Consider the following 57,671-nt stretch of genomic DNA (forward strand, 5'->3'; position numbering starts at 1 on the left):
TAAAAAGAAGACCAAAGAAAACTAATCAGTATAGTACATAAGAACATCGCTATATTAGCGATAAGTAGTAGCCCCCAAAAATAGAAGGGATTATACAGTTTATAAAGATGATCTAACGTTTGCAATAGTATCGATTGTAGCTAATGTACAAATCTAATGGATTTTTTTATATTAATATCCAGACTTCGGCTTCGCTCAGTCCTCGGAAGAGGATAATGCTTCCCTGAATTAAACAAAAACGAAAATAGCGATCACTGAGCGTAGTCGAAGTGTCGAAAGGTGAGAGCTCAGTATAAACAACCAGACAATTTTATTATCAAAAAATGACAGGAATCATTATTTCGTAAGTGGGTGTATTGTATTTTTATCAAAAATCAGGAATATAAACAAAAACAATATCGATTATGGAATTTATGGAAATCAAAGATAACCAGGGAACTATTCATTATATCAACCCCAGTCATATTTCGGCTATTTGTGAAATAGGAGGTGAGTGCAAAATTAATTTGATGGGACAGGATTATATGATCACTCAAGATACTTTGAAAGAGTTCAAGCTTCATCTTACTTCTTTTAAGCATTAGTAATCAACCGAACTCTGATTACTACAGAATACCGGGCTTCGACTTCGCTCAGTCCTCGAAACGAATAAAGCAACGAACTCCGCGGACCCCGAGCGTAGTCGAAGGGTGAGCTACCACACTGAGCCCTTCGATATACTCAGGGCAGGCTTGCTGAAGTGGCGAAGGGTACAATTTTGAAATACATCCTCTACACATCCTATAAAGAGGAAGACACTCCCGATAGTTGGACGCAACTATCGGGAGTGTTTTTTGTTATGCTTTTGATGATTGTAACAAACTATTGATTTACATAATTACCAAAAGGAATTCCTATGCTGAAACCTAATGCATGAGTGCTTTCGCCTCCCAATGTTTTTTCGTGTATTTCTCTCCACTGTAATTCTACACTTACTGCTGCTTCATTATTTTTTCCTTTAAAATAGAACGGAATTCCTAATTTCCAGGTTGATGCCTCATACTCGCCAAGAGAATAATCAAAAGAGGCACTTAATCCAAAAAACTGATTAGGAAAAAAATAAACCAAATCACCTTTAAAGTTATGCGTGATAAAAGAATCGTAATCACCAATAAATTTGTTTTGAGTACTTAGTTCTACTGGTGTAGTAGGAGTATTGTCGGGTATGGTGGTAAATGTTCTTTCTTTAAGAATATTAGCTGCTATAGAGTTATTCATAAAACCTTTATATTCTCCTGTTAACTGTAGAGTACCTTTGGTTAAGGATTTAAAATAACCACTTAAAGAGCCTTCCCATGCTACAGGGTAGTATTTTTTGGTTTCCGCTTTTGTAGAAGATTCCTCTTTATAAACTTCATATTCTGTAAGACTAACCGGCATATACACACGAAATGATGTCCAGGATTTTCTATATCCAGTAATATAATTTCCGGTTTTAATAGTTTCAGCTTCATCTTTCAAGGTTTCTTCATATGCCTTTTTTACGGTATTGATATACACTTTATTTTTTTCATCTTCTATATCAATAGTATTATCAAGAGATTGCTTTTTTTGCAAGGCTAAAGCTCTTTCTTCACTAGACTCATAATACTTTTTGTATTTATACTGTAATGCTTCATCTAATAAGTATTGATCTCTAAAATTTTGGATTTTAGAGGCATCCTTATACCATATGTTTCCTTTAAAAAGCTTAGTGAATTTAACAAATACCCCAATGTTATTTTGTATGTCATTATCTACTGCGAGGCTAGAAAAATTATCTTCGATATCTGCCTGTATACCCATACTCCAGATGGTGTTTACATAATCTGTACCACTGGTAGTAGTATTATCTGGACTTATAGAATAACCTAAGGTTAATCTATTATCTTCTTCCTCTAAAGTAGCAAAAGCCGATCTGGTTGATAAATCAGAGGCCTCTGTTAATAGTTTATTGATCTCTTGATTAAAAATAATATTTAATGCTTTATAATGCATGAATTTTTCTGGATCATAAGTATCATCTTCATAAAATTGTTTAACATCTGTTTTAAATTTATCTATTTCTGCTGTAGTTTGAGCATTAATAGTAGTAATGATGATTAATAAAAGAAATACTAGTGTAATGGTACGATTCATTCTGTTCGTTTTTTAGTGTATTCAAAAATAGCTATTAGATGATATTAAATGAAATACCCAATGCAGGGTATATTGTTATAAGATTTTGGGGGATATTTTAGGAGGCATGTGATTGACACCCTACCAAGTGTAAATTAAATACATTTACCAGTTACGAAATTGGGGATTTCCGTAACGAGTATAGTATGTAACTTAATGAAGAGTCAAGAATTAAAACTCCTTCAACCTTATATTTGATTCAATTACTAAAGTACCATTAATTCAATTATCCCTGCCAGAAGAACTCTCTCTGTGTGTTTCAAAACCACATACAGTTCTTTCGAAGTTTTTGGCTTTTCTAATAGAAACTTTTACAATAGAATCTTTGCAATTTTTTAACCCTGCGCAATCTTTTTTATAATGATAGCGTTTACTACTCATGCTATTACAGATATATACCATTTGTGGGGTTTCTCTAGTATTTTCTTGATTTTTCTCTTCATTTTCTTTTTCTTCCTGACTGTATATAGAGCAGGAGAGAAGCATTGCTGTGATGAATAGTATTGTTTTCATGGTGGTGTAGTTGAATATTCATATATAAATTATTGGTGTGCTTTTTTTGAGACTTTTCTCTTACGGAAAAGCCAGGGTTCTATGAGTTCTTTTTGAGACCACATTCCTTTTTTATAGAAACGAGCCTCTTTTTCTAGTATATTGTAGGTAGTGTCTTTGGAGTATTTTTTAAAATGTAGGGCATATCCATTTGCAACCAGCTGTTTATTGAGTATTTTGTTTTTATACTGTATTACAGCAATAAGCCTTCTATACCGATCAAATTTCCCTTTCGTAATGACCTTTACTTCTTTATCAAAGCAGAAATCCGAAACAAATTGCTTTGCTTTTTGACCAAAAGGTTGTTTTTTCTCAGGACAATCAATATGTGCTAACCTAATGATGATGGGTTCTTTTTTATATAATACTTCTATGGTATCCCCATCTTTTACCCCAATGACTTTGGCAAAGAATTCATGAGGTAGTTTTTCTACAGAAGCAAATGATAAGTATAGTGCTAAAGTACATAGATATTTAAAGTAATTTAGTTTCATTAACTTTATTTTTATTGAATTAAATATTTGGTGTTTAGTTAATTACACATACTTCTGGCTACATATGTTTTATTACCATTAGAATTGATATAGTAACATCCCCCTCTTGGTCCACGGTAATAGGTTCTTGTTGTTTTTGGGCGATATTGTTTCTTCCTGGTGGTAGTATTCTTTATAGCGTTTGAGTAATTCGTCTGTGTATTATAGTTAACCGATTTTGTAATGTATTTCTTTTCTGTATTTGATGTTTTAGAATTACCCAATTTTAGATCTATTGCATCTATTCGTGCTTGTATTTCGCGTACTTGTTGTAATAAATCATCTCGTTGTTTAATCAGCTCTTCTCTTAAGTATAGTGAGGCTTCTACACTTTGAGAGTGACATTGATAGGAGATGAACAGTAGTAAAACTATAATTGTTAGCCTTTTCATGGTATAGGTGTTTTAATGATTTCCTGTTCATAATGATCTATAGCTTGTAGTAATTGTTCTTCAAAATTATAGATGTCATCTACGGCATGTATCTGCTCTCTTTGAATATCCTTGTTTTGACCAAAAAGACTGATATACTTTTTGTTACCATCCAAATGGAGTCTACAAATAGGTTTTCTGTTATTATCATCCAATAGAATTCCGAAATAGGATTGTGTATCTCTATGTACGATTCGATCTATTGATATTTTTCGACGAAGAATAGCTTTTACAATTCGATACCCTTCTAGTTCTTCTTCTGTGGTTATTATTTTGCTAACTTCTTCCTCATGTTCTAATCCTTCTTCTTGTTGCTTTTCTACTTCTTGGCTAAGCGCAGAGTTGAGACGGTCACTTACTCGTTCACTGATTGTTTGGTTAAAAGCTTTTTGTACTAATTCTGTAAATTCTTCCATTACGCGTTCTGTGAGTCTACCAGAATACACACGATTAGCGAATAGTTTTACAAAATCAGAAGTTGACTCTTGTAATTCTATATTTATAAGTTTTTTGATCTCTTTAGTATATTTTAAAGAACTGGCATTGTCAACAATTTTATCAATATCAAAATTGGATTTATGAAACTTAGCAATCTCACTAATGGTATTTTCTTTAAGGTGTGTGATATCAAATTCGAGGAATGGTTTTTCATCCATGATATTGGTTTCATCGAGATCCGTATAAAACCGATATTCAATACCATTAGTTAATAATGCAAATCGCGTTTGAGTAACATGAAAATATCGTGCTAATTGAGAGTTATGTACATTAAGGTCTTCTCTCCAATTTTTGCATTCGATAATCATAACCGGATGATCATTTTGAAAGATTGCATAATCTACTTTCTCTCCTTTTTTTAAACCCAGATCTGCTGTAAACTCGGGTACCACTTCTGTAGGATTAAAGCTATCATATCCTAACAGATTGATAAAGGGTAATACAAAAGCATGTTTGGTAGATTCTTCGTTTTCTATTTTATCTTTTAATTGCTCGATCTTATCAGCAAGGACTTTAAGTTGGTTGTTTAGTTCCATGGTTAGTTAAGTTCTTTTTTTGCTTGTTTAATTAATGTCAATAAATTCAAGAATTCTGGTTTGTTTAGTCTTAACAAAGACTTGCGATCATTCTTTTTGAATTGGATATATGGCTTCCATATATTTTTATTCCAATAACATCCCGCTTCAAACCCACTTCTGCTTCTAAATGATATTTCTGTATAATTTTCTGGCGGAAAATTAAAAACTTGGTCTCTTATTATTTCTATTGATTTAATTAAGGCACTAATTTCATCAGTATCTAAAGAAGCTATTTTGGTGTCAGAAGTATATTTATCAATAAATCTACGTTCTAACCTTAAAGAACTGATAGACTCTCCAGAAATCATATCCGTCAATTTGACTATCTTAATTTCTGTTTTACCAACTTTCCCTACTTCTTTAGACTGTTTTTCAATTAGAGATCCTGATTTGTTGGAAAAGATTTCAGCATTACTTTGTTTAGATTTTACCTCTTGATTTTGAGATATTATGAGATTTGATACTAATAATAATATAATCAGAATATGATTTTTCATTATTTTGGTTTTTAGATATTAATAACAATTGCATTTATATTCCATGATGTATTTATGAAATCGTTTTCCATAAGAATCATTGTACCCACCATGTTTAAAATTATTCCAATTTGAAGATGGTACCCCACAAAAAATATAAGTATCTATTGAAGAGGTATATTCATTTCTCTTAATCATGGCAATTATAAACGTTTTGTAATTGTAAGTATACGTTGTTACCTTATATAGCCAGGAAGAATCTAAAATGTAACTATCTATCTTTCCAGTGTAATACCCTTTGGTTTTAATGAAATCTATTAGTTCGGAGCAACTTATTTCTTGAGCTTGAATATTTGGAGTAGAACTAAGAAATGAAAGTAAAATAGCTTTAAGAAAGATTTTTTTCATGGTAGTATGTTTTAACTATTTATTAATTTTACCATATTTATGATGATTATATTTTAGTGAGGATTTCGGATTTCTTTAGGTCAAATTCTTCCTGATTTATTAAATTATTTTCCAATAAATCTTTTAGTTTTTTTAAACTTTCTAAGGGGTTTTCTTGACTGTCTTTATTTGAAGTCTTGGTATTTTGATCTGTTGTATTATTCACAACAATTCCACCTCCTGCGGCCGCACGAGTATTTTCTAATTCTCGTTGCCTTCTATACTCAGACATTTCTTCTTCTCTTTCTTGTCCATATCTATAAAGTTTTCTTGCTTGAGCTTTTGGGATATAATCAATTCTATTTAATCCTCTATTTGTAAGACGAATGGTGAATGTCGCGCCCATAATGCCTTCTTTTATGTGACAATCGGCAACTTCCTTCCATAAATAATCTTGAAAGTTCATTGAAAAACCGAAGTTTTTAGGGCGACAAAAAATGATTCTTCTGTTTGTTAAAGCAATACTACCAGGAGATAAAGTAATAATCGGCTTCTTTTGAACAGCAATATATTCTATAGTTTCTTCTGAAGTTAGAAGTTCTTTGACTCTGCTAAATACTTTTTCAACGGCTTTTGAATTTTGATTTTCGTTAAGATATTTTTTGATGGTTTCCATTTTTTAAGAATTATTGTTAGACTTAGTTTATCTATCTAGGAAATTGACTTGTCAATTTTAGATTGTAATTATTAATTTTTGTTGGGATATGAAATAAATCTATAAGCATCCATATTCCTAGACCACCTAGAGTAATCCAATAAAGAATTTGATATCCCCATTTACCAAGATATGCATAATGACAGCCTAGGAAGAACCAACATAAGTATGCGGTACCATATGATTTTATTTTAGATTGAAGATAAGATTGATTCATAATTTCTAAATTTTAAGATTAATAATTTATCAAACTTAGTCACCCTGAAAACCAATCCCTTGTGGTTTTCCACAGAGCCTAACTTATTAGAAAAGAAAAGCCCTCACAGGTTTTTAAAACCTATGAGGGCTACATATAATAAAGTTTGTCACCCCAACATTTACGTTATGTTAAATCTTCAATATCTGCAATAGGAGCATTGGTCTTTACAGATTCTATCCCATCTTTACAACTTTGCTTAGATGTATAGGTTTCGCCAGTAGCTATTACCTGACCATTACCTGCGTATAAATTAAAATAGTACTCCCTATTACTACTTTTACGAATTTTAAATTTTGGATCTGCCATTTTTAGAAGTTTATAAATTAATACTACAGCAAACTTACTTTGACCCAAAAATAATCCCTAGTGGAAAACCACAAGGGATAAAAATATATGCTTTTATAGGATTAGTTTATGAAATCAACCCTAATTGATTTACCATATAGATTAATTGTACATTAGTTTTAGCATTAAAATCTTCTCTCAATTTACGTATGCGATCTTCTACAGAACGCCTGCTATTTGGTGAAATATTGTTTTGTGTCAGATATTGACTAATTTCTTCTTGTTTATATCCTTGTACTAGTAAGGTTAGCAGTTGTATTTCGTAAGCATCCAGTTGTAAAATATTCTTTTGATGTAAGGCACTTTTAGAAACCGGACAAGTGAATGTCTTATGATTATATACTGCTTGTATAGCCTTATTTAACTCAGATAACCCATATAATCCTTTACAGACATACCCATTAATTTTGTAGTTTTCGAAAAGGGATTTCATAATAGCTGGTTTATCTTCACCCGAAAAAACAATGATTTTAATATCAGGTTGTATTTTTTTGACTTCTTCAATAAGTTGTTTCCCCGATGTGATGTTATGTTCTTTATAATCCAAAGTAAAAGAAAGGTCACTAATCAGGAGTTGGTAGGGAGAATCTTCTTGTAGTGCCCTTTCGATCTTGAGTTTTGTTTTATCACAAAACTGAGCCGTATCTACTTGTGCATTGGTAAATGCGTTGACTGAAGAAACAATTCCCAGGTTTTCATTATCGATATCCTCGGCAATAATAATTTTTGTAAACATACCTTGATTGATTAAGAGGTAAAAACAATTTTTGCTTTAAAACCTTGCTTAGGTTCAGATTCAAAAGTAATAGTTCCTTTGATGTCTTTCATGCGGTTTTCCACATTACGAAGTCCGTTTTTAGAAATAAAGTGTTTATCGTTAATACCTATACCATTATCCACATAGGTAACGACGAGATGTTGTTTTTCTTTCAGAAATTGTACAGACACAAAACTAGCTTTACTATGCTTCTTCATATTGGTGAGTAATTCTTTAAGTACCCAATATAGCTCTCCCTTTTTATATGCAGATACAGAAGACCAGAAATCAGCATCTAAGGTATTGGTAATCACCTTTGTGGTTTGACTGCCATAAGAGTTTAATAAGGATAATACCTCATCACCATATTCTTCTCCGGTTTCAACGGTATGGTCTCTCGAAATATCTCTCACTTTATGGTATACACTATCAAATCCTTTCAATATTTTTAGCTTATCGGGATCGGTCGTAAAATCGGGATCTTGTTGTAATTGCGTAGCGAGGTAAAAGATATCATTTCCTACTTCGTCATGTAATTTTTTAGAGATTCTTTTTTCGGTGGTGTGGCGTTCTTTAATAAGAGCTATTTTGGCCTGGTGCTTACGATATCGATTAATAAAAATTCCTATACTGGATACTACTAGTACTAGTATTACAAGGGCTAATTTTTGATTAGCATCTTGAGAAGACTTTAATTTATTTTGGGCAATTAGTATATCTTGTTTTTGTATTCTTTTTTCTTTTTCGCTAAAATCATATTGCATAGCTGCATACTTATTTCTGGCAAGATCTCTAGCTCTGGTTATACTATCCTTAATAGTAATGTATAAATCCATATATTGATTTTTAGATCTTTCACTCGAAACTAATCTTCTTAAATAATTTAATGCATCTAACCGGTCTTCTATGTTGTTTTGTTCAACTGTTAATTTGTATAATTGATTAGCATATTCAATCGCTTTTTCTTTATTTTTTTTAGCATAATATTTCATTAAATGAGAAGTGCTCGCAATTAATCCTGAGACATCATCATCAAGTGATTTACGAATATTCAAAGCTTCTATCAATTTATATTCTACATCTAAAGAAGTATTAGAAAGCCATTGAGTATAGGCTAAGTTGTCTATTACTCGAGCATATTTTTTTTTATTTTTAGATACGGATTCTTTTTTTAATAAACTATCATATGATTTGATTACTTTTTCATATTCATTATTTCCTCTCAAAATCAATAATTTACTATTTAGCAGAATTACTTTTTTCTCTTGAGATTTATTTAAATTTATGGCTATGTTAATTTGTCGAAGAGCATCATTGTAATTGAGCTGTTTTTTAGAACCAATAGAAAGGTTGAAATATACATTAGTCATTGATGCATTATCTTTTAATGGTTTTAAGTATTTCAAGGCCTCAATTAAAGTTGTTTCTCCCAAATAATAATTATCATCATCTATAAGGATTCTACCCATCGTATTTAATTTCTTACCAACTGCAATACTATCGTTTATAGCAAGAAAAGTGTTCTTTGATTGGTTTAAGTAGTAATACGCACTATCGTTAACGCTTTTGTTCCGGTAAGATTCAGCTATTTTAAAATAAGCCCTTCCTATTTGATTAGAATCTTTGACTTGTTGCGCAAGCAAAAGCATTTCTTTTGAATATATTATCGCACTGTCGGGTTCTTTGTTTAGTTTATGCAAAAACGCTTTGTATGATAGGATACGTAGCATTGAAGAATCTATATCATTTTTTGAACATTCTAAATAGGCTTTATTAATATAAAATAGTCGTTTGGGTCGTTCAAGACATGTATCCTTACTAAGTTTTAGAAACTTTGTAATAGAATCGTTAGTGGGGGTATTTAATTGATGAGTATTTTTAGATTTATTGCACCCAATGATAGATATGATAAATATAGATAAGTATAAAATTGGTCTCAATGGCTAGATGAATTTGTATTCAACCAAATTAATAAAAAAATAGGGCTTCGCATAGCTGCAAAGCCCTTTTATTGAGATTAATTACCTTCACTTTCTTCAGTACTCTCTTCTTCAAGATTTCCATCTTCCCCTTCGGTAGCTAATTCTTCAATACCGATTTCGTCGGCGATATCTGAAGTGGTACATGAAAATAAAGACATATTAAACAACACGATTCCTAATATTAAAATTGCTTTACGCATAATTTCTGAATTTTAAAATTTGACATAGCGGTTGCTGTCCGGGGTTTGAACCCGGAGGATTATTTGCCAACCAGCAACTCATTTAAATTCAGAAGAGGCCTCTTCTTAGTTTTAGGAAGTAGGATGGAAATAGGCCGACAGAAAAAGTGAATTGTACTTCCTGGATCAATGCACAGATCCTATCTTATATTTCCGGTTTCGAATTAGTTTTGTACATTGATCCTGATTTGTACATAAAAGGATCATTACCAATTCGATACCGCAATTTTCAATAAAAACCCCAGTATTGGGTGGAAATAGAAGGGAAGTCTGATAGAATTTTAGTGGAAATGAGTGATAATCAACCTTTAGATGTGTTTTTCCACAATAAGATTTCCATGAAATTTCCTACTTTTACTTATACAGACTAACAATTCATGGAGGAATTCAAGAAAATAGTGGCACTATCGTTTATTGAAGCGTATCGAAACAATTCTTTAGCAACAACTAAAAATGCTCTAGCCAAAATCATTTCAGAAGAAATTAATAAAAAAGAAAATGGTAGTCTAATTGATGAACATAGATATGCTAGAACACTTTTAAACTACTACAATTATTATTTTAATAGTGGGAAACAACAAACGCCTTCAGATACATTAATCAATAAACTTTTGAAGTATTTGGGGTATGATTCTCAAAAACAGTTTACTAATAATCAACCTAGTGATCTTAGTTATTTAGAAGAAGTGCCTTTTGTTGATGATAAAACTGAAGTCAGAAGGGATGAACCGTCACCAAATGAAACCGGTCAGAATATTAGCAAAGAGCAAAAAGAAAAGCTAAGGGAAATCCAAAGAAAAAAAGAGATAAAAAAAAGAAAACTATATATTAAAATTGGAATTTCTATTATGATTACTGGTATGATAGTAGTTGTCTTTTATAACTCAATTAGTGATTATTTTCTGGATAAAAATAAAGAAGAGATGATGTGCATGACCTGGTCAGAAAATCATTATGAAGTAATCGATTGTGGAAAAACCAATTCTCCCGATATTGCATTAAATCGTAACCTGTTAGAAAATTTTAGAAAAATTAAACTGGATACCACAATGACGTTTTTTAAAGATGGAAAAGCTCTATTTTGGTATGACAAGACAGTAGGAATTGAGTTTTTCACAATGCCAGGCACGCATCCAACTAATGGCAAAATATTAAAACCTGTTAGTCAAACTATTATTCGTAAATATGTATATAAGGAAGAATAATCATATACCGTACTTTTATAGTCATAAAAATATCCAAGGTTGTGCAGAAATTAGATGTGCTGCAGCCAAAGAAGATAAAGAAGTAAATATTTGTTAATGCAAGAAACACACAAAGAGAAATTTCGGGAAATGATCATAGATACTCTTGGATCAAAGTATACATTACATGCTATAGAAGAAACCAGTAAATATGTTTTTGGTTTTTGGAAACATGTGGATTATGAGCATGATGATGAAAGAGGAATGCTAGTAGGTCCGGGTCCAGTGGTATTTATTAAAGAAAGTAAAGAGTACAAAAATTTGGGAAGTGGAGATCTTGTGTATGGTGATTATTATGATGAATTTAGAGAAGAAGAGAATGATGATGATGGCTGGTTGTCTATAACAGAAATAAAAGAAGGTATTCTAAGGAGAAAGTTTGTAAATGAACATGATATAGTTAATATGATATTCAAGATGAATCAGGAATTTGGAGAATACAAATATGAATTGGATCATGTCAACTGGAGAAAACCCAGAGAAACTTTTGTTTTTATATCTGATCATGAGCAGGTACAGGAAAAAATAAAACTTTTTCTAGAAGATCTAAAGATAGCTTACACTATAGAAGGATCTAAAATTATTTTTAATCGAGAGCTTGAATGATTAAATTAATAGTACTTAATCAGTAACACTTCATTGCATTGTTTGTAAATAATGTTCACCATATAATATGGAAGAAAATTGGGGTAACTTTTTGATATGCATAATTATGTTATCTATCATAATTTATGCTTTGGTGCAAGAATATAGATCAAGTAGATGCCCAAAATGTAAAGCAGACTATTTTAATATAGCGAGAACAAAAGAAGACTATTTGGGCGAAGATTTTGCTAACCCTGAAAAACGTCTTTTTCGTAATTATTATAGCTGTGGGAAATGTAATCACGAATGGACAAAAGATATATACCGTTCTAAAAGTGGTGAAAACTATTATTAACAAAAACTGTTAAAAAATAACCCTATACTATACAAAATAGGCCAAACCCCACTTATCTAAGTGGGGGTGGGTACTTATAGTAGTGGGTAAGTTAAGGGTACATATACACTTAAGAGACTTATGGTAGTGGGTACCACTGCCAGTAACCTTGGCCAGGGGTACTTCGATTGCCGGGTGGGGGTACTTCAAACAAAGGCAGCACTTGTGTTCAACAGAGGTGTGGCCTCTGTTTTATACAGGACACACCTGTGTTTGCACAGGGGGGTGAGTACTTCTGCAGTGGGGAGAGGGTACTTCGTAAGTACCTCTTGATATACTTTTTCAGTTTCAAAAAATGAAACTTGTATGCGCTACTATTGTAAAAACAAAGATTAAGATGAATGGGTATATGTATATTTTAATGTGAGTTCGATGTAAGGATTTGGCTTGAAAATTTATTTGTCTTCGATAGCTCTGCTGAGTCTGGTCGAAGTACAATTTTCTATCGAAAATTACTACCATTGACGTATTTTATAATGATTTGTTTTTCATAAACTTATACACTCTTAAATTTCATCTAATTCCCTTTGATTTGGCTTTCTGTTCATTTTCTTTGCTTGCCCAAAGAAAACGAACCAAAAGAAAAGGCACTTTTTTCAAGGTATTTTTCAATTTCACTGAAAATCAGATTTATTGTGCTAAAATCTTTCCAAGGCTTCATAGATGTTGCAAACGCAAAACAAATCTTATACTGGTGAAAAAAGATTTCAAAGCTCTGCTTTGGAACGTCAGCTTAAACACTGAATAAAATTTTATTGGATGTCTCTGACTGAGGTAGATTTTCTTACATCGAATTCACGTTATTTTAGAATGTAGTGATGTATGAGAACTATAATCGAATAGACACTGCTTTTTATAGAGAAAAACAAGTACAAGACTGGTCGAGAGCAAAGAAAGAAGCATTAATGAGAGGGGAGTTGGAAATATTGCCCGGATTGTCCATGACGTATCGTGATAAAAATGGGGCTTCGAGAACTTCAGTCTCCGATATGAATAAAACGATGACTACCGAACCCTGAAGCTCTCGAAGGGTGAGTGTAACCCAAGGATAAAACATCCACAACCACTAGCTATCTAAAATCATATTCTCTAACCTTTATAACACGTTTATTTTCGATGAGAATCCCGTAATATAAGTATGTGTATTATGTAATAGTCAATAATATCGTTAAATATTTGATTTTTTTTCAAAAAAAAGTGTCTATGTATGAATGATTGTTATCTCTATAAAAATAGACAAGTAACCAAGCAGAGTTTTTTCCATCAAACCAAATGGAATCAAATTAAGTTTTGTCTTAAAATAATATAATCTTAAAACCTAACGTAAATTATGAGAAATCAAGCAAAATTATGCATACTACTCAATGCTATGCATCTAATGTGCGACACCTGAAACGCACATTAAATATCAATTACCAATTTCCCTTTCTATGGGAAGTATAAATTCAAAATCATAAAGTAATAAAAAACTAAGTCAGTCATATAGTTTTTTAAATAGTCAGTCGTGAAAATAGGTTAAAAAACCGAGCAATTCTGTGAGGTTTTTTGACGCATCCAAATGATGAAAAAACATCAAAAACTTGAATGTTGAAATCAAGTTTTTGAGGTAATCAAATCATAACAAACAATTATTTAAAACTTACAATTATGAAAAATTTAGTTAAAGTAGCTTTTTGGCTATTATTCTGTGTTTTTAGTGTGCCGAGTAGCGCGCAAAGCTTTAATTACGGAGAAGCATTACAAAAATCTATTTTCTTTTACGAAGTACAACAATCCGGAAAGTTACCCGATTGGAATAGAGTGAGTTGGAGAGATGATTCGGCAATAAATGACGGTTCTGGTGTAAATAAAGATTTAACCGGAGGATGGTATGATGCAGGAGATCATGTAAAATTTGGATTTCCTATGGCCTATTCTGCTACTATGTTGGCCTGGGGAGCTATAGAATATGAAGATGCGTATCGTAATAGTGGGCAATTACAGCATATTAAAAATAATTTACGATTTGTATGTGACTACTTTATAAAATGTCATACTGCACCCAATGAATTCTATGGGCAGGTCGGTAATGGAGGAGCGGATCATGCATGGTGGGGTGCTGCAGAAGTAATGCCTATGGCCAGACCTGCTTATAAAATCACAAAAGCAAAACCAGGAACAGAACTAGCCGGAGAAACTGCAGCAGCATTGGCAGCAGCTAGTATTGTATTTAAAGATTCTGACCCAACTTATAGCGCAACATTACTTTCTCATGCAGAACAATTATATGATTTTGCAGATAAGTATAGAGGAGATTATTCTATATCTATACCAGATGTACAACAATACTATAAATCATGGAGCGGATTTAAGGATGAAATTGTATGGGGAGCTACCTGGTTGTATGAAGCGACAAAAAAACAATCGTATCTGGATAAAGCAGAGTCAGAATATGATAAGATGAATAATGAACCACAGTCTACCACAAAATCGTATAAGTGGGGATTGGCCTGGGATGATAAATCATACGGATGCTATATTTTACTATCAAAGATTACAGGTAAAAATAAATATAAGGTTGATGCAGAAAGACATTTGGATTACTGGACAACAGGATATAACGGAGAACGTGTTCCTTATAGTGCCGGAGGTCAGGCACATCTAACGCAATGGGGATCGTTACGTCATACTGCTAATACTTCGTTTTTAGCATTTGTATATAGTGACCATGTTGACACTCCAAAAAAAGCTACGTATCTCAATTTTGCAAAGCGTCAGATCAATTATATCCTGGGAGATAATCCCAGAAATAGTAGTTATGTAGTCGGTTTTGGTAACAACTCTCCTAAAAACCCACATCATAGAACAGCACACGGAACCTGGACTAATAACCTAACAGGTTTACCAAAAAATAATAGACATATCACCTATGGAGCACTGGTAGGAGGACCACCATCTGCTAATGACCAGTATGTTGATGATAGAGGAGATTATGTCGCAAATGAAGTAGCATGTGATTATAATGCGGCATTTACAGGAACTTTGGCTAGAATGTATAAGGAGTTTGGAGGGACTCCACTAGCCAATTTTCCTATAAAGGAAACTCCTAAAGACGAGTTTTTGGCAGATGCCAAATTTAACAGCAATAACCAGAATGGAATAACGGTATCGGTAATGGCCAAAAACCATACTGCATGGCCGGCTAGAACAACAAAAAACCTTTCTTTTAGATATTTCTTTGATATTTCTGAAGCAGTGAATAGTGGATATACGATAAGCGACTATACTATAAAGCTTAGTTATGTTGAAGGAAATGGAAAATTAAAAGTTAGACCTTGGGACGCTGCCAAAAATATATATTATGCAGAAGTTTCGTTCCCTAATGATCCCATAGCTCCGGTAGGAGAGTCTCCCAGTAGAAGAGAAGCACAGTTACGAATAGAAGTAAAAGCAGGAATGCCATGGAATCTTGCAAATGATTATTCTGCAGATGGCCTTAATGGATCAACTCGCATCAATTCTCAAAAAATCCCAATGTATGATAAAGGGATTTTGATTCATGGTAAAGAACCTAAAGGGAAACCAATTGCTGTATTAGCGGCAAATGTAACAACAGGAAACGCTCCTTTAGAAGTAAGTTTTGATGCTTCTGGTTCTAGTGATCCCGAAGGAGATGCATTATCCTATTCATGGGACTTTGGAAACGGACAGACATCAACAGAAGAGAAACCAGTAGTGACATATGCCCAAATTGGATCGTATGTAGTAACACTAACCGTAAGTGATGGTACCGATGTTTCTACACCGGTAACAGAAACGATAACTGTAATCGATGGCAATATTCTTATTGCTGATTTTGTAGCAAATCCAACTACCGGAATAGCACCGGTAACTGTAAATTTTGATGCCTCGGCTTCATCAGATTCTGATGGAAATCCGCTCACATATGCATGGGATTTTGGTGATGGTACTACAGGAAGTGGAGTAACAGCTACTCACGAATACACAGCAGTAGGTACATATTTGGTAAAACTTACGGTAAGTAATGGAAATAAGGAAGCTATAAAAACGCAAACGATAACTATAAGTGATGGAAAACCTGTTGCTTCTTTTACAGCTGATCCAGAAGAAGGATTTATCCCTTTACTTGTTAATTTTGATGCATCAGCCTCAGTAGATCCTTCAGGAGGAACATTAACATATCAATGGGATTTGGGTAACGGTGAGACCGCTACATCTTCGACTGCATCTACAACGTATACAACGGTTGGAGATTTTACAGTAACGCTTACAGTTACGAATCAATTAGGAAAAACAGATACTGCAACCAAAGTGATCAAAGCATCTGATGGATCTGTAGATTGTGCTTTCGGAACTCCGCTGGATTCTGGTATACCTTCTATTCACCAACGCTATGATTATATTCATGTTTTAGGACAGGGAGGACCCGATTTTGGTAATGTTACTCATTTTGTTTTAAACTGGGATAATCGTAATAACGGGCTGTATCAATTCTCAATGAATACTAATAATGGGGTGCCAAACTGGTATGTTGATATGCTGGGTAAAATAACTCATACCCTAAAAGCGGCTAGCCCAAGTGTAACACTAACAGGAACCGGATTTCCAAAATTTGATGGATCGTACTATGCTGCCAAACATGAAGGAAATTTTGTCTTAGTGTCTAAAACTAAAGGATTCACAATATATTTTAGTACATCGGCGACTCCTCCGGATTGTTCTAGTTCTTTAGAAAGAACTGTTATGACAATTAAGAACGCTACAGACCATCAATTTGACATCACAATAAGTCCAAATCCTGTTAAAAATAAATTAACCATCGTTGGCACCGAAGACCTAAAAGGAAGCCAGATTATCATCACAAACTTAGCAGGCGAGGTGATCAGAAGCTATACTATAGGTAAGAGTAAGAAATCTACTATGATTCGTGTAGATCACTTAAGTTCTGGCCTGTATTTGGCAAAAGTAACTACAGTACATGGTAAACATATCGTTACCAAATTCATTATAGAATGATAGTTCACAATTAACCAAAAAGAGTGGGACATTCTTTCTCTCCCGCTCTTTTAACACTAACTCTTAAAACTTAATAAAATGAGAAAAATTAAATTATTTATTTGCACATTGATTCTTTTACTCCCTGCTTCCAGAAGTATGGCGCGAGAATTAGAAAAATCAACTATAGATTACGAATATCAGAATGTAGGAGATTGTACCTTTGGAACGCCAGTAGCCAATGCATTACCTTCTACACCACATATTTCCTATACAAATATATTTGTATTAGGAAATGGAGGACCTAACCTAAGTAATATAGCTAACTTTACTATTAATTGGGATTTAAGGAATAAAGGGCTGTATCAATTCTCTATGTTAACTACAGATGGAGTCCCGGGATGGTATGTAGACTTATTAGGAAACATAAGCCACACTTTTGCAAATGCAAATCCATCGGTAAAACTTAGCAATACCAGAATTCCTGGTTTAGACGGTGATTACTATGTAAATAAAGAGGGAGATAACTTTATTATGGTTTCCAAAAATAAAGGTTTCACCATCTATTTTAGTACATCATCTACCAGACCAGATTGTAGTGGAAGCGCTAATAATAATGACCCGATAGCAAGAATATCAGCTACACCCACTGCGGGAGTACCACCATTAACTGTGAGTTTTGATGCTTCTGCTTCTAGTGATCCGGATTCTGCAGATGAAATACTTACATTTTTCTGGAATTTTGGAGATGGATCTACTGCTACAGGAGAATTGGTTTCACACGAATTTGTAGCAGAAGGAGAGTATGATGTTGTTCTTACCGTAACCGATGAAGGAGGAAGAACCGGGCAGGCAACAAAACGTATCAAAGTGAAAGAAGATATTGTTACACCTCCTGGATCTAACGAATACTATAACAGATTCAATGAATTAAAAGATGAATTCTATAGTGTAAGTAATGGATATTTCAGTGCAGATGGTTCTCCACATCATTCTATTGAAACATTAATTGTTGAAGCACCAGATTATGGTCATGAATCTACAAGTGAATTGTATTCATACTGGTTACAGCTGGAAGTGATGGATGGAAAAATAAATGAGGACTGGTCCGGAGTTGGTGAAGTATGGGATGCAATGGAAAAATTTATTATCCCAACCGTAGACGATCAACCTACCAATTCTGTTTATAACCCTTCAAAACCTGCGACCTATGCAGCAGAATTTCCAGATCCTAATATGTACCCATCACCATTACAATTTGGTTTACCGGTAGGAGAGGATCCTGTTTCAGCAGATTTATCAGCGACCTATGGTGACCAGGTATATCAAATGCATTGGTTACTGGATAACGATAATTTCTATGGATATGGTAATCGCGGAGATGGAACAAGTACGCCATCATATATCAATACGTTCCAGAGAGGTGAGCAGGAATCTGTTTTTGAAACTATTCCACATCCATCATGGGAAGATTTTACATGGGGAGGCGAAGAAGGATTTTTACCCCTCTTTACAGGTGACCCTAATTATGCAAAGCAATGGAGATATACCAGTGCACCAGATGCAGATGCCAGAGTAGTACAAGCGATGTATTGGGCACAAGAATATGCCAAAGAGCAAGGCATTACGCTTACAGACCATTTGGGTAAAGCGTCAAAAATGGGAGACTTTTTGAGATTAGCGATGTTTGACAAGTACTTTATGAAAATGGGTGCCGAGGGTCTTACTCCTGGAAAAGGATATGAAAGTGCGCATTATCTAATGTCCTGGTATGTTGCATGGGGTGGTGCAACACCTCCTGGAGAATGGGCGTGGAGAATTAGTTCTAGTCACTGTCATTTTGGATATCAAAACCCGGTTGCAGCATATGCATTGACCAATGTAAATGAGCTAAAACCTAAATCTCAAACAGGAGAAAATGACTGGAATACCAGTTTACAGAGAATGATGGAGTTTTACACCTGGTTACAATCTAAAGAAGGTGCAATTGCGGGTGGAGCTACAAATAGCTGGAATGGAGATTATAGCCCATACCCGGCAGGTAAATCTAAATTCTATGGAATGGCTTACGATGATAATCCAGTATATCATGATCCAGGAAGTGGAACATGGTTTGGATGGCAAGCCTGGTCTATGGAGCGTGTAGCAGAATACTACTACATCACCAATGACAAAATGGCTAAAGATTTAATAGATAAATGGGCCACCTGGGTTAAAAGTGTAGTGAAACTAGTAGGAGATGATGATTTCGAAATTCCTTCAACACTCGAGTGGACAGGAGAACCAGATGATTGGAATGCTGCCAATCCAGGAAATAACAACAACCTTAGTGTTAAGGTGGTTAGCTATGGTAAAGATTTAGGTATTGCAGCATCTACAGCAAAAGCATTGATCTATTATGCAGCTGCTACTCAGAAACACGCAGTATTAGATACAGAATCTCGCGATCTGGCAAAAGAAATACTGGATAGAATGTGGAACAAGTATAGAGATGATAAAGGAGTATCTGCACCAGAAACCAGAGGAGATTTTAATAGAATGTTTGAGCAGGAAGTATATGTTCCTTCTAATTATAGTGGTACAATGGCTAATGGTGATGAGATTAAGTCTGGAGTATCTTTCTTAGATATCAGATCAGGATATAAAAATGATCCTGAGTTTGGAAGACTTGAAGAAATGTATAATTCTGGGCAAGAATATACACAACGTTACCATAGAAGCTGGGCTCAAATTGAAATAGCTCTTGCAAATGCAGAATATGGACATTTCTTTTATGAGTCAGCAAATAAAAGTACTCCTGAAAAGAATCTAGGAATCAAAGTGAATCCTAATCCTGTATCAAGCTATGTAAATATTTCTGGAAATGCGAAGCTTACAAATGCTAAAGTAAAAGTTCTTGATATCGCAGGTAATGTAGTGATAACCAAATCTTTCAAGGATTTACAAAACAGCGCTCAACTTTCGCTAGAGGGGCTTTCTACCGGGTTGTATATTATTGAAATTATCAATACAACTACTGGAGAAAAGTTCAGAGAAAAAATAATTAAACGATAATTATTTGAGTATCATAGAGAGGCACAATACGATGTGTCTCTCTATTCTACTTAAGTAAAATACTATAGAATATACGTAATGATAGTTACTGTATACCAATCACTATTCTAATATAAATCAGATCAAAAAATGAAATATATGAATATGGTGCGATACCAATAGTTTAGAATTCAATTTCTCAAAAGAGATAAAATATGTATAGAAGTATGTATTTCTGTTGAAAAATTTAATGATAAAGTAATAAAGCACTATTGTATTCTGATTATTCGATGATTGAAAGAGATGTTATATAGCGTATGTAATGATAATTCGTATGGTAAAGTAAATGCTATCAGACCTCAAACACAATACACGTAAACAAATGAAAACTAAACAAAGATTATATCGTAAATGGTTAGCCATTATGACATCAAAAGGACTATGGTTATTATATGCTTCAGCTATTTTGATATCGTTTGGCCTGGCTAAAAAGATGACCGAGTCCTATGATGGGACTTCAGGTCCGTCGATGACTACGCAAACATGGCCTGCAGGTACTTTTTTATCAAATTTTCCCCAAGGCGACAGGATTAATACATACCATCGTAATTATTTGATGATAGCCGGCCAGGAAGGAACAGGGATATGGGATGTTTCTAACCCTACAGATCCTAAGAGGCTTCAGTTTGATGGAGCTGGAAATAATGGACATCGATGGTGGAAAATGGGTGATTTGTATTATAGAGAATACTCTGTGCCAGAAGTAGCAGGATCAGGATATAAATACCTTGATCTTTCGAATATGTTAGAAAGAAAACCAATCACTTCCTCAGACGCTTTATATACGGTTAAAGATAATCAACCTCATTATGATAATTTAGAAACATTTCCGCACACTATAGATGGCGATAGGGTGTATGATATGAGAAGCGGAGAAGAGGTGGGTAAAATACCAATTGCCGCAACTCTGCCAGATATAGTACTTCGTTTAGGGAATTATGTTTTTTATGCTCCCCAGAGTGGAGAAATAAAAGTATTTGACTTTGGAGATCCGAAAAATATAAAATTTCTGGGTGCTTTTGGAGGCGGAGTGCCCCATGAGCAATATAGTACTGGTTTTCAGGTGTGGAGAAATTATTTGATTTATATGAGTGGAAATGAGGGGAGTAATACATTGGTAGCTTTTGATATAAGCGACCCTACTAATGTAAAACATGGTTTTAATATCTCCTCAGATGATATTACCCTTGGGCGTTATATGATTTTTAAAGATGAATTTGGTTTTACAGGAAGGTTTGACAGAGGAGTAAAATACAATTTTGAAAAAATGCGTGTTGAGCAAGAGTTTTTTCCTCCTTCTGATGATGAGACCTTACAGTTGTTAGATAATCAATGGATGCCTATTGGACATATCTTAGTTGCAAGCGGGGATGGTAAGACTTCTATTTTTTCCCACCAGGATGATCTGGATACCCGTCCACCAACCGTAGGACATCATTTTCCAGTATCAGGAGCAACAAATCAACCGGTAGATACAACCATTGGTTTTGTAATCAATGAAATCCTTGATGATAATTCACTTAATGATAAAACGATACAAGTAAGCCCATTAGGAGGAGATCCTATTATAGGTGATGTTACTTCGACTTCTTATCATGTAATTAACTATGCTCCACGTGAAAAATTATTACCGAATACAACGTATGAAGTGAAATTTGTAGCTGGAGGGGTTAAAGATGCCGTAGGTAATGGGATTAAAGAATATGTGTTTTATTTTACAACAGGAGGAGACGCTTCAAATAAGTCACCAGAAATTACCAGTATAGATAGTAATATGCCATCACCTGTAGGATTGGGAGATACAGTTGAGTTTGTAGCAAATGCATCTGATCCTGATGGAAACTCGATGAGTTACCGTTGGGATTTTGGTGATGGTACTCCCAAAACCGATTGGATAGGAGAAAAAACGTCACATACTTTTACCGAGGCAGGAAATTATTTGCTACAAGTACAGGTATCTGATAACAATGGCGGGTTTTCTGTGTTTTCAAAATCATTAACGATTGTAGAAACATTAACAGCTAGTCTACCTACACAATCTGCTCCAATTGCAGTAGATGAAAATAGAAGAGTTATTTGGTCGGTTAATCCGGATAATAATACCATAACCTTAATTAATGCAGATGATTTATCTGTAATCAAAGAAGTAAGTACAGGGATTGATCCGGTGAATGTTGCAGTAGACTCAGATGGAAATTCGTGGATAACTTGTAGAGATTCTGATGAGATATACGTACTTAAAGCGAATGGTACGATACATGCAAAAATCCCTTTACCTAAAGGTTCTCGTCCATTTGGAATTGTTTTTACGCCAGATCAAAGCCGATGTTTTGTATCTACTTACGGATCAGGGAAAATTTTGGAAATATCCCCGGTAACTCAGCAAATAACTGCGACACTTACTATAGGGCAAACACCAAGAGCATTAGCAGTAACAGGCGATGGAAAAGAATTGCTGGTAACCCGGTTTATATCCCCAGATGAAGAAGGACAGGTTTGGAAAATAGATTTAGAAACATTTAGGCTTACCCATACAATTACATTACCCATAGATGATTTTACCGTAGATAATGGAAACGAAGGTAGAGGAGTTCCCAATTATGTGTCTGGGATTAGTATACACCCGAATAATAAATCGGCTTGGTCTGTAGCAAAAAAGGATAATATTTTAAGAGGCCTTTCTCGTGATGGAAAACCACTTCCTTTTGATAATGCAGTACGAACCGCAATAGCATCTATTGATTTATCTACAAATACAGAAAAACTAGCTTCACGATTAGATATTGATAATCATGGGCAACCTTCTTCTGCACTTTTTACCCCAACAGGAAACCTTCTTTTTCTTACAATGCAGGGGAATAATAGAATTGTGGTAATTGATCCACAAAAGGGACTAGAACTCATCAAAAAAGATGTAGGTAGTGCTCCCCAGGGAATGGTAATTGATAAAAAAACAAATCGTCTTTTTGTCAAAAATTTTATGAGTAGAGATATTACGGTATTTGATGCAAAAAAAATGATCGAATCAGGAAATACCTCTTTAGAAAAAATAGCCACAGTAAAAACGGTTACGAATGAAAAATTAAGTACAACAGTATTAAAAGGAAAGCAAATATTTTATAATGCTGCTGACTTGAGAATGGGAACCGATGGATATATTAGTTGCGCTAGTTGTCATATTGATGGCGCTCAGGATGGCCGTAATTGGGATTTTACCGATAGAGGAGAAGGAGTACGAAATACAATTTCTTTGGTCGGAAGAGCAGGAACAGAGCATGGTAGAGTACATTGGAGTGCCAATTTTGATGAGATCCAGGATTTTGAAAATGATATTCGTTTTCATTTTAAAGGTCGTGGATTTATGAAAGACAGTGACTTTAACAAAGGAACAACAGGACTTTCTCTGGGAGATCCTAAACAAGGGAAGTCGGCAGATTTAGACGCACTGACCGCTTATATAGAATCCCTGAATACTTTTGACCCCAGCCCATATCGAAAAGCAAATGGAGCCTTGACGAATAATGCGGTAGCCGGAAAAGGAATATTTAAAAACTTACAATGCGCTTCTTGCCACGGTGGAAATAATTTTACCGATAGTAAAAGTGGAAAAATGCATGATGTAGGTACGATAACAACGAATAGTGGTAACCGCTTAGGGAAAAAATTACTAGGGATTGACACCCCTACATTACGAGATGTGTGGGCTACAGCCCCTTATTTGCATACTGGAGCTGCTGCAACTATAGAAGAAGTATTTACCACCTATAATACTAATGATGCACATGCAGCTACTTCTGGTCTTAGTCAATCAGATTTCAATAAATTAATAGCATATATCAAACAGATTGATGGCTCAGAACCGGCTATAGAACAATCACAAGTTGTAAAAATGGCATCTCCAAAAGCAGGAACAAGCATAGAGAAGTCTGATCCTGTGAAATTAAGTGTAAATACAAATATAAATGGGGTTACCAAAATTGAATATTATATTGATGGTGAATTATTGGGAGAAGTGAATGCTGCTCCTTTTGAAATGAATTGGAACCCTGTACTATGGAAAGCATATAAGATTTCTGCAAAAGTATTTTATAATCAAGGAAATACTGCTTCTCTAACTCCAGAAATAAAAGTAAAATATAAGAAGCAAATAAAAGTAATGTTTGTAGTGGGAGATGATAAAAAACTAACTCCCGAAGATCAAAAGATAAAATCACGTTTAGAACAGCGATTAGGGTTTAAAATACTCCTGTTTTCTGATGAAAAAGTGAGTCGCCCAGAAATGGCAAATCCGTATGATATGGTACTTGTCTCTTCTTCTGTCGATCCGGGAGTACTTGGAAACGATTTAGAATCTGCAGTGGTGCCTATTATGACCTGGGATCCTTTTATGTATGGAAAACTGAAACTCACTTCGGGAAATATCAATTCTGGATTTGGATTTACACAACAAGCGTATCCAAAAGTGACAATTGCTAATGCTAATCACCCTCTTGCCGCTGGACTAAACGCAGGAAAGACAGCGTTGTATAAAATTACGCAACGTATGCCTTTTGGTAAACCCACAGAAAATGCTGTGACTATTGCCAAAGTAGGGAATCAACCTATTCTTTTTGGTTATGAGGCAGGAATGTCACTTCCATCCAGGAGGCTAGCTTTTCCACTTAGGGATCAATTTATGCACCTGCTCACCGATAATGGATGGGAACTTTTTGATGCAGGAGTATTATGGACGTTGCACGGAGGGGATGCACAAACACCGGTACGACCCTTACCAGATATTCATTTTAAGTCACCTTCTGACGGTGAACTGGTAAATACACCATTAAAAATAAAATTTGATACTGAAGGATGGAACCTTCCATCTAATTTGTACAAGTTGAGGTTCAAAATTGACGGAAAAGATCGAGGGCTGATTACTAGCGAAGGTGTTTTTACCGATGGTACTGTTTTGTCTGAAGGGCCACATAAATTGGTATTACAGATGGAACGTAGTAATAATTCGGTTTTGGATTTAAAAGATGAAATCACAGTAATCGTTACAAAAGATCCTCTTCCAGAACGACCAACAGCTATTATCCAGTCCCCGATTAACGGAAGTGTCTTAAAGCCTAGCTTTGATGTTAAATTTAGCACCTATAAATGGGATATTAAACCAGGAGGGAAGCATGTACGATACTATATTGATGGTATAGAAAAGGATGCTGTTTATACAATCGAACCCATTTCAATACAAAATCTTGAAGATGGAGATCATAAGATAAAATTAGTATTGATGGATGAAAACGGAAACCCTTCTGGTGATCCGGGAATAGTTAATATAACGGTAGATAAAAGTATCATAGATTTACCAGATACTCCTTTTAGAGTAGAATATTATGATAATACCCAAAATGTAAATTCTTCAGAAATAAAACCTGTATTTCAGATTGTAAGTGATTCTACCAAAGCAATACCATATTCAGAATTCAAAATGCGATATTGGTATACACCCGAGCATACTGCGGGAATGAGTTTTGGAATAGATTATACTTCGATTAGTGGAGTAAACGGAAAATTTAAAACCAAAGGAGAGGAGAAGTATGTTGAAATAAGTTTTAGTGGGTCTTCAGGAAAATTGCCTGCAAAAGGAAAATCTGGTGAAATAAAAACAAGAATCCATCATGCAGGGTACCTGACTCATAATCAGTCTAATGATCACTCCTATGATGCTAGTAAAAAAACCTTAAAACCTCATGTCAAAGCAACTTTATATCATAAAGGAAAATTAGTATGGGGTATGGAGCCTAAAGACGAATCTGGTACACCAGTTGCGGTGATATCGACAAGTACGACCAGCGGAAAAAAACCTTTGGAAGTACGTTTTGATGCTTCGGGATCCAGTGACCCCGATGGAGATTTGTTGACCTATACTTGGGATTTTGGAAATGGAGAAACTTCTGTAGAAATGGCTCCTGTAGTTATGTATACAGAAATAGGATCATATTTGGTAAGTCTTTCTGTAAGTGATGGTATTCATACTTCGGTAGTAGCAACAGAAACAATAACCGTTATTGATGATAATAGTAGTCCTATTGCTGATTTCACAGCTGACCCTACTATAGGTGTAGCACCATTACTTGTTAGTTTAGATGGATCTTCTTCATCAGACCCGGATGGAGATACGCTTACACATACCTGGGATTTTGGAAATGGAAAAACAGGTACGGGAACTACAGTTACTCATGAATATGATACTGTAGGTGATTATGTATTACAACTTACTGTAAGTGACGGTAAAAAGGAAGCGCATAAAACAATAACTATAAAAGTAAGTGATGGCAAACCGATAGCTTCTTTTACTGCTGATCCCGAAAGTGGAATAAGTCCTTTATTGGTCAATTTTGATGCGTCATCATCGGTTGATCCTTCTGGAGGAGTATTAAGTTATAGTTGGGACTTAGGAAATGGAGTAACATCAATATCTAAAACCCCATCTGCTACATACACAGTTCCTGAAGAGGTGAATATTACACTTACTGTGACTAACCAATTAGGAAAAACAGATACAGTAAGCAAAGTTATTAAAGTGATTGATGGAACTGTTGGTTGTAATTTTGGTGTACCTCTGGATACGGCATTGCCTTCTTTAAATCAGCAATATGATACGATTCATGTTTTAGGAGACGACGGACCTAATTTGGATAATATTAAGAGCTTAACGATAAATTGGGATTCGAACAATAATGGTCTATATCAGTTTTCTTTGAATACAAATAATGGAACACCTGACTGGTATGTGGATTTGTTGCAAAAAGTGACTCATAGTTTTAATGCTCCAAAACCAGAAGTGCAGTTGAGTACTACAGGAATTAACGGTTTAGATGGATCATATTATGCTACTACAGATGAAGGAAACCTTGTATTAGTATCAAAAAACAATAATTTCACCTTGTATTGCAGTACATCATCTACACCTCCTGATTGTCAAGCTACTAATTTGGTAAATGAAAACACATCTTTTCTGAATAGGTACATACGCTTAAGTTCGATTAAAAAAGGTACTGCTATTAAGATTAGCCCTAACCCTGTTAGAAATAAGCTATTTCTACATAGTTTCGAAAACCTTCAAGGAAGCAAAATTACGATTACGAATATAACAGGAGATGTCATAAAAGAAGATGTGATTCATGAAAACAGTAAAGAAGTAATAATCGATGTAAACCAACTAGATCCCGGCTTTTATCTAGTCATTATAACCACACTTAATAGAGAGAAAAAAGCCATGAAGTTCATTATTGAATGATGCATTTTTGTTTAGAGAGAAAAGAGAGAGGTAAAACTCTCTCTTTTTATTTTTAGTAATGAAATACCAATACTCTCAATAATGATTTTTAATAGATTTATCATTGTCCCAATCCAATCGATAAAGCTTTAAACTAATTAGAATTGTACATATGAACAGGTGAGATAGGAAGGAAGAATAAAAAATAAACCCTTGACTCATCTTTATAAGCCAAGGGTTTATTAATCTATACATAGATAGCAATCTACCTATTAAGGAACAGTAACATAATCTATTGCGATCCAACGGAAATTGTTGTATACAAGGGTTATACTTTCGTTTTGATTTAATACACGGGTGAATCCAGTACCTGGAATAGTAATCGCAAAAGTAGATATGGTAATTGTATTGGTGGGGTGTATATTAACCAAATGTACTTTTTGACCAACCTTACCAGCAGTAAAACCATTTATTGTCGTGTTGGCATTATTAAAAAGTACTATAGACCTACCAGTTAGATCATAAGCTCCCACAAAAGCTGGAGCACTCGATTCTGTAAAAACAGCTTTACGTAACGATTTATCTACCGATAGTGTCTTCGCATCTAGTTCATTTAAATTGGCATCACCATTAATACTTACTAGTTTTGTAGCATCTGCAATACCATCATTTATGGTTCCATCATTTTCAATCTTTAAACGGGTGTTTTGTGCAGTGTCGAAAATAATACCACCATTGGTATCTGTATCTGTATCTGCTCCTATAGTAGTACTTCCGGTATTAGAAGTTGAAGCCGTACCTGTTCCTGGGAGGTTGATTAGACCACTTCCATTTCCAACATAAGCAGTAGCACTAACTGTTCCGACTACTTCGAGTTTTTCTGTCGGAATACTATTTCCAACATTTACATTTCCATTAGCAGTAATACCAAGAGTGTTATTTGGCGCGCCTGCCATAATCATAAAAGGATTCCTACTACCCGTAATATTTCTTGCAGCAAAGTAATCTTGCCCGTTATTTACATCATCGTTAATTTTTATGGCCCAATCATTACTTGGAAAGCTTGCAGAGACACTAGTATCATCAAACAAAAGAGTTATGGTTTTATCACGTAGCACCATATCATTTTCTCCAAAATCCATCCCTGTGCTTGCATCTTCACCAATCCCTAAACGGTTTTGGATAATTGCATCACTAAAAAAGACATTATTCCTGGTATTAAATTCTATATTAGGTGTTCCAAAGGATTTTAGGGCTCCTGTATTGTCATAGTAAAAAAGAAATCCTTTAGCATTTTCTTCATAAAACAAAGAACCTGGAGTTTTTGTACTAATACCATTAGTGTTAGCATTGCTTAGTACTATTCCGTTCTTAACTCCTAACACAGCACTACCAAAGGTAGTTGCATCAGTAAAACCAATTCCTACTTTTCCGTTCTCATAATATACATTATCATTTATTTTAGACCAGATGATATCAAAAGCAGTTCCGGCGGTAGTTCCAAAACCGGGAAAGGAAACTTTTGCTGTATTAAGTGCTATATCGTTAGCGACCTGATCAAAGTTTGTTGCAGTTGTAACATTTAGTAGGTTTAATTTATCTACCTGTGTAGAAGATATAGTGGTTGGTGCATTGTTTATGCTATTGTAATCTACACTTAATGCCCGACTTGCTGTGTTACTAGTAAACCCATAAGGGACACTGTGTAATGCTGCTACTCCTACAATGTCATAATCTGTACCTCCTGTAGGATCAGTTTCTGTCTTGATAAAATATACCGTATTTCCCCAATCGATATTTGAGAAAGATCCAGATATAATTGTTCCTTCACCTACCAGTACATTTACCATACCTGCAAAATTAGTGGTGGTATCATGTGTCTCACTATATACAGTGGTTCCTGTAGTACTACCTTGTAGTATACTAATACGCAGAGATACGGGAGCATTAACGACCAATACATTTGATGTACTACGTACAATAGCTTGATAACTAAATTGCTCTGGTGATTGCGCGTATATACCTGTTGTTGCTACAAGCAGGCATATGAGTAGTATTAATTTCTTCTTCATTTCAATTAATTATTAAGTCCTACACAATACCAAAATGTTCCGTCAAAGACAAATGTGGCACTTCCATTTACAGGCAAAACAATATTAATATTTCCTGGTAATCTTACACTTCCCGAACCTGGTGGTACACCTTCATGTTCAATAGTAATTGCAGAGGTTAATGCAGTAATAGTAATGGTTTGTCCCGTAACTCCTCCTGTAAATGCTTGAAGTGAAGAAGGTGCTTGACCATCTAAAATAATAAAACTCTTGTCCGCAACATTATATCCGGGAGGAAAAGCAATTACTGATGTATCTACAGTAGCAGCTAGGGTCATGGTTTGTACATTGGCATTTCCATTCAATGTTAAGTTATTTACTTTAACATCTCCAGCTACCTCCAGATCTGCAGAAGGGCTAGTCGTTCCAATTCCTATAGCACCAGTATTGGTAATGGTCATACGAGTTGTGTTTTGCGTTTGGAAAGAGATTTCACCAACATTATTTGCATCGGTATCTGCAGCAATAGTGGTGTCTCCGGTATTAGCTATTCCTCCTGTACCTGTAGCTATTCCTGTTATTCCAGAGCCATCTCCTATAAAAGCACTTGCTTTTACAGTTCCTGTAACTTCTAATTTTTCAGAAGGAGAATTAGTCCCTATTCCTACATTACCATTAGTTGCAACATATAAAGAACTCTCTGGAGCTCCTGCCAAAATTTTAAAAGGAGTTACTCCGGCAGTAGCATCTACTATTGCAAAGTGAGATGTCCCTCCGTTAGCAGATGAATTAGCTTCAATTTGCCAGTCATTTGCAGGCATTGTACCAGAAATATCATCAGAATCATCAAATAATAATCTTAGATTATTTTCTTTAAGAATAATCGTATTAAAACCAAAATCCTGGCCTACGTTCATATCCTGACCAACTCCTAAACTAAATTGCATAATAACATCCGAACTGATTACAGCATCTCCATTCTCTACTGTCCATAATCCACTATTATAAGTTACCCCGCCAGAATTAATCAAAACGTCGGTATTGGTATTATCTGTATAATGAAAACTTCCGTTACCAGTACTGTCATAATACAAAGCTCCGGGAACTGTAGCAGCAGGGGTGCCATCAAAAAGGATAGGGCCGCTTACATGTAGTTTAGCATCCCCAAAACTACTGCTTTGGTTTACTCCAATACCTACATTACCTGCATTATAAAAAATGTCATTCGTGGATTTTGTCCAAATCTGATTATTTCCTTCTAGTGTAGTACCGGGTACTGTCCCGAATCCAGGGAACGAAGTTTTAGTATTGTTAGCAGTGACATCGGTTTGCAGTTGATTAATATCTACAGCAGAGGATATGGTGATAAAATCGATCTTGGCAGATTGTGCTGTGGTAATAGTACTTGGTGTATTAGTTAAAGAATTATAATCTGCCGCTTCTGCAAAATCAGCAGTTGCAGCATGCAAGGCATAGGGTACACTAAGTAGTTGATTAATCGTAGACATAACATAGTTTGTTCCACCTGTTGGATCAATTTCTATTCTTATAAAATAAGGACCATTGCCCCAATCTATACCATCAAAACCTGCCGCAGAACCAATAATTATATTGATAAGGCCATTAATATTTGTGGTTGTATTCTGATTTTCAGAGTATACTGATGACCCTGAAGCAGATGTTTGTAAAATATTGATTTGTACTCCGATATCAGTATTTTGAAGTACTGTGTTATTAACATCTCTTACAATAGCCTGATAATTGATCCTATTAGAATCTTGTGCTGTGGCCATAGATATAGATAGTATGCATAGTAATAAAGTAATTATGCTCTTCATAGGTTTATTTTTTTATTATTTTAAAAGTCTTTAGGGTATTGTTTCGATCTTTTATTGATAGGATATATGTTCCTTTTGCATAAGTACCCATTTCTATAGTAGAAATATTACCTTTTATAGAGTTATTTGCAATCAATTTTCCGTGAATATCATGTATTTGAAAATTGATATTTACCAAGTTAACAAGATTAATTAGTAAGGTTAATCTGTCTGTTGTCGGATTTGGATATGTGCTTACATTTAGTTGAATTCCTCCTAAATCTAAATTAGTTAAGGCTTCAATTTCATAAGCTTGTTGTGTTCCTTCAATAATCGAACCGACGGTGTTTGCTGTAGAACTGTAAAAAAATTGTCCCACAGTAAAGCTAGATGTTCCACTAGTGCCGGTAGCATTTCCGCCAGAGGACACGATGCTCTTTTGGGATAATACCAGAGTACTGGAAAGGATTAAAACAATAAAAAATAGTAATTTTATTCTCATATGATAGTGATTAAATTGGTTGCAAAATTACACCTATTCTATGAAAAGAACACTACGAATAGAATATATTAATGTTCTTGTTTTCAGTGTTTACCGTAAACAAAAACTGATATATTCATCTAGAATAGTCAAAGGGAGTAGTGTTTTGAAAACCATACTACCAAACGAATAAGACAATCATTTCAATCCTTGAGGTTTTCGATGATTGAGATAACTGAGTATGATAATAAATACATAAATCAATGCGGTAAACATAAGATTAAAAACAACAATATCAATTCCTTTTGTCGTTGTGGGTTGGAAAACCATAGTACTTGCCGTAAAAGACATATGCATAAGAATTATAATCCATAAACTTTGGGTGTGATCATATACCCAGACCATCAAAATTCTAAATGCAGGTAAATGTGTGACAAGCTTTACGATAAGTAGAATTACTAATGGAACCACTCCATCAGGGTCTTTGCTCATAAAAAGAGGAAGATGCCATATTCCCCATATAATACCAACAATTAACCCTGTAGTGAGTATATTGAAACGTAATCTCAATTTGGGTATCGCAAACCCTGTCCAGCCCAGTTCTTCGAAAAAACCGGCTACGATACCGCCTAGAATTCCGCCAAGAATTAAAATAAAAATATCATCGGTAGAGAAAAGGATAGGAGAAAATTTTGAAGAAAAAGTAGATAGTATTAAATAGGTAAAACCAAAAAGTAGAGGAGCAGAAAAAAGAGCTATCGCATACCATCGGGTTTTTACTTTCCATTTACATATTCGAATTTTTAATTGTTGAAAACTGTTTTTACCATCTTCAAAATAGTTGACTAACAACCCTGCAATAAAAGGCCCTGCACACATAGCCAAAAATAGTAACGGGATTTGACTATCTGGTACTTCTTTCTTTCCGGTAAATCCGTCAATACCCATAATAAAAACAAGACCTGTCCACGAAATCAAAAAAGTGAGTAGAAAGTATATCAATAAAAGATATTTTGTACGTATACCTAAGCTGTTTTTCATGTTATACCATAGTTTTATTTGAATCTTTTAGTACAACCTATTCTCGATAGTCCGTTTATAGTACTAAAATAATGAATCTTTTAGAATGATTTCAACTTTTAGAAGTGTGTTTTGTCGTAATAAACCCTGAGGTTCTCGAGGGGGTGAATATGGGTTGTGATAAAGGTGTGGCTTCGGGTATACTTCGACAAGCTCAGTATGACACCTCAGCCCACGATTGGAATAAAACAACGACTTCCGAACCCTGAGTGTAGTCGAAGGGTGAGCTGTCCCCCTATAAAATAAAAGAACCCTATACATCAAATAGATATATAGGGCTTGTCATGTGTTGTTTTATAGCAAGATCAAGAAGAATCTTAGTTACCGAGAATAACAGTATATGTGATGTTAGCTACTTTCCAACCTCTTCCGCAACCATTAGATGCATTAGCACTTACCAATGCTATTTTGTTAGGTGCTATTCGCTGTGCGATATCTGCCACATGGGAGTCGAATTGATATTGATACTGATCCATGTTTATATCTCCGTCTCCATCGATATAATATGAATAGTTATAGGTAAACTGTCTAGATTGAATGGGGATGATTAATGTTCCTTTACTAAAAGAAATACAGTTAGAAAGATTTACATATTCTTCGATCTCTGCAGCGGCATCACTACCACATCCGATATCACTATCTAATGTGCATCCAACCCTTTTGGCAGTTGCCTGGTTGTTTTGATGTATCAGTTTTTCTACTAATTGTGGCATCGTAGGATCGTTTGATACGTCTTTTACACTTACAAACTGTTTTGAAGCATCTTGAACAGTTGCATTTTGTACCTCTTGTGCTTCGGGAGCATCAAGACCATCGTTTTGACATGCTATAAAAGTAACGGAGATAAAAGCAAACAGGCCTAATTTTAAAATGGATTTTTTCATTGTGTAAGATTTTAAGAATTTGGTTAATGATGATTCAAAACTATTTAAAAAACAGTTGAATTAGTTGTTCCTTTCTAATTGTTTACACAAACATAAAATCGAAACCTAAACCGTAAATAAATAATAATTTTGACTTTTTGGTAGTGTGGAAATTATTGGTTTCTCAACAGTATTATATGTTACTGTAATAATTCAAAAGCATTGATTTAACAGGGGGTATATTACATACATCTTTGTAGGGTCTAGAAATAATGTTGATAACATCTTTTACAGTAAACGAACTTCGACTATGTGTTTCGTGAACTAAACAGAAGAACTCAGTTCTTGGAGGACGAACCCTGGGATATGATTATTATCTTTATTTTATCACGGTAAACAGGGGAGGCGGTGGCGGTAATAAATAATATATTTGTAGTACATACCAATGATATACCATACATATTATGAAATGAGCCATAACAATTGAGTTGATACCAACTGAGATGTTCAATGGCGAATTCCATCTGACAACTAAAAAACAATAAAAAAAGAACAGATGAAAAATACACTTACTTGTATCATATTACTCATTACACTTTTTTCTTATAGCCAGGAAATAAAGGTGCTCACGCCAACAAGTATAGAGTTACTAGATCTAAATACCACAGATGAAAAGGAGTTTAACAGAAACAGAAAAGCTTGTGAGGCCATTTGGGAACGTATGTCAAAAGGGCTTAAAAAAGAAGACCTTACCCAGGAAGAGAAAGCAGAATTAGATAAGATAGTAGATGAAACAATGACTAATTATTGGGATATCGAAGGCCAGGGGTGTAGTTGGTATTGTGGTGGTGGGTCATTTAAAGAAACCGCATCATCATATCTGGCAGATCAGGGAAGCATAAATTATCGCGCAGAAAATGCAATGGATCTTAACTATAAAAACGTATGGGTAGAAGGAGTACCAGGATATGGAGTAGGAGAATATCTCGAATATAGTTTTTACCAGGGAAGGCCGCGTATCACAGAAATTATCGTTGTAAATGGGCATGTGAAAAGTGAAACGGCCTGGCGAAACAACAGCCGTGTGAAAAAACTTAAAATGTATATTAAAAATAAACCATATGCCATCCTAAATCTTACAGATCAACGTGCAGCACAACATTTTAAAGTAGCTCCAATTGGCAAATTAGATAAGAACATAGACTATGTTACTTCAAAAAGTTTACCACCCTGGACCATGAAATTCGAGATTATGGAGGTATATCCGGGAGATAAATATGAGGATACGGTGCTCTCTGAAATCTATTTTGATGGAATAGATGTACACTGTTTTGCTAAAGGGACTTTAATCACTATGGCAGATCACACCCAGAAAGCTATAGAAGATGTAAGTGTAGGAGAACAGATACTTTCTTATCATCAAGCTACAGATAGCTATATTGCTGCGATTATTCAAGAACTGGCAAAACCAATTCATGATACTCTAATTGCCATTTCATTATCTGATGGTTCTACTATTACCTGTACTCGCGATCATCCGCTCTTATCTTCTTCTGGAGATTGGTTGTCTTATTCTCCCGAGAAAACACAGATGGCATATCGGTTTGATAATGTTAAACAACTTGAGGAAGGAAGTCTATTACAAACTATTTCTAGTCCCGTGAAAATTTTGAATATTCAAGAAATTAATACTACACAACAAACGTATACTATCGTAAAACTGAATAAAACGAATACTTTTATAGCTAATGGTATTTTGGTTGGTACCGAAGAATTACGTATCCCAAGAACATGTGATAGGCACAAAATAATAACAGAGTGAATAAACCTTATAACCTGAGTTCGACGTAAGAAAATCACGTCAATTCGAGTGATCTGATACTTCGACATAGCTCAGTATAGACTGGAAGATTGTATCGAGAATAGTGATTTTCTATCTAAAAAAGCTATTCTCGATACAGTTTTTCTCCATTTCATTCTGAAAAACCACTCGAATTGACGCTTTTTATAACATTTTAGTTTAGGTCGAACTCAGGTTATAATAGTATACTGAGCCCCTCGTTTTTTAATCGTAATTACTCTTTTTAGATCTATTTATGGGCAAGGCATACCATTTTGCAATGGTATTTTGTGCCGCTTTATATCGTGGTGAAAAATCCAGGCTTGTAGATGCACTATTGATAGAGGTTCTGGTATTCCATTGCCAGATGTACATACCCGAAAACCATTCTTTATTCCATAATGATTCGAATAATGCCTGATATGCAAGTTGTTGGGTACGATCAGATTTTTTCTGATATAGGATACCAAAAAGAGAGCGCCATTCCCAGGGTTGTATTGCAGCAGAAGCTTCACTTTTATAGCCCACCTCTGTAAATAGTATTGGCCTTTGGTGAGTTTGAGATAAAGTTTCTAATTTTGAGATATGAGTATCCCAGCCCTTTTTTAAGGTAATCAGATCGGGATTAGATTTTTTGGTAAGTGGAAAATAAGCTTGTATACCGATATAATCTAATTCTTTCCAAAAATCGACATGTTCAAATTCTCCGTCCCAATTGGCAGCATACGTAAGCTTACCATGATATATAGTCTTGATTTCCTGTACCAGGGCCTTCCATCGATCTGGCTGATGTTTTAGAGATGATCGTAGCTCTGTACCTATGCAGAATAATTCAACTCCTGTTTTTTGTGCCATATGGGCATAATGAATCATATTACTGCGGTAAGAATCAAACCATATATCCCAATCGGTGGCTGATGGTAGAGAAATATCAGAACGCCAGCCTTCGCCCATCCATAAATGTGGTTTTAGTTGTACATGAACTCCTTTTGCTTGTAATTGTACAATGCTGTTGATAAAAACAGAATCCCTCCTGGACCATTGCCCAATAGCCTTTGGAGTATTCATTTTTATAGTATGTTGATCTTTTTGGTATAAAAAAGGAATAACAGCTACCCATTCTACATTGTTCTTTATCAGTGTAGCAATAGATTTTTTATTATTAGAACCCCAACCAAATACACTCATTCCACGATGTTTTCCATCGGTTTTATACAGATCATTTGTAGTGCCATTAGTGTTTTCTACAGAATGGTCCCATTGATAAGAGAACTCTTCTGTGCTGTTAGCATGTATAATAGCTTTATAAATACCAAATAAGATGAAAACAGGAATCACTACTCCAAACACAACTTGTTTTCCCATAATTACAATACCCTTGCGACGGTATGTTCTTATAAAATATCGAATGAGTAAAAAGAGTGCATATAAAAAGGCAAATAGAACATGAACACCAGTTAAGAATGTAGTATTTGGAAGTACTTCTACTAAGCTTTCTAATGATTTTTTAAGGCTAATATCTGCTCGTAATGATAATGAAATGAAAAACAATATGATTAATAACCAGGTGCTCACATATACCTTAACAGCAGTAAAGAATTCCTTTTTCATTCCTAAATATATCTAAAACTGATATCTATTAGAAGACTAATACCCAAAAACGTTACATCATGATCTATAACCGGCCTAAGAAAACGTGACATAGAAGAACCTAATAAAATAGTGTATATCGATACATTATCGAATATGATTCGGGTTAATTAAGAAAACAATTCGTTTTTGTATAGTATTAAAAAGGAAGCCATATCTTTAAAAGATTGTTATAAATATAGTATTGTATCCACACTTTAAATTATCATATTATGGCAAACGAAATTAGAAAAGAATACACCAATGGAGAAATTACAGTGGTTTGGAAACCAGGAAAATGTATTCATGCAGGTAACTGTGTAAAAACTTTACCAGAGGTATACAAACCTAAAGAAAAACCATGGATTCGCCCAGAGATGGCTACTTCTGAAGCTTTAGAAAATCAGATCAAAAAATGTCCTTCTGGCGCTTTGGCATTTCATGAAAATGCAAAGTAGTTTTGGCCTGAACTAGTCAGGTATGCTCAACAAAAAAGCATCTTGTTACAGAACAAGATGCTTTTTTAGAATCAAGCTAATTCAAAAATATGAGTCCCTGCAACAGAACTTTTCTTTACTTCTCGTTTGATGAGCCTGTCAAAGACGAATTGACTATCATGTTCACTTTGTTATTTATAACACAAACCCTTGGGACAAAATTAGTACACTAACGGTCCTCAAAAAAGAGTGTAATGCCTAATACACATAGGTTAAATCCCCCCTTTTTTAATAGAAATTTCAATGTTATACTCTAATTTTATTGGGATATAGGGAAGTTGATATCCAAAGGCTATAAGGGCAAGAAAGTAGTCTTGTGAAAAGATGTTAAAAACTTGTTTTTACTTTCTGAAAAAATTGTGATTTCTTTGCCACCGGGAAAAAAACAAACATTTGGAGCATCAGGAAAAGGAACAGGTTAAAGTCTATACGCGCTATAACTTTTTTAACAAAACATATTGTGTATTCAGAGGGGCTTCGCTACGCGAAATCTCGAGAAGAAAACCAAATTATAGAAGTGAGTCGGGGAGTACCTATTATTACACAAAACATGGAGTGTATAGAATGTCTAACCATTGGGGTAGGGCTGCAAAGTGTCAATGGAGACTAGTATCTGATTTTCCTCCAGAAATTGACGATTTACGATTGGGATATGCAGATTGGGCAGATTTTAGAGAAAATCTGGATCCCGATGTAGATGCCTATTATATTTCGGTTGATTTTGAAACCAAAAAGGTAAGCTATATGCATAAAGATAATCCTGATTATGATCAGGTTGCTGTGCTACGTTCTGCAGATGCAACCCGAAAGCTTATCAAGCAAATCAAAAACCTTCTCGAAACCTACAAGTGGGCCAAATATTATGATTATGATGATTTGGATGAATTTCGTGAAGAGGTAATCACCAGATTAATCAATAGCAACATCTCCTTAAATGAATTAAGACGTGAGCTGGTGTAGTTTAATAACTACATAAAATAGTAAAATAAGTATGAGATTCCACAGCTTACAAAAAATAGTAAGATAGGAGTACTGTATCTGCAATGGAAATGAAAATTATAAATCATTTCTAAATATTTGCTATATATTTACTTTACCTGTTGTGTATTTTGATATTTTTGAATACCAAATTCGTCAATTCGAGTGCTTCGACCTGACGCTTTTTATAGTATTAATTTTAAAATACACAACGGGTTTACTTTTTATATTTTCATGGATTTAGAGCGTCAATTATTATTTCTCTTTAGCGCACTAGGAGCGTTAAATGGTTTTTTGTTAAGTTTTTATTTTGCTTTCTTTTCTAAAAAAAGAGGACTGTCTAATTATTTTCTGTCGGCACTTTTATTTGTATTAAGTGTACGAATACTAAAATCTGTTTTCTTTTATTTTAATCCAGAATTATCTGAAATATTTATACAAATAGGGCTTTCTGCTTGTGTTTTAATAGGTCCGTTTTTATACCTATATACCAAAAGCTTAATAATTGAATCTAAACGTAAAGGCTGGTGGTTATTTCATGTTATTCCAGTTTTGGTGATAGTCATTGTGTTAAGTGTTATATATCCCTATTGGGAACATAAAAGATTATGGGCTGGATTCTTTGTCAAAATCATTTATTTGCAATGGTTGTTGTATATCATATGCACAGCAATTCTATTAAAATCGGTTTTTAAGGGACTGTTTTCTAAAGAACATAAAATAAAACAAATAGAAATTTGGGTTTTAAGTGTATTTGGTGGAGTATCTATTATCTGGATGGGGTATAATATCGGATCTTATACATCGTATATTGTAGGTGCACTTTCGTTTTCGTTTGTATTTTTCCTTTTAATTTTATTTTGGGTATTGAAAAGAAATAAAACGTCTTTGTTTTTTGAAGATACTATTAAATATGCTGATAAAAAGATTGATCTTAATGAAGCAAGTGAATTTCAAATCAAATTAGATAGTATAATTAAAGAAAAGGAGCTATTTAAAAATCCGGATTTAAAACTTGCAGATGTTTCTAGACAACTACATGTTTTACCACACTATTTATCTCAATTTCTAAATGACAATCTAGGCAAAAGCTTCCCTTTATTTATTAATGAATATCGAATCCAAGAAGCTAAACAACTTTTGATTAATGAAGATAATTACACTACAGAAGCTGTTGGGTATGAGTGTGGATTTAATTCTAAATCAACATTTTATACTACCTTTAAAAAGATAGTGGGTAAAACTCCTGCGGCCTATAAAAAAGAAGCAGTATAGTTCTAATTTATAAATCAGTACTTCTGATTTATAATATATAAACCGATATAGGTAATGATTTTTCAAATTTGCTGAAAATTAATTCAGTATGAGGAATTGTATAGTATCATTTTTGGTGGTTTTTCTTTTTATGGGGTGCTCTGCATCTTCAAAAGATAAGATTTTGTTTGTTACCTCTAATCAACGCACCTATGGAGACACAACTCTAAAAACCGCTAATCATTTTGCAGAAATCGTTTTGGCGTATGATGTATTTGTAAAATCGGGCTACCAGGTTGATTTTGTAAGCCCAGAGGGTGGCGAAATTCCGATAGGATATATAAATACCTCAGATCCTATTCAAAAAAAATATTTAGACGACTTAGATTTTATGAATTTATTTAAAAACACGTACTCACCAGATGCTATTGATGCAAAAAACTATAAAGCGGTCTATTATAGTGGTGGTGGGGCTGCTATGTTCGGGGTTCCTGAGAATAAAGCCATACAGAGTATCTCAAGGAAAATTTATGAGAATACAGGAATTGTATCAACCATTTGTCACGGAACTGCAGGAATTGTAAATTTAAAGCTAACAAATGGAAAATATCTGTATGAAGAAAAAGAGGTAAATGGTTTTGCAGATGCTTTTGAAAATAAAAACAAAGCGTATTATAAAACTTTTCCCTTTTCTATTGAAGAGGCTATTACTAAAAATGGAGGAAATTTCACCTATTCTAAAAAAGGATGGGATAATCATTATATTGTAGATGGTAGATTAATTACCGGACAAGATCCTACAGCTTCAGTATCTGTTGCGAAACAAGTTGTAGCAATGCTTCAGAAAACAAATCATAAATAACTTAAAATAAATAAAACAGATGAGAACAATACTTTATATCCTACTCGTATGCTTAAGTACCTCTTCATTAACTTTTGCTCAAGAATCTGATAAAACACTAGTAGAAAAGACCGTTACGTATTACCTGGATGGTGGTACAAACAATGATTTTGAAACCTTAAAAAAAGCATTCCATACCAATGCTACGATGAAATTTATTTCAAAAGGAGTTTACAAAGAGGTAAATGCTTTGGAGTTTTTTAAAAAAGTAATGAAGCCCGGACCGAAACAAAATCGAAAAACAAACATTGCATCTATAGATGTAACAGGAAACGCAGCACAAGCAAGACTTGAAATAGAATATGAGACATTTACATTTATTGATTATATGAATTTGTTGAAAGTAGATGGAGAATGGAAAGTAGTTAGTAAGATATTCTATAGACAACAAAAAAACTAAAAAATGAAATCATTTTTATCAATTTTACTTCTGGCATTTATTTGTAATCAAGCCACGGGGCAAAACTATATCGGAGAAAAGACAGAGATTAAACAACTATTAGAAAACGGTAAAAATTTCTCTAAATATGTTAACACTTCAGATTATAAAATGATCGGCGAATCATATACTGAAGACGCTAAAATATTTCCTAATAATCTAAAAATTATTGAAGGAACTGAAGGTATATTAGGCTATTGGAGGCTTCCTGAGGGAATAAAGATCATTAATCATCGAATAGATCCAATTGAAATTAAAATTATTGGTAATGAAGCATATGATTATGGTACCTATCAAGGCACTACAAAAAAAGCTGATGGAGAAGAAATTACCTGGAAAGGTAAATATGTAATCGTCTGGAAAAAAGTAGGAGCTAACTGGAAAATATATTTAGATATATGGAACTCTATTAAATGACTTTTGTGTTTTGATAATGACAGTTTCTGTTTAGTAGGGTTTTACTGTCAATTTGATATATAATTGAAAATTAATGAATTAATTTGTTATTTATCAAATAATTGACACCATCTTTGCAAAACAAATTATATAATAAATTTAATTACATTACAATGAATAAAGGAACAGTAAAATTCTTCAATGACGCTAAAGGTTTTGGATTTATCACTGAAGAAGGTGCTAACAAAGATCATTTTGTACACATTTCTGGATTAGTAGACGAAATTCGTGAAGGCGATGCAGTTGAATTTGATCTACAAGAAGGTAACAAAGGATTAAACGCGGTAAACGTAAAAGTTATCTAATACATATACTTTCAAGTTTAATGAAAGCCCATCATTATTGATGGGCTTTTTTTATTATGTATACTATTGTTACTATGTAATAGTATAAACTATCATTGTATATTCAAGGTTTCTTCTGCCTTTGCCCAATCATTCTCTAAAATTGAATGTACTTGCTTTTGATCTGATCGAACGGTATAGTTACCAATAAATTTGGTGCCTAACAAATCAATGTGGTATAACGCTTTAAATCCATTATCATAAATTACCGCAGGATAAACATCATGCTCTTTAAACAAAAAAGAAAAAGGTCCAAAACGAACATGGGCATCTACAACTACTCCTTTACCATTAGGAGATAAATGGTAATCTTCTTTAGAGACAAAAAGGGTAAACCAACCTTTATGAATTCGGAAATCATTTTTGGCAACACCTGCTTTTCCTTCATTTGGTAATGGAGTAATAATTGATTTGATAGAAGCATTTCCAATTATTTTTTGAAACAACCCCATCATAGTAAGCAACATTTTATTTTTTAAACTAATCGAGGCACCAAACATTTTTGACCAACTCTTTATTTTAAAATTAAAATCACCTGTCCATTCTCCTTTTGCTATTTGAAAATAATATACCTGGTTGGGCGCTTTCTTCAGGGCTTGTGGATTTAGTATGATATCTTGCCCTTGTTCCATTAGTTCGAGCAATTCGTTTCCTGCATTTAGGGTATCAATAATCTGAGTGACATTTTTCACTTCTACCGAATTAATAATTTTCAAAACCGATGCTCCCATAAAACCTGGATCAATAATTTTTTCACTCAACTGGGCTATGCTTATATTTTTTTGTTCAATAACGATTTGTTGGTTAGGTAATGTAAGCGGTGCTAATTCGATAGCAAGTTTCCAAGCAAAATCTCGAGCAACTTTCATGCTGAAATTGATAATTGCTTCTTCTTCTTTTTCTGCAATGTCTTCTAACAAGTATAATAATGGAGAAAGTTCACTTAGTTCACTCAGAACCGTTGGGATAATAGAAGCAAGAATAGTATTTACCTTTTGGAAATCATCATGTAAACCATGAATAGCTACACCGGGAGAAGTTTCTGCTGCTGCAGCGCCCAAATCAATGTTGATATGTGGATTCATCCCTAATAACAAATGTTGAACAATAATTAGCTCATTGTTTGTTATCGCATTAAAAGCAACCGCCCACGCTTTGGGCATGGCAGGATCATTGTTTTGAAATTGTTCAACTACTTTGAAATAGCGTGCTGCAAAATGAACATCTAACTTTTCAAGTCGTTCATCATTATCAAAATACCCGGTACCTAATTTGCTTTTAATGGTTTGAGTTACTCGCAAATATAAACTAGCGAAATAACCAACACGACTGGAATGTTCTTTTGACCATTGAAGAATAGATTCTAATTTTTCGATTACTTCATCGATAGAAGCTGGATTCATAATAACAGATTTAAGATAAAACTACATTGTATATATAGTTTTGGTTCTACTCGTTTTGCATCTAATTATAATTTAGTTGCTTAAAATTATGATTGTCACATTAGCTCGTATTTAGATTTACTAAAGTTATAGATTTCACAATCAATTAAAAAGAGTTAAAACCCCCAATTTATAGCGGGTTTTCTACCTAAAATTGTTGAAAATATCGCATGTTTCAGACCAAAGTAATCATTATCAATACTTAAGAGTTCTTCAATTTCTAAAATACAGATGCCTTAAAATTCAATTTAAGAAACACTGGTATTGTGGTTATAATGACTATTTTTATGTAAAGAGTACGTGTGTTTTTTACTTACCTTCGTATTATAAATTACCTATAACATGGAATGTGCGACCATATGTTATGATAAAAGACATTTTTTTCCGATGCATTTGCATCCGGATCGCTATACATTTTCCTATATCATAAATGGAAGCTCAAATCTTATATGTAAAGATGCTATATTTACCTTAAAAGCGGGTGATTTGGTAGTAATCCCTCCTTTTGTAGCACATCAGACATTAGTTGAGAATTTTTTTTATTATAAGGTGATTAGAGTTCCGAAATTATACTCTTTTAATAATATCTCCAACAATCGATTGGGGGTAACGATAATACAGAATTGTTATTCTTATAAAAATCATTTTGATACTTGGTTCGAATCGATTATGACTAATAATAAGAACTTTGATGCCAGAGATAATGAAGAAACTAAAATCCCGGATATATTTAAACATTTTTTGGTTAGTAATAGCACTAACTCAACGAAGTCAAAAATTATTTTAAAAAAGGCACTGGTGCATTTTGAGCATAATTATAATCGATCCATACTTGTCGAAGAATTATTGGATTTAACCTGTTTAAGTGATAGCCATTTTCAACGTCTTTTTAAAACCAATATTGGAATTTCACCTATTCGCTATTTACAAAATCTACGAATTGAAAAAGCTAAAGAGTACATAAAAATTAAGGAAAGCTTTACGGATATTGCATATGATACGGGGTTTTTTGATCAAAGTCATTTTAATAAATACTTTAAAATGAATGTAGGGATGATCCCAAAAAAATATGCCGATCTGGTTAAAAATGATTGAATTTTACAATTTTAGGATTTAAGATTGATAGAACTTGCTATCAAAAGTAAAACGTTATGCAAGATTTAAATGCTAAAGAAGTAGAAGAAGCCCAGGAAGCACTAATACGATACTGTGGTGAGTTTTCACCTTTTATTGCCGAAAAGGCCTTTGGAAGCTATATTTATACTAAGGATGGAGATGCGATTCTGGATTTCACTTCTGGTCAAATGTGTTCTGTATTTGGACATAATCATCCAAAGTTTGTTGAAATATTAGAAAAATCAGGAGATAAGGCTATTCATTTATTAAGTTCTATCTTGTCTCCTCCTGTTATTGATCTTGCCAAAAAATTAACCAGTAAACTACCCGATAGTCTATCTAAATGTATATTTCTGAACACCGGATCCGAGTCGAACGAGGTAGCTATACGGATGGCAAAATTAGTAACAGGCGGTTTTGAAATTATCGGATTTTCCGGATCCTGGCATGGTATGACGGCCGGAGCGCAATCGTATACCTATTCAAAAACAAGAAAGGGATATGGACCTGCTATGTCGGGTAGTTTGATGATACCAGCACCTTATGAGTATCGTTGCCCAATTGCACATTGTAAAGATAGTTGTGATCATACTTGCCTGGAGGTAGGTATGAAAATGGCCGATCAGCAATCGGTTGGAGAATATGCAGCATTAATAGCCGAACCTTTATTGAGTGCCGCAGGGATGATTGAATTAAAACCCAGCTATGTTAAAAGGTTAAAAGAATTATGTGACGAACGTGGGCTATTGTTAATATTTGACGAAGCTCAGACGGCATTAGGGCGCCTGGGGAAAACTTTTGCTTTTGAACAATATGATGTTACTCCTGATTTCTTAACCTTATCAAAAACACTAGGAGGTGGGCTTCCTTTGGCAGCAATGGTCACCACAGCAGAAATAGAAGAAGAATGTCATAAAAGAGGGTTTGTTTATGTAACTTCTCATGTGTCGGATCCTTTTTGTGCATCTTTTGGCATAGCCGCTTTTGATATACTTGATGAACAAAAATTAGCCGAAAACGCTTTGGAAAAAGGAAAGTACTTAAAAGAACAATTGCTACAACTACATGAGAAATATGAATGTATAGGAGATGTAAGAGGTAGCGGACTTTTATTAGGAGTTGAAATTGTGAAAGATCGGGAAACGAAGATACCAGACGATAATTTGGGTCAAAAAATATGCAGTAGATGTCTTGAGTTAGGCTTAAATATGAATATAGTTAGAATGAAAGGGTACGGAAGCGTTTTTAGAATTGCTCCACCATTAACCATAAGTATTGAAGAAATAGATTTAGGGATTGCGATCTTAGATGAAGCAATACAGGATTGTATTCAATAAAAAAGCTACTTATAGCATGTTGACTTAAAAACAGGTATTTTTACGCATTGTTAGCTATATAAATTCATATTAAGTTTAAACATTATAATCGTCATTTTTTAATTCCCCACATCAATTTTTTTGATAATAAAAAGTTGATATAGATTTCTTATTAATGTATTTTTTTTATTAAAATTATACTATAAAATTCTGGAATTATGAGTGAAGATAATAGTAGTACCAAAAGTACCTTTATTCCTTTTGAAAATATAGGCTTGTGTTTTAGCGGTGGAGGTTATCGAGCAACATTCTATTCTTTGGGAATAATCTCATATTTAAATAAAGTTAAATTTAAAGGAAAGCCCCTGTTAGAATATGTAGAAGCTCTAAGTTCTGTTAGTGGTGGGACCCTTTTGGCAGTAGCTTATGCCAAATCTGCACAAGATAAGAAACATAGTTTTTCAGAGTTTTTTAAAGAGTTTTACCAAGCCTTTGAACCCCCAAAAGATAAATTATTAGATACGGCAATTAAGAAACTGGAAGATGATACCGTCTGGAAAAACAATGCATACAAGACACGTTCCCTGATTAATGCATTTGCATTGACTTATGCAGAAATGGAAGTTTTTAAGGGTGATTTTTCTATGTTTGAGAACCCAGCATCAACACATTTAAAACAAGTATGTTATAATGCTACAGATTTTTCATTTGGACTCACGTATAGATTTCAAAACACAGGAGTTTTTGGTAACTCCCCACTTTCTAATCCATCTGTAGAAAAACTTAAACTTAAAGTACAATTGGGAGATATTATTGCTTCATCTTCTTGTTTCCCTTTGGGTTTTGAACCGTTACAATTTCCAGATGATTATTTCAAAGATCATAATTCTACAGATTACAAAGCATTGAAAAGTCTTGATAGATTTATTGATGGAATAGGGATCATGGATGGTGGCATTGCAGATAATCAAGGTATTGGTAGTATGATTCGAATTAATGAGAGAATGAAAAATGGACTCAATCTTATCATCGTAAACGATGTTGGAAGTTTTAAGATGGTACCTTGGCATCAGGATAATAGTTTTGAGAAAAATGGAGTTTCTTTAAAACAATTTGTAGCGAAAGCTTTAGCATATTTCAGGATTAAACCATTGTATTGGATACTTCTTTTATTAGGAGTACTTATGGTAGTTTTAAATTCAATGAATATTTTCAATAATTGTGATGATTGTGCCTGGCCTGCAATCTATATAATTGGCAGTATATTAATTGGTATTGGTTTAACACTAACTATATTGGGTGGATTAGCCTCGGTTGTACTGAAATTTTTTAAAAGTAAGATGGCATCTCTTTTTAAAAAAAATGTACCAGAACCACTTGTAGACGACATCCTGAGTTTTAAAAAATTAGATATTGGGTTGGTGCAACAGATGCTTACGAATCGACTAACATCTGCAGTAAAAATGATCAATGACGTCTTCTTAAAGCAAATGCGCAGACTTAATTATGATTTGTTTTATTCTAAATATTCACTTCAAAATAAACGTATAACTACCACAGTGTACAAGCTAAATGGTCAAAAAACACCTTATTCTGGTGCTCAACCAAATTATAATAAGGATATTAAACCTGCGCCCAGTAAATTGTTAATGAGTGTTGGGTTAACTGCATCCGAAACACCAACAACATTATGGTGGGATAAAAAGGATATTGCAAAAAATAGAATGGATACACTAATCGCCTGCGGTCAATTTACACTTTGTTATGAGCTTATGGAGTATATCCTGGAGCTCAAAAAATCAGAAAGTGATTTAAAAATTGATTTTACCGAAATTGATTTGTTGTATAAAGAACTAAAGGACGATTGGAAAACTTTCAATAAAAACCCATTTTTCGTACTAGAAGAATTAAAAAAATAAGTTTTCAGAATACTGGTTAGAGGTTGTTCTTCTGTTTATTATAGTGATGAATAACTTTATTGAACGTAATCAAATGAGTAAGAGGAAGTGTAATGAATAAGAATGATTTGTTTTGATTACGAATTATTTGAAAAACTAGACATATTATCTTTATAGCTGTTCCCTATTGGAATCTCGATTTCATCAATTTCTACATCATTTTTGGTGTAAGCAGTAATTTTTTCTTGATTTATAATATATGAACGATGAATACGAATAAATCGGGAATCAATACGTTTTTCGAAGTTAGAGATACTCTCTTTTATAATCAGGGTTTTATTTTCTAAATGAATTTTAATATAATCCTTTAAGCTTTCAATATATAAAACATCATCAAAAAGTACTTTTATTTGTTTTTTTGCTTTGTTTACAAAAACAAAATCTGTTTTCTTATGCATAGTATTTTCTGGCGGGTCATATGAAATGGATTTTTTTTCTTGTTCTAAAAACTTCTGAATAGCTAAGAAAAAACGTTCAAAAAATATGGGCTTCAATAAATAATCTACAGCATTTAATTCAAATCCGTCTACTGCATAATCACGATAAGCAGTCGTAAAAATCACCTGGGGTTTGTATACAAGGTTTTTAAAAAAATCGGTGCCTTTTAACACTGGCATTTCAATATCTAAGAAAAGTAAATCAATTTTTGTAGTACTTAATATTGAACTAGCTTCAATAGCACTTGAGCACGAAGCAATTAATTCAAAATCTGGTAGTTTGTCTAAATACGTTTCGATTAATTCTCTGGCTAAAGGTTCATCATCTATAATTAAGCATGTATAGCTCATATAATATCTAATTTAAGATTAGCAGAAAATGAATTTGATTTGTTTTCAATAATCAAATCATATGCTTTGGGATACAGTAATTCTAATTGTTTTTTTATGTTTTTAAGACCTATAGAATCTTTATTCATAGAAATATTAACTCCCATCGGCTTGCTGTTTTTTACATTAAAAACTAATTGCTCTCCCTTTTTAGAGATGTTGATTTCGATACTTGCTTGATTTATTTCTTCTTTAACACCGTGTTTAAATGCATTTTCGATAAATGTGAGCAATAATAAAGGAGCAATTTTTTCCTGCCCCGTTACATTCTTACTAAAAGAGATTTTTACTCTATCTGCATAACGGATTTTTTCTAAGGATAAATAGTTCTCGATTAAATCAATTTCTTTATCTAATGAGACATAATTTTCGTTGCAACGATATAAGATATAATCCAAAATATTGGATAGTTTTTGGATTACCTTGGTTGTATCATCAGATTTTTTTAACGCTAACGCATGCAAATTATTTAACGTATTAAACAAAAAATGAGGATTTAATTGATTTTTTAAAGCAGCAAGTTCTGTTGTTTTTTTCTGTTCATTTAATTTTAATAAGCGTTGCTTTTCTGTATAAAGTTTTAATACCAGGATTAAGAATGTTGGATATAGTAAATACAATGATTTTGATATAAATTCACCTATGTTGGTAAACCTTCCTAGTAGTGAAGTATCGGTAAAACGTTTTATATAATTTACATACGTTGCAGGGAAAGTAGGTTCAAAATAATGTATATATGTTAAGGTGCAAATAAGATAAAAAGTAAGCAATGTTATCACGATCGATATCCAAAAAATCAAAACCTTACCCTTATTTAAAAGATGTAGAATTAAAAATTCTATAATCACATATGACATAGCAATTTGTAGTATAACCCTTATACTATAAGTGATTAGTAATTCTTCAGTTGTAGAATAATACCAACTAGAGGCAGAAGCGGAAAAGATAAAAATCAAAAGCCCAAATATGAGATACTTGAATCTTGAAACTTCGAGAAAGCTTTGGATTTTATGTAACATATTATTTTCTATTTCTGTTGATTGTAAAGGTACAAATTTAAAGAACCCAAGTTTGCATAGGATACCAAACTACAGGTTTGTGATGTCGAAAGTCTATTTCCTGAAGACAAAATCATATATCGGCAGTAACCCAATCTATAACATCGCTTACACCGCTTCTGTCTGTTTTTTTTATACAGGCTTACTCTTCTTATAATTTAGCCGCTCAAACCATAATTTTTTTGAGAATGAACTTTATGAAAACAATCTTACATAACCTTTTAAAGAATAGAAATCATGCATTTATATTCCTTTTCCTTATTTCTATAGGTATGTATGGGCAATTAGGTACAGTTACTGGAGAAATATTAGATCAAAACAGGCAAGAAGCTTTACCTTATGTGAATGTAATCATTAAATCCGGAGATAAGATCACAACAGGAGGAATTACAAATGATAAAGGAGGTTTTTTAGTAGATAAAATTCCTTTTGGAGCATATGATTTTGAAGTTCAGTTTATTGGATACAAAACAGTTACAAAGAGTATTGTGATTACCGAATCAAATAACGAGATCGATTTTGGTACTATTTTAATCGAAGAAGAAGCCGTTGCTCTTGAGGGAGTCGAAATTACAGCCGAACGTTCGACCATAGAACAAAAGATTGATAGAAAGGTAATTAATGTAGGAAAGGATTTAACTACTGCCGGGGCTTCTGCTAGTGATATAATGAGTAATATTCCTTCAGTAAGTGTTAATCAAGATGGCGAAATTTCTCTTCGCGGTAATGAGAATGTTCGCATCCTTGTTGATGGAAAACCAACTAATATTAGTGCTACCGATCTATTACAACAAATACCATCTACATCAATCAAAACTATAGAACTGATTACAAGTCCTTCATCAAAATATAATCCTGAAGGCATGAGTGGAATTATTAATATCATCCTAAAAAAAAGTACTCGTTTAGGATTTAATGGATCCATAAACTCTGGGGTAACTTTTGGACAAAAAGTACGATTTAACAATTCACTGAGTCTAAATTACAGAACAGGGAAAACTAATTTTTACGGGAGCTATGGCAATCGTTTCGGGAGGCAAATAACAGATGGAACTGTTACCAGAACTATAGAACAAACGAATCAGTTAACTAAAAATAATAATAGTCGTACATCACACCTATTTAAAGTAGGTGTCGACTATTACATCAACGAAAAAAACACATTTTCGGTGTATACCAATCAAAATTTGTTTAATGCAGATTTAGAAGGTAAAAAAACACTTACTTTTTTTAACGATACTGCTTCAAACTTCATACAATTTGATACAATAAAAAGAGATAATATAAATTCGACTTATAATGTAGATTTTCTACATTCTTTTGCTAAAGAAGGACATACCATAGAACTCGAATTAGACTATAATACTTTACAAAGTGATATTGCTAACGATTTTAAGTTTGCAGGAAATTCACCTATAAATAATTATACAGAAATTGTTGATGATAAACGAACAAATACGACAGTAAATCTTGATTATGTAAACCCTCTTAGCGAGAAATCAACTGTAGAAATTGGAGTAGAAACGCGTCTGCGACGTACCGATAACTCTTATGAAACGAGTCGCATTGATTTTAGAAATTCGACCTTTTCTTATGATAGAGATATCTATTCATTTTATACAACTTTTAGTCAAAACTTTAATACATGGCAATATAATATTGGGGTTCGATTAGAAGATTATAATGTAACGACTCAATTTAATGAAGTAGGGGAGTCACAAGATAGTTTTAAAGATCACCTTTTTAATGTATTTCCTTCTGGGTTTTTAAAATATACTCCCGACGAAGAGCAGAAAAACTCATATCAATTAAGTTTTAGTAGACGTATTGATAGGCCATCACTAACCCAGATTAGTCCTATACGACGTATTAGTACTCCCCAGATTATTATCATAGGTAACCCAAACTTAAGGCCGCAGTTTACCAATTCGGTCGAACTCAATTATAACAGAAAAATAAATAAAGGCAATATAACGTTTGGTGGCTTTTATAGAAAAATTAAAGATGAGATTAATAGAATAGGCTATTTTGATCAAAACAATCCAACACTACTCATTCTTGATTACGCAAATTTTGATAGTAATGATGCTTATGGAGTTGAATTTTCAGCAAGTTACCGACCAACAAAATGGTGGAATTTTAATGCAAATTTTGATGTGTACACCAGAACACAAAAAGGAGTTATTGAAGGTCAAAATGTAAAAGTTAATAATACTTTATTAAACGCAAGGCTTAATAATAGTTTTAAAGCTTCTAAAAACTTAACATTCCAAATCTTTACTTTTTATAGTGGTCCGCAAAAAATATTACAGTACGAATTAAAGGACAATGTTTTCATAAATGCCGGGGCACGTTACAATTTTGCCAAAGGGAAAGGAACTTTTAGTGTTAATTTTAATGACATTTTTAGAACGCAAAGATTTGCTTTTGAAGCCTATAGAACTATTATTCAGGAAGGTGAATTTAGGCGTGATAGTCAATCTGTTTATCTTGGACTGTCTTACCGTTTTGGTGGAGGAAAAAACAAAAGACTAAAACGTAAAAAACGTGACAAAAATGAAAAAGCCGATAAATTCTTATAAAATTACAAGATTATGAAATTGAAAATATACATAACAGGTATAGCCTGCATACTGGCGAACATAACCTTTGCTCAAAAAAAGGAATTATCAAGTAGTGATTCTGCTAAAGCACTAATAGAAAAAATGGTTACTAAAACAGGAAGTTATGAACTACTTAAGAAATTAAAAGACGTTGAGTTTACCTATGATTTTTATAGTCCAAAGACTAAAAAAAGTGATATTTCTGTAGAGCGTTATATTTTTAATGGAGAAGTGTCGTGGGGACAATATAAGACGCATAACGTATTTGTACTTCCTAAGAAGGAAGGAACGGTTACACAATATTATGAAAGTACTGGTAATTCGTGGATAGCTATAGAAAATGCTAAGATGACAGATAAACGGGCATTGCTGAGTTCTGATTTTTTGCGTAGGGCCAATTATTATTGGTTTACCATGATGCCCAAGTTATTAGATAAAGGTATTGTTTATACACAGCTGCCTGATAGAGTACATAACAAGATCAACTACAAAATAGTAAAAATAGGTTTTGAAAAAGGAGTAGGGGATGTTCAGGATGATTTTATACTGTATGTTAATCCAACTACTTTTCTTGTAGATAGATTTTTGTTTACTGTAAAAGGAAGTGCATTAGGAATATCTCTTATGGAAATTGAATATGCAACCGTGAATGGATATACTTTTATGGCAAAGCGAAAAGTAATTCCCGCAGATTGGGATGGCAACATTAAAGGTAAAGTGTTGTATGAGCAAACCACTACAAATGTCAAATTTAATAACGGATTTAAAAGAGAATTACTAGCAAAATAAAAGCGTCATGTTTATAATACATTAGATTTAATTTGGCAGCATAACTGTATGCGTTATTAATGAATTAGCTAGAGAGTTCATCATTAAAATGATGGACTCTCTATAATATGATATTATAAGTATTAAACCCAAGAATCAAATCAAATGTTTAATGATCAAAATATGTGTTGAATGATAAATGTTCTCCTTACACATTTTTAAGTATTCCAGATACTAAAAAAAACTTTCTTATAGCTATCGCTAATTGGTAATTTATCATTTTTAATAACTACTCTATTACCTTCAACATAGTCTATTTTATTTAGATTTACTATATAAGATCTATGTATTCTATAAAAATTGGGAGGGGTTAATTTATCTTCTATATCTTTTAAAGTACCATAAACTAACAATTTTTCCCCATTTATTAGATAGTAGTTAGCATACTCGCTTTCCCCTTTAACAAATAAAATATCATTTTTTAGAATACGAAAAGTCTTTTTATTATACTTTAAACTTATATATTCAGCTTGTTTTTCAACTTGTTTTTCGGTTTGAGTAATTGTTTTACTATTCTTATCCGAAACTTTGTTTATAGCTTTTAAAAATCTAGAAAATTCAATAGGTTTTAGTAAATAATCAGTAATATTATGTTCATAACCTTCTAAGGCATACTCTCTGTATGCCGTGGTCAAAATAATTGAGGGAGCTCGTTCTAATGTTTTTAAAAAGTCCAAACCTGAAATATCAGGCATTCTAATATCAAGTAAAATAATATCAATTTTTTTTTCTTTTAATACAGATAAGGCTTCTATAGGAGATTTAAAAGAACCTATTAGGTTTAGATGATCTACTATAGCTATATAACTCTTTAAAAGTTTTCTAGCCAATTGTTCATCGTCTATAATAATAATATTATAATTCATTTTCTAATCGAATTATTAGATTTACATTATAAAACTCTTTTTGCTTATTAATTTCCAGTTCATGTTTATTTGGATATATTAGCTCTAATCGTCTTTTAACATTAAGAATACCTATACCACTAGAAGCATCTACAGATTTTTTTGGTTTATATGAATTTTTAACTTTAAATGTAATGTTATTAGCTTCAGTAGTTAATAAAATATCTATAAAACCGTTTTTAGTATCTTCTATATTTCCATGCTTAAAAGTATTTTCAACAAAAGGAATTAAAAGCATAGGTGCAATCATATATGATTGATTAACTTTAGAGTAGTCAAAATTAATAGCTTCAATAGCATCATCTTTTAGTTTAAAGAGCTCTATAAGATTTAATATATAATGTATCTCTTCCTTTAGACTTACTGTTTTTTTTTTAGAGCCATAAAGTGAATAATCAAGCATTTTTGATAGTTGCATAATAGCTTTAGAGCTCTTATTGTCATTGGTTAATGATAATGTATATATATTGTTAAGTATATTGAAAAGAAAATGCGGGTTAATTTGAGATACCAAAAAGTTTTTTTCGGCTTTAGTTAATAAAATTTCTTTTTCTTCTCGTTTTTTTTGTTCTGAAAAACTATAAAATAAAAAACTTATAAAGATTGCCAATATTATTGGCATCATATGATTAAAGATTGTTTCTAAAGATTCAATATCAAAATACTTAAAATTAAAAATAGTATTCAAAGAATAAGAATGATCTCTATTAAGATGAGCTAAGTAATAAAAAAAACGAATGAAAAAGTCAATAACAGTTACCGAAAAAAGGATTAGTCCAAAATTTATTAAACCGTAAATGAAATACTTTTTGGAAGCATAATACTTTGTAATGAGTATTTTATAATTAAGATGAAACACTAACATTTGCATGCTTATTATGCCAAGTGATCTAAAGACAGATTCCCATAAATCTGTAAGCACACTAAATATAAAAAATATAAACAGAGAATATAATATCCAGAATATTATGTGTTTTCTTTTTTGTGGCATTATTTATTTCAATAAGTATTTACAAATCCAAATATAAGTACTATTCATTACTAACAAATGTTATATAAATGAATTGCTTCAAAATTTAAATGACATCCACTAATTCTTAAGTTAATCATAAAATTGAGCATTGGATTATTTCAATTCTAAATTTACTTAAATAATCTTCTTGTTCATTGATTTTTATCTTTTCTCATTGCGCCTAATGATAGCTTTGTCTTTGAAGTTAAATTTAATAATTATGAGAATCTGGATTTTATTAATTCTATTGTTCATTTTACTTAAAGGTTATACTCAAGAAAAAAAAGAGCTACTAACAAAACGTATAAACAAAAGTGTAAAAGTAGACGGTCTACTTACCGAAACTTTTTGGGAAACCATTCCAATTGCTACAGATTATAGAATGCTGCAACCAGATAATGGCCCATTAGCCCCAGAATCGCATAAAACGGAAGTTAAAATTGTGTATGATGATGATGCCATTTATATTGGAGCACTGTTATATGATAATTCTTCAAATACTATTTTAAAAGAATTTAGTCAAAGAGATAATATTTTAGCAGAAGCAGATGTGTTTACAGTTGCAATAAATACCTTTAATGATGGTATTAATGAAAATAAATTTTATGTTACTGCAGCAGGAACACAAGCTGATTCAAAAACGCTACAAGGAGGAAGAAGAAGTAATGATTTTAATTGGAGTGCTGTTTGGGAAAGTGCTGTAAACATTACCGATAAAGGCTGGATTGTTGAAATCAAGATTCCTTATGCCGCTTTACGTTTTCAGAATTCAGACATACAAACTTGGGGAATCAACTTTTTTAGAGATATTAAAAGTCGTAATGAAACTTATTCCTGGAATTTTGTTGACAGAACGGTTGGTAGAGAATCTCAATACAATGGTGTATTAACAGGGATAACTGCTATAAAACCACCTCTACGACTAAGCTTTTTTCCTTTTGTTTCTGGAGTTTACGAAACAAGAGAGGATAACTCTAGTCGTCAATTAAATGCTGGCTTAGATTTAAAATATGGTATTTCGGAAAATTTTACATTAGATGCTACTGTGATACCAGATTTTACACAAACTGGTTTTGACCCTGTTTCACTAAACTTGGGTCCATTTGAACAAACCTTTAGAGAACAACGACAATTTTTTACAGAAGGCGTAGAACTCTTCAATAAAGGAAATATCTTTTTTTCTCGTAGAATTGGAGGCAAGCCAAGCGGGTTTGCTAATCCAACAAGAAATGAACAAATACTAAAAGAGCCTAGTGAAGTAAAAGTATTAAATGTTTTTAAAATCTCTGGACGTACTAAAAGAGGCCTTGGTATAGGTTTTTTAAATGCGATTACAAAAAAAACAGAAGCAACTTTATTAAACACAGAAACCAATACCGAACGAAAGGAAATTATAGAACCTTTTACTAACTATAATGTTTTGGTATTGGACCAACAATTCAATAATAATTCATCGGTTTCTTTTATAAATACTAATGTGTTACGGAATGGAGATTTTAGAGATGCGAATGTTAGTGCATTGGCCTATGACATCTCAACCAAGTCTAATCACTATAATTTCTCAGGAGATTTTAGGTATAGTATTATTAATAATGTAGAAAATATAAATGGTTTTAGCGGAGGCTTCAATTTTCAAAAGACATCAGGTAATGTTCGATATGGAGCCGGTTATAATATGGCAGACACCAAATTCGATGTTAATGATTTAGGAAGACAGCGTAGAAACAATTACAGTGATTTTTTTGCAGATATTAGTTATCAGAAGTTTACACCTAAAGGGCGTTTTAATAATTACAAAATTTCGTTATTTACTTTTGTAGGTCATCTTTATAAACCGCACACTTTTACAAGAGCAGATATTGGTGTAGATGCATCATTTGTAACTAAAAAACAATTGAATTACGTTATGAGTGCAGAAATAAATCCATCCAAAAATTTTGATTATTTCGAACCTCGAACGCCTGGAAGATTTTTTGAACAAAACCCAAGATTCTTTTGGAATTCTGACTTCAATACCGATGGAGGAAGACGCTTATCAGCAGGTTTTACCTTTAGAACTTTACAAAGATTTAATGATTCAGAGCACAATTATAGTTTTGCTATTAAGCCGCAAATACGATTAAGTAATAAATTTAAAATAAACTATTCACTTGATGGAGTCTATAAGAAATCTGAACCAGGTTTTGTAACCAATACAGGATCAGATATTATATTTGGTAGACGTGATATTAGAGAGATAGAAAACAGCATTCGATTTACATATAATCATGATAATAATCATGCGATAAATCTAAATTTTAGAAACTATTGGTCTACTGTTCAATATAAAACTAGATTTTTCATCCTTGAACAAGATGGTAGCTTAACCAAAACGAATCAACAACTTAATTTTAACCCAGACACTAACTTTAATGCTTGGAATTTAGACCTTAACTATTCTTGGCAATTTGCCCCAG

At 33.3% G+C, this 57,671-nt stretch carries 47 protein-coding genes (2 of these 47 only partly in view); 22 read left to right on the top strand and 25 right to left on the bottom strand.

The features are described from left to right. A protein-coding gene (locus DG435_RS01010; RefSeq protein ID WP_108840540.1) for a sterol desaturase family protein crosses the window boundary here: on the bottom strand, positions 1-125 show its start. The gene continues 556 nt to the left of window position 1, outside the view; only the first 125 of its 681 coding nucleotides appear in the window; its start codon is at positions 123-125; the stop codon falls past the left edge of the window. Positions 126-404: 279 nt separating this feature from the next. Between DG435_RS01010 and DG435_RS01015 the strand changes: the two genes are divergently transcribed. Next, on the top strand, positions 405-584 hold the full coding sequence (locus DG435_RS01015; RefSeq protein WP_106793049.1) for a hypothetical protein: 180 nt from the start codon (positions 405-407) through the stop codon (positions 582-584). Between the two features lie 277 nt (positions 585-861). On the opposite strand, the gene DG435_RS01020 is transcribed toward DG435_RS01015, so the two are convergent. The 13 genes from DG435_RS01020 to DG435_RS25370 form a co-directional block, all read right to left on the bottom strand. Then, entirely contained in the window at positions 862-2,157 is a 1,296-nt protein-coding gene (locus DG435_RS01020; protein WP_106793050.1) for a hypothetical protein, read from the bottom strand. Positions 2,158-2,418: 261 nt separating this feature from the next. Beyond that, positions 2,419-2,709: a hypothetical protein gene (locus DG435_RS01025; protein WP_106793051.1), complete on the bottom strand. Its 291-nt coding sequence runs from the start codon at positions 2,707-2,709 to the stop codon at positions 2,419-2,421. A 29-nt stretch (positions 2,710-2,738) separates the two neighbouring features. Then, positions 2,739-3,242 (bottom strand): thermonuclease family protein, encoded by a 504-nt coding sequence (locus DG435_RS01030; RefSeq protein WP_106793052.1) that lies wholly within the window; start codon positions 3,240-3,242, stop codon positions 2,739-2,741. A 38-nt stretch (positions 3,243-3,280) separates the two neighbouring features. Next, positions 3,281-3,673: a hypothetical protein gene (locus DG435_RS01035; protein WP_106793053.1), complete on the bottom strand. Its 393-nt coding sequence runs from the start codon at positions 3,671-3,673 to the stop codon at positions 3,281-3,283. Continuing rightward, positions 3,670-4,746, bottom strand: a complete 1,077-nt coding sequence (locus tag DG435_RS01040; RefSeq protein WP_106793054.1) for a type I restriction endonuclease — start codon at positions 4,744-4,746, stop codon at positions 3,670-3,672. The genes DG435_RS01035 and DG435_RS01040 overlap by 4 nt, the downstream gene beginning before the upstream one ends. 2 nt (positions 4,747-4,748) lie before the next feature. Beyond that, a complete protein-coding gene (locus DG435_RS01045; RefSeq protein WP_106793055.1) occupies positions 4,749-5,285 on the bottom strand; it encodes a hypothetical protein in 537 nt (178 codons plus the stop codon). An 18-nt stretch (positions 5,286-5,303) separates the two neighbouring features. Beyond that, on the bottom strand, positions 5,304-5,672 hold the full coding sequence (locus DG435_RS01050) for a hypothetical protein (RefSeq protein WP_106793056.1): 369 nt from the start codon (positions 5,670-5,672) through the stop codon (positions 5,304-5,306). Between the two features lie 46 nt (positions 5,673-5,718). Beyond that, entirely contained in the window at positions 5,719-6,327 is a 609-nt protein-coding gene (locus tag DG435_RS01055) for a PH domain-containing protein (RefSeq protein WP_106793057.1), read from the bottom strand. 31 nt (positions 6,328-6,358) lie between these two features. After that, positions 6,359-6,583, bottom strand: coding sequence for a TM2 domain-containing protein (locus tag DG435_RS01060; RefSeq protein ID WP_106793058.1), 225 nt, complete (start codon positions 6,581-6,583; stop codon positions 6,359-6,361). A 165-nt stretch (positions 6,584-6,748) separates the two neighbouring features. Continuing rightward, complete coding sequence (locus DG435_RS01065) at positions 6,749-6,931, bottom strand: YegP family protein (RefSeq protein ID WP_106794726.1); 183 nt, start codon at positions 6,929-6,931, stop codon at positions 6,749-6,751. A 106-nt stretch (positions 6,932-7,037) separates the two neighbouring features. Then, complete coding sequence (locus DG435_RS01070; protein ID WP_106794714.1) at positions 7,038-7,706, bottom strand: response regulator transcription factor; 669 nt, start codon at positions 7,704-7,706, stop codon at positions 7,038-7,040. A gap of 11 nt (positions 7,707-7,717) precedes the next feature. Next, positions 7,718-9,457 carry a sensor histidine kinase gene (locus DG435_RS01075; protein ID WP_159025762.1) on the bottom strand — a complete coding sequence of 580 codons (1,740 nt, stop codon included), beginning with the start codon at positions 9,455-9,457 and terminating at the stop codon, positions 7,718-7,720. A gap of 287 nt (positions 9,458-9,744) precedes the next feature. Continuing rightward, positions 9,745-9,909, bottom strand: coding sequence for a hypothetical protein (locus tag DG435_RS25370; RefSeq protein ID WP_159025763.1), 165 nt, complete (start codon positions 9,907-9,909; stop codon positions 9,745-9,747). A gap of 416 nt (positions 9,910-10,325) precedes the next feature. Here DG435_RS25370 and DG435_RS01080 point away from each other — a divergent pair, with 416 nt between their 5' ends. The 7 genes from DG435_RS01080 to DG435_RS01110 all read left to right on the top strand — a co-directional run bounded on the left by DG435_RS01080 (position 10,326) and on the right by DG435_RS01110 (position 27,541). Further along, positions 10,326-11,153, top strand: coding sequence for a hypothetical protein (locus tag DG435_RS01080; RefSeq protein ID WP_106794716.1), 828 nt, complete (start codon positions 10,326-10,328; stop codon positions 11,151-11,153). A 96-nt stretch (positions 11,154-11,249) separates the two neighbouring features. After that, positions 11,250-11,798, top strand: a complete 549-nt coding sequence (locus DG435_RS01085) for a hypothetical protein (RefSeq protein WP_106794717.1) — start codon at positions 11,250-11,252, stop codon at positions 11,796-11,798. Between the two features lie 106 nt (positions 11,799-11,904). After that, entirely contained in the window at positions 11,905-12,132 is a 228-nt protein-coding gene (locus DG435_RS01090; RefSeq protein ID WP_139062414.1) for a DUF6671 family protein, read from the top strand. Between the two features lie 857 nt (positions 12,133-12,989). Further along, positions 12,990-13,190 carry a hypothetical protein gene (locus DG435_RS25810; RefSeq protein ID WP_199852729.1) on the top strand — a complete coding sequence of 67 codons (201 nt, stop codon included), beginning with the start codon at positions 12,990-12,992 and terminating at the stop codon, positions 13,188-13,190. 628 nt (positions 13,191-13,818) lie between these two features. Next, a complete protein-coding gene (locus DG435_RS26035) occupies positions 13,819-17,187 on the top strand; it encodes a glycoside hydrolase family 9 protein (RefSeq protein WP_106794719.1) in 3,369 nt (1,122 codons plus the stop codon). Positions 17,188-17,265: 78 nt separating this feature from the next. Further along, entirely contained in the window at positions 17,266-20,220 is a 2,955-nt protein-coding gene (locus tag DG435_RS01105; RefSeq protein ID WP_234387181.1) for a glycoside hydrolase family 48 protein, read from the top strand. Positions 20,221-20,581: 361 nt separating this feature from the next. After that, complete coding sequence (locus DG435_RS01110; protein WP_159025764.1) at positions 20,582-27,541, top strand: PKD domain-containing protein; 6,960 nt, start codon at positions 20,582-20,584, stop codon at positions 27,539-27,541. A 251-nt stretch (positions 27,542-27,792) separates the two neighbouring features. Here DG435_RS01110 and DG435_RS01115 read toward each other — a convergent pair whose 3' ends face one another. The 5 genes from DG435_RS01115 to DG435_RS01135 form a co-directional block, all read right to left on the bottom strand. Continuing rightward, a complete protein-coding gene (locus DG435_RS01115; RefSeq protein WP_106794721.1) occupies positions 27,793-29,592 on the bottom strand; it encodes a hypothetical protein in 1,800 nt (599 codons plus the stop codon). Between the two features lie 5 nt (positions 29,593-29,597). After that, positions 29,598-31,409 carry a hypothetical protein gene (locus DG435_RS01120; RefSeq protein WP_159025765.1) on the bottom strand — a complete coding sequence of 604 codons (1,812 nt, stop codon included), beginning with the start codon at positions 31,407-31,409 and terminating at the stop codon, positions 29,598-29,600. A gap of 4 nt (positions 31,410-31,413) precedes the next feature. Then, positions 31,414-31,890, bottom strand: coding sequence for a T9SS type A sorting domain-containing protein (locus DG435_RS01125; protein WP_106794723.1), 477 nt, complete (start codon positions 31,888-31,890; stop codon positions 31,414-31,416). A 177-nt stretch (positions 31,891-32,067) separates the two neighbouring features. After that, complete coding sequence (locus tag DG435_RS01130; RefSeq protein WP_106794724.1) at positions 32,068-32,910, bottom strand: CPBP family intramembrane glutamic endopeptidase; 843 nt, start codon at positions 32,908-32,910, stop codon at positions 32,068-32,070. 356 nt (positions 32,911-33,266) lie between these two features. Further along, the gene (locus DG435_RS01135) at positions 33,267-33,833 is read right to left on the bottom strand and encodes a hypothetical protein (protein WP_025665648.1); all 567 of its coding nucleotides are present in this window, start codon (positions 33,831-33,833) and stop codon (positions 33,267-33,269) included. A 535-nt stretch (positions 33,834-34,368) separates the two neighbouring features. Here DG435_RS01135 and DG435_RS01140 point away from each other — a divergent pair. Then, the gene (locus DG435_RS01140) at positions 34,369-35,634 is read left to right on the top strand and encodes a hypothetical protein (RefSeq protein WP_106794725.1); all 1,266 of its coding nucleotides are present in this window, start codon (positions 34,369-34,371) and stop codon (positions 35,632-35,634) included. A 243-nt stretch (positions 35,635-35,877) separates the two neighbouring features. Here the strand turns inward: DG435_RS01140 and DG435_RS01145 are convergent, their stop codons facing one another. After that, complete coding sequence (locus tag DG435_RS01145; RefSeq protein WP_106794201.1) at positions 35,878-37,263, bottom strand: hypothetical protein; 1,386 nt, start codon at positions 37,261-37,263, stop codon at positions 35,878-35,880. A gap of 251 nt (positions 37,264-37,514) precedes the next feature. Here DG435_RS01145 and DG435_RS01150 point away from each other — a divergent pair, with 251 nt between their 5' ends. The 7 genes from DG435_RS01150 (at position 37,515) to DG435_RS01180 (ending at position 42,111) form a co-directional block, all read left to right on the top strand. Continuing rightward, positions 37,515-37,739: a (4Fe-4S)-binding protein gene (locus tag DG435_RS01150; protein ID WP_199852722.1), complete on the top strand. Its 225-nt coding sequence runs from the start codon at positions 37,515-37,517 to the stop codon at positions 37,737-37,739. 432 nt (positions 37,740-38,171) lie between these two features. Beyond that, positions 38,172-38,738 (top strand): hypothetical protein, encoded by a 567-nt coding sequence (locus DG435_RS01155; RefSeq protein ID WP_108840541.1) that lies wholly within the window; start codon positions 38,172-38,174, stop codon positions 38,736-38,738. Positions 38,739-38,990: 252 nt separating this feature from the next. Then, complete coding sequence (locus DG435_RS01160; protein ID WP_106794200.1) at positions 38,991-40,031, top strand: AraC family transcriptional regulator; 1,041 nt, start codon at positions 38,991-38,993, stop codon at positions 40,029-40,031. A gap of 88 nt (positions 40,032-40,119) precedes the next feature. Continuing rightward, the gene (locus DG435_RS01165; RefSeq protein ID WP_106794199.1) at positions 40,120-40,872 is read left to right on the top strand and encodes a type 1 glutamine amidotransferase domain-containing protein; all 753 of its coding nucleotides are present in this window, start codon (positions 40,120-40,122) and stop codon (positions 40,870-40,872) included. Positions 40,873-40,891: 19 nt separating this feature from the next. Beyond that, on the top strand, positions 40,892-41,311 hold the full coding sequence (locus DG435_RS01170) for a nuclear transport factor 2 family protein (RefSeq protein ID WP_106794198.1): 420 nt from the start codon (positions 40,892-40,894) through the stop codon (positions 41,309-41,311). Between the two features lie 3 nt (positions 41,312-41,314). Then, positions 41,315-41,767, top strand: a complete 453-nt coding sequence (locus DG435_RS01175; protein ID WP_106794197.1) for a DUF4440 domain-containing protein — start codon at positions 41,315-41,317, stop codon at positions 41,765-41,767. A 152-nt stretch (positions 41,768-41,919) separates the two neighbouring features. Further along, a complete protein-coding gene (locus DG435_RS01180) occupies positions 41,920-42,111 on the top strand; it encodes a cold-shock protein (protein WP_074406110.1) in 192 nt (63 codons plus the stop codon). A 92-nt stretch (positions 42,112-42,203) separates the two neighbouring features. Here DG435_RS01180 and DG435_RS01185 read toward each other — a convergent pair whose 3' ends face one another. Then, positions 42,204-43,553 (bottom strand): DUF5995 family protein, encoded by a 1,350-nt coding sequence (locus DG435_RS01185; protein WP_106794196.1) that lies wholly within the window; start codon positions 43,551-43,553, stop codon positions 42,204-42,206. A 381-nt stretch (positions 43,554-43,934) separates the two neighbouring features. On the opposite strand from DG435_RS01185, the gene DG435_RS01190 reads away from it, so the two are divergent. From DG435_RS01190 to DG435_RS01200, 3 genes are all read left to right on the top strand, one after another. After that, complete coding sequence (locus DG435_RS01190; protein ID WP_106794195.1) at positions 43,935-44,687, top strand: AraC family transcriptional regulator; 753 nt, start codon at positions 43,935-43,937, stop codon at positions 44,685-44,687. Between the two features lie 56 nt (positions 44,688-44,743). After that, complete coding sequence (locus DG435_RS01195) at positions 44,744-46,045, top strand: aspartate aminotransferase family protein (protein WP_106794194.1); 1,302 nt, start codon at positions 44,744-44,746, stop codon at positions 46,043-46,045. Between the two features lie 197 nt (positions 46,046-46,242). Continuing rightward, on the top strand, positions 46,243-47,943 hold the full coding sequence (locus tag DG435_RS01200) for a patatin-like phospholipase family protein (RefSeq protein ID WP_106794193.1): 1,701 nt from the start codon (positions 46,243-46,245) through the stop codon (positions 47,941-47,943). Between the two features lie 116 nt (positions 47,944-48,059). On the opposite strand, the gene DG435_RS01205 is transcribed toward DG435_RS01200, so the two are convergent. Further along, positions 48,060-48,770 carry a LytTR family DNA-binding domain-containing protein gene (locus DG435_RS01205; protein ID WP_106794192.1) on the bottom strand — a complete coding sequence of 237 codons (711 nt, stop codon included), beginning with the start codon at positions 48,768-48,770 and terminating at the stop codon, positions 48,060-48,062. Further along, positions 48,767-49,828 (bottom strand): sensor histidine kinase, encoded by a 1,062-nt coding sequence (locus DG435_RS01210; RefSeq protein ID WP_106794191.1) that lies wholly within the window; start codon positions 49,826-49,828, stop codon positions 48,767-48,769. The genes DG435_RS01205 and DG435_RS01210 overlap by 4 nt, the downstream gene beginning before the upstream one ends. A gap of 236 nt (positions 49,829-50,064) precedes the next feature. Between DG435_RS01210 and DG435_RS01215 the strand changes: the two genes are divergently transcribed. After that, positions 50,065-52,449, top strand: a complete 2,385-nt coding sequence (locus DG435_RS01215; RefSeq protein ID WP_234387155.1) for a TonB-dependent receptor domain-containing protein — start codon at positions 50,065-50,067, stop codon at positions 52,447-52,449. 12 nt (positions 52,450-52,461) lie between these two features. Then, positions 52,462-53,259, top strand: a complete 798-nt coding sequence (locus DG435_RS01220; protein WP_106794189.1) for a DUF6503 family protein — start codon at positions 52,462-52,464, stop codon at positions 53,257-53,259. A gap of 197 nt (positions 53,260-53,456) precedes the next feature. Here DG435_RS01220 and DG435_RS01225 read toward each other — a convergent pair whose 3' ends face one another. Both DG435_RS01225 and DG435_RS25380 read right to left on the bottom strand, forming a co-directional pair. Beyond that, positions 53,457-54,164: a LytTR family DNA-binding domain-containing protein gene (locus DG435_RS01225; RefSeq protein ID WP_106794188.1), complete on the bottom strand. Its 708-nt coding sequence runs from the start codon at positions 54,162-54,164 to the stop codon at positions 53,457-53,459. Then, a complete protein-coding gene (locus DG435_RS25380) occupies positions 54,154-54,828 on the bottom strand; it encodes a sensor histidine kinase (RefSeq protein ID WP_159025712.1) in 675 nt (224 codons plus the stop codon). The genes DG435_RS01225 and DG435_RS25380 overlap by 11 nt, the downstream gene beginning before the upstream one ends. Positions 54,829-55,435: 607 nt before the next feature. Between DG435_RS25380 and DG435_RS01235 the strand changes: the two genes are divergently transcribed. Next, positions 55,436-57,671: the 5' portion of a DUF5916 domain-containing protein gene (locus DG435_RS01235; protein ID WP_159025711.1), read on the top strand. The gene runs 185 nt beyond the window's last position; only the first 2,236 of its 2,421 coding nucleotides appear in the window; it begins with the start codon at positions 55,436-55,438; its stop codon lies beyond the right edge, outside the window.

This window comes from Aquimarina sp. Aq78 (genome assembly GCF_900299525.1).
In the GTDB taxonomy this organism is placed as follows: domain Bacteria; phylum Bacteroidota; class Bacteroidia; order Flavobacteriales; family Flavobacteriaceae; genus Aquimarina.

What these genes read in the sequence shown, in the direction of transcription:
- DG435_RS01015 (WP_106793049.1), top strand. Translation starts at nt 405, where the DNA reads ATGGAATTTATGGAAATCAAAGATAACCAGGGAACTATTCATTATATC.
- DG435_RS01020 (WP_106793050.1), bottom strand. Translation starts at nt 2,157, where the DNA reads ATGAATCGTACCATTACACTAGTATTTCTTTTATTAATCATCATTACT.
- DG435_RS01025 (WP_106793051.1), bottom strand. Translation starts at nt 2,709, where the DNA reads ATGAAAACAATACTATTCATCACAGCAATGCTTCTCTCCTGCTCTATA.
- DG435_RS01030 (WP_106793052.1), bottom strand. Translation starts at nt 3,242, where the DNA reads ATGAAACTAAATTACTTTAAATATCTATGTACTTTAGCACTATACTTA.
- DG435_RS01035 (WP_106793053.1), bottom strand. Translation starts at nt 3,673, where the DNA reads ATGAAAAGGCTAACAATTATAGTTTTACTACTGTTCATCTCCTATCAA.
- DG435_RS01040 (WP_106793054.1), bottom strand. Translation starts at nt 4,746, where the DNA reads ATGGAACTAAACAACCAACTTAAAGTCCTTGCTGATAAGATCGAGCAA.
- DG435_RS01045 (WP_106793055.1), bottom strand. Translation starts at nt 5,285, where the DNA reads ATGAAAAATCATATTCTGATTATATTATTATTAGTATCAAATCTCATA.
- DG435_RS01050 (WP_106793056.1), bottom strand. Translation starts at nt 5,672, where the DNA reads ATGAAAAAAATCTTTCTTAAAGCTATTTTACTTTCATTTCTTAGTTCT.
- DG435_RS01055 (WP_106793057.1), bottom strand. Translation starts at nt 6,327, where the DNA reads ATGGAAACCATCAAAAAATATCTTAACGAAAATCAAAATTCAAAAGCC.
- DG435_RS01060 (WP_106793058.1), bottom strand. Translation starts at nt 6,583, where the DNA reads ATGAATCAATCTTATCTTCAATCTAAAATAAAATCATATGGTACCGCA.
- DG435_RS01065 (WP_106794726.1), bottom strand. Translation starts at nt 6,931, where the DNA reads ATGGCAGATCCAAAATTTAAAATTCGTAAAAGTAGTAATAGGGAGTAC.
- DG435_RS01070 (WP_106794714.1), bottom strand. Translation starts at nt 7,706, where the DNA reads ATGTTTACAAAAATTATTATTGCCGAGGATATCGATAATGAAAACCTG.
- DG435_RS01075 (WP_159025762.1), bottom strand. Translation starts at nt 9,457, where the DNA reads ATGCTACGTATCCTATCATACAAAGCGTTTTTGCATAAACTAAACAAA.
- DG435_RS25370 (WP_159025763.1), bottom strand. Translation starts at nt 9,909, where the DNA reads ATGCGTAAAGCAATTTTAATATTAGGAATCGTGTTGTTTAATATGTCT.
- DG435_RS01080 (WP_106794716.1), top strand. Translation starts at nt 10,326, where the DNA reads ATGGAGGAATTCAAGAAAATAGTGGCACTATCGTTTATTGAAGCGTAT.
- DG435_RS01085 (WP_106794717.1), top strand. Translation starts at nt 11,250, where the DNA reads ATGCAAGAAACACACAAAGAGAAATTTCGGGAAATGATCATAGATACT.
- DG435_RS01090 (WP_139062414.1), top strand. Translation starts at nt 11,905, where the DNA reads ATGTTATCTATCATAATTTATGCTTTGGTGCAAGAATATAGATCAAGT.
- DG435_RS25810 (WP_199852729.1), top strand. Translation starts at nt 12,990, where the DNA reads ATGTATGAGAACTATAATCGAATAGACACTGCTTTTTATAGAGAAAAA.
- DG435_RS26035 (WP_106794719.1), top strand. Translation starts at nt 13,819, where the DNA reads ATGAAAAATTTAGTTAAAGTAGCTTTTTGGCTATTATTCTGTGTTTTT.
- DG435_RS01105 (WP_234387181.1), top strand. Translation starts at nt 17,266, where the DNA reads ATGAGAAAAATTAAATTATTTATTTGCACATTGATTCTTTTACTCCCT.
- DG435_RS01110 (WP_159025764.1), top strand. Translation starts at nt 20,582, where the DNA reads ATGAAAACTAAACAAAGATTATATCGTAAATGGTTAGCCATTATGACA.
- DG435_RS01115 (WP_106794721.1), bottom strand. Translation starts at nt 29,592, where the DNA reads ATGAAGAAGAAATTAATACTACTCATATGCCTGCTTGTAGCAACAACA.
- DG435_RS01120 (WP_159025765.1), bottom strand. Translation starts at nt 31,409, where the DNA reads ATGAAGAGCATAATTACTTTATTACTATGCATACTATCTATATCTATG.
- DG435_RS01125 (WP_106794723.1), bottom strand. Translation starts at nt 31,890, where the DNA reads ATGAGAATAAAATTACTATTTTTTATTGTTTTAATCCTTTCCAGTACT.
- DG435_RS01130 (WP_106794724.1), bottom strand. Translation starts at nt 32,910, where the DNA reads ATGAAAAACAGCTTAGGTATACGTACAAAATATCTTTTATTGATATAC.
- DG435_RS01135 (WP_025665648.1), bottom strand. Translation starts at nt 33,833, where the DNA reads ATGAAAAAATCCATTTTAAAATTAGGCCTGTTTGCTTTTATCTCCGTT.
- DG435_RS01140 (WP_106794725.1), top strand. Translation starts at nt 34,369, where the DNA reads ATGAAAAATACACTTACTTGTATCATATTACTCATTACACTTTTTTCT.
- DG435_RS01145 (WP_106794201.1), bottom strand. Translation starts at nt 37,263, where the DNA reads ATGAAAAAGGAATTCTTTACTGCTGTTAAGGTATATGTGAGCACCTGG.
- DG435_RS01150 (WP_199852722.1), top strand. Translation starts at nt 37,515, where the DNA reads ATGGCAAACGAAATTAGAAAAGAATACACCAATGGAGAAATTACAGTG.
- DG435_RS01160 (WP_106794200.1), top strand. Translation starts at nt 38,991, where the DNA reads ATGGATTTAGAGCGTCAATTATTATTTCTCTTTAGCGCACTAGGAGCG.
- DG435_RS01165 (WP_106794199.1), top strand. Translation starts at nt 40,120, where the DNA reads ATGAGGAATTGTATAGTATCATTTTTGGTGGTTTTTCTTTTTATGGGG.
- DG435_RS01170 (WP_106794198.1), top strand. Translation starts at nt 40,892, where the DNA reads ATGAGAACAATACTTTATATCCTACTCGTATGCTTAAGTACCTCTTCA.
- DG435_RS01175 (WP_106794197.1), top strand. Translation starts at nt 41,315, where the DNA reads ATGAAATCATTTTTATCAATTTTACTTCTGGCATTTATTTGTAATCAA.
- DG435_RS01180 (WP_074406110.1), top strand. Translation starts at nt 41,920, where the DNA reads ATGAATAAAGGAACAGTAAAATTCTTCAATGACGCTAAAGGTTTTGGA.
- DG435_RS01185 (WP_106794196.1), bottom strand. Translation starts at nt 43,553, where the DNA reads ATGAATCCAGCTTCTATCGATGAAGTAATCGAAAAATTAGAATCTATT.
- DG435_RS01190 (WP_106794195.1), top strand. Translation starts at nt 43,935, where the DNA reads ATGGAATGTGCGACCATATGTTATGATAAAAGACATTTTTTTCCGATG.
- DG435_RS01195 (WP_106794194.1), top strand. Translation starts at nt 44,744, where the DNA reads ATGCAAGATTTAAATGCTAAAGAAGTAGAAGAAGCCCAGGAAGCACTA.
- DG435_RS01200 (WP_106794193.1), top strand. Translation starts at nt 46,243, where the DNA reads ATGAGTGAAGATAATAGTAGTACCAAAAGTACCTTTATTCCTTTTGAA.
- DG435_RS01205 (WP_106794192.1), bottom strand. Translation starts at nt 48,770, where the DNA reads ATGAGCTATACATGCTTAATTATAGATGATGAACCTTTAGCCAGAGAA.
- DG435_RS01210 (WP_106794191.1), bottom strand. Translation starts at nt 49,828, where the DNA reads ATGTTACATAAAATCCAAAGCTTTCTCGAAGTTTCAAGATTCAAGTAT.
- DG435_RS01215 (WP_234387155.1), top strand. Translation starts at nt 50,065, where the DNA reads ATGAAAACAATCTTACATAACCTTTTAAAGAATAGAAATCATGCATTT.
- DG435_RS01220 (WP_106794189.1), top strand. Translation starts at nt 52,462, where the DNA reads ATGAAATTGAAAATATACATAACAGGTATAGCCTGCATACTGGCGAAC.
- DG435_RS01225 (WP_106794188.1), bottom strand. Translation starts at nt 54,164, where the DNA reads ATGAATTATAATATTATTATTATAGACGATGAACAATTGGCTAGAAAA.
- DG435_RS25380 (WP_159025712.1), bottom strand. Translation starts at nt 54,828, where the DNA reads ATGATGCCAATAATATTGGCAATCTTTATAAGTTTTTTATTTTATAGT.